The organism is Psychrobacillus sp. Z3-81 (assembly GCF_056620325.1).
This window is the reverse complement of the sequence record NZ_JBWQPU010000011.1, coordinates 57,672-115,342: the sequence shown is the minus strand read 5'-3', so window position 1 is coordinate 115,342 and position 57,671 is coordinate 57,672. Positions and strand designations below refer to the sequence as shown.

At 38.0% G+C, this 57,671-nt stretch carries 40 protein-coding genes (2 of these 40 cut by a window edge); 8 read left to right on the top strand and 32 right to left on the bottom strand.

Annotated features, from left to right (window positions below; genetic code table 11):
• From AC1ECF_RS12965 to AC1ECF_RS12950, 4 genes are all read left to right on the top strand, one after another.
• Nucleotides 1-1,020 carry the 3' portion of a FecCD family ABC transporter permease gene (locus AC1ECF_RS12965; RefSeq protein WP_480389852.1) on the top strand. Its footprint begins 12 nt before the window's first position, so only the last 1,020 of its 1,032 coding nucleotides appear in the window; its start codon lies off the left edge, out of view; the stop codon is at nt 1,018-1,020.
• Nucleotides 1,017-2,048, top strand: coding sequence for a FecCD family ABC transporter permease (locus AC1ECF_RS12960; RefSeq protein WP_480389851.1), 1,032 nt, complete (start codon nt 1,017-1,019; stop codon nt 2,046-2,048). The genes AC1ECF_RS12965 and AC1ECF_RS12960 overlap by 4 nt, the downstream gene beginning before the upstream one ends.
• Entirely contained in the window at nt 2,048-2,839 is a 792-nt protein-coding gene (locus tag AC1ECF_RS12955) for an ABC transporter ATP-binding protein (protein WP_480389850.1), read from the top strand. The genes AC1ECF_RS12960 and AC1ECF_RS12955 overlap by 1 nt, the downstream gene beginning before the upstream one ends.
• 160 nt (nt 2,840-2,999) lie before the next feature.
• Nucleotides 3,000-3,467, top strand: coding sequence for a nuclear transport factor 2 family protein (locus tag AC1ECF_RS12950; protein WP_480389849.1), 468 nt, complete (start codon nt 3,000-3,002; stop codon nt 3,465-3,467).
• 423 nt (nt 3,468-3,890) lie between these two features.
• Here AC1ECF_RS12950 and AC1ECF_RS12945 read toward each other — a convergent pair whose 3' ends face one another.
• The 24 genes from AC1ECF_RS12945 to AC1ECF_RS12830 all read right to left on the bottom strand — a co-directional run bounded on the left by AC1ECF_RS12945 (nt 3,891) and on the right by AC1ECF_RS12830 (nt 38,597).
• Entirely contained in the window at nt 3,891-4,640 is a 750-nt protein-coding gene (locus AC1ECF_RS12945; protein WP_480389848.1) for an amino acid ABC transporter ATP-binding protein, read from the bottom strand.
• Between the two features lie 22 nt (nt 4,641-4,662).
• On the bottom strand, nt 4,663-5,319 hold the full coding sequence (locus AC1ECF_RS12940; RefSeq protein WP_480389847.1) for an amino acid ABC transporter permease: 657 nt from the start codon (nt 5,317-5,319) through the stop codon (nt 4,663-4,665).
• A gap of 23 nt (nt 5,320-5,342) precedes the next feature.
• Nucleotides 5,343-6,503 carry a saccharopine dehydrogenase family protein gene (locus AC1ECF_RS12935; RefSeq protein ID WP_480389846.1) on the bottom strand — a complete coding sequence of 387 codons (1,161 nt, stop codon included), beginning with the start codon at nt 6,501-6,503 and terminating at the stop codon, nt 5,343-5,345.
• A gap of 24 nt (nt 6,504-6,527) precedes the next feature.
• Complete coding sequence (locus AC1ECF_RS12930) at nt 6,528-7,310, bottom strand: transporter substrate-binding domain-containing protein (RefSeq protein ID WP_480389845.1); 783 nt, start codon at nt 7,308-7,310, stop codon at nt 6,528-6,530.
• A gap of 418 nt (nt 7,311-7,728) precedes the next feature.
• A complete protein-coding gene (locus AC1ECF_RS12925; protein ID WP_480389844.1) occupies nt 7,729-8,031 on the bottom strand; it encodes a hypothetical protein in 303 nt (100 codons plus the stop codon).
• A gap of 199 nt (nt 8,032-8,230) precedes the next feature.
• Nucleotides 8,231-9,418, bottom strand: a complete 1,188-nt coding sequence (locus AC1ECF_RS12920) for an O-antigen ligase family protein (RefSeq protein ID WP_480389843.1) — start codon at nt 9,416-9,418, stop codon at nt 8,231-8,233.
• 34 nt (nt 9,419-9,452) lie between these two features.
• On the bottom strand, nt 9,453-10,670 hold the full coding sequence (locus tag AC1ECF_RS12915) for a polysaccharide biosynthesis protein (RefSeq protein WP_480389842.1): 1,218 nt from the start codon (nt 10,668-10,670) through the stop codon (nt 9,453-9,455).
• Between the two features lie 49 nt (nt 10,671-10,719).
• Nucleotides 10,720-12,033, bottom strand: coding sequence for a nucleotide sugar dehydrogenase (locus AC1ECF_RS12910; protein WP_480389841.1), 1,314 nt, complete (start codon nt 12,031-12,033; stop codon nt 10,720-10,722).
• 18 nt (nt 12,034-12,051) lie between these two features.
• On the bottom strand, nt 12,052-13,299 hold the full coding sequence (locus tag AC1ECF_RS12905) for a glycosyltransferase family 4 protein (RefSeq protein WP_480389840.1): 1,248 nt from the start codon (nt 13,297-13,299) through the stop codon (nt 12,052-12,054).
• A complete protein-coding gene (locus AC1ECF_RS12900) occupies nt 13,296-13,919 on the bottom strand; it encodes an acetyltransferase (RefSeq protein ID WP_480389839.1) in 624 nt (207 codons plus the stop codon). Before AC1ECF_RS12900 ends, AC1ECF_RS12905 begins: the two co-directional genes overlap by 4 nt.
• Entirely contained in the window at nt 13,916-14,563 is a 648-nt protein-coding gene (locus AC1ECF_RS12895; protein ID WP_480389838.1) for a sugar transferase, read from the bottom strand. The genes AC1ECF_RS12900 and AC1ECF_RS12895 overlap by 4 nt, the downstream gene beginning before the upstream one ends.
• Complete coding sequence (locus AC1ECF_RS12890) at nt 14,560-15,690, bottom strand: DegT/DnrJ/EryC1/StrS family aminotransferase (protein ID WP_480389837.1); 1,131 nt, start codon at nt 15,688-15,690, stop codon at nt 14,560-14,562. The genes AC1ECF_RS12895 and AC1ECF_RS12890 overlap by 4 nt, the downstream gene beginning before the upstream one ends.
• Nucleotides 15,691-15,875: 185 nt before the next feature.
• Nucleotides 15,876-17,717 (bottom strand): polysaccharide biosynthesis protein, encoded by a 1,842-nt coding sequence (locus tag AC1ECF_RS12885; protein WP_480389836.1) that lies wholly within the window; start codon nt 17,715-17,717, stop codon nt 15,876-15,878.
• Between the two features lie 467 nt (nt 17,718-18,184).
• Nucleotides 18,185-18,952 carry a tyrosine-protein phosphatase gene (locus AC1ECF_RS12880; protein WP_480389835.1) on the bottom strand — a complete coding sequence of 256 codons (768 nt, stop codon included), beginning with the start codon at nt 18,950-18,952 and terminating at the stop codon, nt 18,185-18,187.
• Nucleotides 18,953-19,014: 62 nt separating this feature from the next.
• Complete coding sequence (locus tag AC1ECF_RS12875) at nt 19,015-19,716, bottom strand: CpsD/CapB family tyrosine-protein kinase (RefSeq protein ID WP_480389834.1); 702 nt, start codon at nt 19,714-19,716, stop codon at nt 19,015-19,017.
• Nucleotides 19,717-19,727: 11 nt separating this feature from the next.
• A complete protein-coding gene (locus tag AC1ECF_RS12870; protein WP_480389833.1) occupies nt 19,728-20,441 on the bottom strand; it encodes a YveK family protein in 714 nt (237 codons plus the stop codon).
• A gap of 292 nt (nt 20,442-20,733) precedes the next feature.
• On the bottom strand, nt 20,734-21,465 hold the full coding sequence (locus AC1ECF_RS12865; protein WP_480389832.1) for a hypothetical protein: 732 nt from the start codon (nt 21,463-21,465) through the stop codon (nt 20,734-20,736).
• A gap of 226 nt (nt 21,466-21,691) precedes the next feature.
• Complete coding sequence (locus AC1ECF_RS12860) at nt 21,692-22,813, bottom strand: S-layer homology domain-containing protein (RefSeq protein WP_480389831.1); 1,122 nt, start codon at nt 22,811-22,813, stop codon at nt 21,692-21,694.
• Nucleotides 22,814-23,237: 424 nt separating this feature from the next.
• The gene (locus AC1ECF_RS12855) at nt 23,238-26,930 is read right to left on the bottom strand and encodes a S8 family serine peptidase (protein ID WP_480389830.1); all 3,693 of its coding nucleotides are present in this window, start codon (nt 26,928-26,930) and stop codon (nt 23,238-23,240) included.
• A gap of 1,050 nt (nt 26,931-27,980) precedes the next feature.
• Complete coding sequence (locus AC1ECF_RS12850) at nt 27,981-28,754, bottom strand: S-layer homology domain-containing protein (RefSeq protein WP_480389829.1); 774 nt, start codon at nt 28,752-28,754, stop codon at nt 27,981-27,983.
• Nucleotides 28,755-29,192: 438 nt separating this feature from the next.
• The gene (locus AC1ECF_RS12845; protein WP_480389828.1) at nt 29,193-31,352 is read right to left on the bottom strand and encodes an S-layer homology domain-containing protein; all 2,160 of its coding nucleotides are present in this window, start codon (nt 31,350-31,352) and stop codon (nt 29,193-29,195) included.
• Nucleotides 31,353-31,725: 373 nt separating this feature from the next.
• On the bottom strand, nt 31,726-32,472 hold the full coding sequence (locus tag AC1ECF_RS12840) for a WecB/TagA/CpsF family glycosyltransferase (protein ID WP_480389827.1): 747 nt from the start codon (nt 32,470-32,472) through the stop codon (nt 31,726-31,728).
• Nucleotides 32,473-32,484: 12 nt separating this feature from the next.
• Nucleotides 32,485-33,846 (bottom strand): glycosyltransferase family 2 protein, encoded by a 1,362-nt coding sequence (locus tag AC1ECF_RS12835; protein WP_480389826.1) that lies wholly within the window; start codon nt 33,844-33,846, stop codon nt 32,485-32,487.
• Between the two features lie 269 nt (nt 33,847-34,115).
• Nucleotides 34,116-38,597 carry an endonuclease gene (locus tag AC1ECF_RS12830; protein WP_480389825.1) on the bottom strand — a complete coding sequence of 1,494 codons (4,482 nt, stop codon included), beginning with the start codon at nt 38,595-38,597 and terminating at the stop codon, nt 34,116-34,118.
• A 731-nt stretch (nt 38,598-39,328) separates the two neighbouring features.
• On the opposite strand from AC1ECF_RS12830, the gene AC1ECF_RS12825 reads away from it, so the two are divergent.
• Nucleotides 39,329-40,144: a nuclease-related domain-containing protein gene (locus AC1ECF_RS12825; RefSeq protein ID WP_480389824.1), complete on the top strand. Its 816-nt coding sequence runs from the start codon at nt 39,329-39,331 to the stop codon at nt 40,142-40,144.
• A gap of 144 nt (nt 40,145-40,288) precedes the next feature.
• Here AC1ECF_RS12825 and AC1ECF_RS12820 read toward each other — a convergent pair whose 3' ends face one another.
• Together AC1ECF_RS12820 and AC1ECF_RS12815 are read right to left on the bottom strand one after the other, a co-directional pair.
• The gene (locus tag AC1ECF_RS12820; protein WP_480389823.1) at nt 40,289-43,240 is read right to left on the bottom strand and encodes an S-layer homology domain-containing protein; all 2,952 of its coding nucleotides are present in this window, start codon (nt 43,238-43,240) and stop codon (nt 40,289-40,291) included.
• A gap of 339 nt (nt 43,241-43,579) precedes the next feature.
• Nucleotides 43,580-46,225, bottom strand: a complete 2,646-nt coding sequence (locus tag AC1ECF_RS12815; RefSeq protein ID WP_480389822.1) for an S-layer homology domain-containing protein — start codon at nt 46,223-46,225, stop codon at nt 43,580-43,582.
• A 347-nt stretch (nt 46,226-46,572) separates the two neighbouring features.
• Here AC1ECF_RS12815 and secA2 point away from each other — a divergent pair, with 347 nt between their 5' ends.
• Both secA2 and AC1ECF_RS12805 read left to right on the top strand, forming a co-directional pair.
• Nucleotides 46,573-48,951, top strand: coding sequence for an accessory Sec system translocase SecA2 (gene secA2 / locus AC1ECF_RS12810; RefSeq protein ID WP_480389821.1), 2,379 nt, complete (start codon nt 46,573-46,575; stop codon nt 48,949-48,951).
• Complete coding sequence (locus tag AC1ECF_RS12805; protein WP_480389820.1) at nt 48,948-49,832, top strand: accessory Sec system S-layer assembly protein; 885 nt, start codon at nt 48,948-48,950, stop codon at nt 49,830-49,832. Before secA2 ends, AC1ECF_RS12805 begins: the two co-directional genes overlap by 4 nt.
• Nucleotides 49,833-50,012: 180 nt before the next feature.
• Here AC1ECF_RS12805 and AC1ECF_RS12800 read toward each other — a convergent pair whose 3' ends face one another.
• Nucleotides 50,013-50,726: a WecB/TagA/CpsF family glycosyltransferase gene (locus tag AC1ECF_RS12800; protein ID WP_480389819.1), complete on the bottom strand. Its 714-nt coding sequence runs from the start codon at nt 50,724-50,726 to the stop codon at nt 50,013-50,015.
• Nucleotides 50,723-52,021 carry a nucleotide sugar dehydrogenase gene (locus AC1ECF_RS12795; protein ID WP_480389818.1) on the bottom strand — a complete coding sequence of 433 codons (1,299 nt, stop codon included), beginning with the start codon at nt 52,019-52,021 and terminating at the stop codon, nt 50,723-50,725. Before AC1ECF_RS12795 ends, AC1ECF_RS12800 begins: the two co-directional genes overlap by 4 nt.
• A 264-nt stretch (nt 52,022-52,285) precedes the next feature.
• On the opposite strand from AC1ECF_RS12795, the gene AC1ECF_RS12790 reads away from it, so the two are divergent.
• Nucleotides 52,286-52,840 (top strand): helix-turn-helix domain-containing protein, encoded by a 555-nt coding sequence (locus AC1ECF_RS12790; RefSeq protein WP_480389817.1) that lies wholly within the window; start codon nt 52,286-52,288, stop codon nt 52,838-52,840.
• Here the strand turns inward: AC1ECF_RS12790 and AC1ECF_RS12785 are convergent.
• The 4 genes from AC1ECF_RS12785 to argJ form a co-directional block, all read right to left on the bottom strand.
• Nucleotides 52,837-53,799 carry a nuclease-related domain-containing protein gene (locus tag AC1ECF_RS12785; RefSeq protein WP_480389816.1) on the bottom strand — a complete coding sequence of 321 codons (963 nt, stop codon included), beginning with the start codon at nt 53,797-53,799 and terminating at the stop codon, nt 52,837-52,839. The genes AC1ECF_RS12790 and AC1ECF_RS12785 overlap by 4 nt on opposite strands.
• 1,861 nt (nt 53,800-55,660) lie before the next feature.
• On the bottom strand, nt 55,661-56,800 hold the full coding sequence (locus AC1ECF_RS12780; RefSeq protein ID WP_480389815.1) for an acetylornithine transaminase: 1,140 nt from the start codon (nt 56,798-56,800) through the stop codon (nt 55,661-55,663).
• Nucleotides 56,797-57,576, bottom strand: coding sequence for an acetylglutamate kinase (argB, locus tag AC1ECF_RS12775; RefSeq protein ID WP_480389814.1), 780 nt, complete (start codon nt 57,574-57,576; stop codon nt 56,797-56,799). The genes AC1ECF_RS12780 and argB overlap by 4 nt, the downstream gene beginning before the upstream one ends.
• Nucleotides 57,539-57,671, bottom strand: the end of a protein-coding gene (gene argJ, locus AC1ECF_RS12770; protein ID WP_480389813.1) for a bifunctional glutamate N-acetyltransferase/amino-acid acetyltransferase ArgJ. 1,094 nt of this gene lie beyond the right edge of the window; only the last 133 of its 1,227 coding nucleotides appear in the window; its start codon lies beyond the right edge, outside the window; the stop codon is at nt 57,539-57,541. Before argJ ends, argB begins: the two co-directional genes overlap by 38 nt.

The following is a 57,671-nucleotide window of genomic DNA, read 5'->3' as shown; positions in this document are numbered from 1 at the left end:
CATCAAGCAACGAAGCAATCGTTCCTTCCTAAAAACTTAGGAAAGCTGACAATCATTTTACTCGTGCTGTTTGTCATCTCGATTCTTGCTTCGTTAGCATTTGGCTCTCGTTCAATTGGGTGGTCTACGATTCTGGATGGTTTATTCCATCCAGAATTAATGGACCATGAATCTAGTGTCGTTCGTCAACGTGTTGTGCGAACGATTTTTAGTTTTATGTGTGGTGCAGCATTAGGTGTATCTGGGGCACTCATGCAATCGGTCACACGAAATCCAATTGCCGATCCAAGTATTTTAGGTGTTAATACGGGGGCTGCCCTATTCGTAGTCAGTGGAATCGCCTTTTTGGGTATCAGCACACCAAGTGAATATGTATGGTTAGCAATAGCAGGGGCAATCCTTACTGCTATTTTTGTGTTTACTATAGGTTCGTTGGGCTATAACGGGGCAACCCCTTTAAAACTCGTGTTGGCCGGGGCTGCCACAAGCGCCATTCTATCTTCCCTTGTCACAGCGATCCTCATTCCACGTCAGAATGTCATGGATCAATTCCGCTTCTGGCAAGTCGGAAGTGTCGGAGCTGGCACATGGGACAGCATACAGCTGCTGCTCCCCTTCTTACTCGTTGGGGTGGTAATCGCCATCTTCACCGCTCCCGCACTAAACGCGATGGCATTAGGAGATGAAGTGGCAACCGGTCTTGGTGTCAAAACGGGTACCATTCGTTTAATATCCGCATTTGCTGGTGTTCTGCTTTGCGGTGCGGCTACAGCACTTGCGGGACCAATTGGCTTTATTGGTCTACTAGCAACCCATCTCATACGACTAGTCATTGGACCTGATTTGCGCTTCGTTATTCCCCTATCGGCACTTTCTGGGGGCATTATTTTAACGATTGCGGACGTGGCTGGACGGTTAATCGCTCGCCCTGCAGAGGTAGAGGTTGGGATTTTAACTGCATTTATTGGGGCGCCAATTTTAATTTATATTACAATGAAAGCGAAAATGCGAAGCTTATGATGAATAAAACGTACACAACAATACTACATACGAGAACAAAACGAAAGCATCGTTATCTATGGACAACGGGAATACTTACTGCCATTGCCCTGGCATTGTGCTTTGCTATGCTCATGCTAGGCAACACCATCTATCCAGTGCGTGACGTTATTGGTGTGCTGTTAGGGGAGGAAATAAAAGGGGCAAGCTTTACCGTTGGAACCCTCCGATTCCCGCGTATGCTCGCTGGTCTGTTAGCTGGTTTTGCATTCGGTGTGGGAGGCTACATATTCCAAACAATGCTGCGCAACCCATTAGCCAATCCAAATGTCATCGGCATTACAACTGGTTCTAGCGCGGCAGCTGTATTTTGTATCGTTGTGCTGAATGCGAGCAATACGGTTATTTCGATTGCGGCTGTGGCTGGCGGCTTAGTAACAGTAGCTATCATTTACGGGCTATCACGCGGAACAGGCTTTTCCATCGGTCGATTAATCTTAATCGGGATCGGTATCCAAGCTATGTTAAATGCCTTTATCAACTATTTACTGCTTATGGCGAAAACGCATGATTTACCGACTGCCCTACGCTGGCTAAGCGGCAGCTTAAACGGAGCGAAAATGGAAACAATTTTACCGCTCCTCCTGTTGCTCCTGATCTGCACGCCGATTTTCATTTATTTTGCGAATCATTTAGAGATGTTAGAACTTGGAGAACAAGCTGCCACCTCTTTAGGTGTTGCTACGAATCGGGTACGTGTCGTGTTGCTCGTATGTGCCGTACTAGTTATTGCGCTTGCCACAGCGGTCACTGGTCCGATTGCCTTTATTTCCTTTTTGGCAGGTCCGATTGCTAGGCGTATTGTTGGTGTTGGCTTTTCCGCATTAATCCCAGCAGGTCTGATCGGTGTGATTTTAGTGTTAGCCGCCGATTTAATCGGACAATTTGCCTTTACAGTACGCTACCCTGTCGGTGTCATTACCGGTATCATTGGAGCCCCGTACTTAATCTTCTTACTTATTAAAATGAATCGAAAGGGGAATATGTGATGGCCCATACATTACACACAAAAAATCTACAATCTGGCTATGATCAAAAGCCTATCTTACAGGATATAAACCTTTCGATTCCGGAAGGGAAGATTAGCATTATTATCGGCTCCAACGGCTGCGGCAAATCAACACTGCTGAAAACGATGGCACGCTTACTCAAGCCAACGAATGGAGATGTCTTTCTAGATGAGCAGTCGATTTACTCCATACCGTCCAAGCAGCTTGCACGTACGGTTGGACTCTTGCCTCAGTCCCCTATTGTTCCAGAAGGAATCACAGTCGCAGACCTAGTAGGTCGTGGGCGCTTTCCTCATCAAACGATGTTTGCAGGTTGGTCCAAAAAGGATTATGAGGCAGTTGCCAATGCACTTGATATGATGAACATCACCGAACTTGCCGACCGACACATCGATGAGCTATCTGGCGGTCAGCGTCAGCGTGTATGGATTGCCATGGCACTAGCCCAACAAACCGACATACTCTTTTTAGATGAACCAACCACCTATCTGGACATCACCTATCAGGTGGAAATCCTAGACTTGTTGAAAGACCTAAATACACAATACGGCACCACCATCGTCATGGTCCTGCACGACATCAACCTATCTGCCCGATACGCAGATTACTTATTCGCAATAAAAGACGGCCAATTGATTGCCGAAGGTACCCCAAATGAGATCATCACAAGCAGCCTAATGAAACAAACATTTAACCTAGACTGTCGGGTAATCAATGACCCTATCTCCAACACACCACTCATCCTTCCGATTAGTCGGTATCATAAATAATAAAAAAAGGAGCAAAACGGATGCCAAAAGACATCTGTGCTGCTCCTTTTTGAATTGCTTCTTACACAGGGACACATACAAATTAAGTACTCTCTGTTTTGATAAACCATGCACTTAAATCATATCCTCTTCATATAGAAAACAAACAAAGGGGAGAACCATGTTAAGAAAAAGGCGCAATAACAACAACCTCTTATACGTTGTACTCCTATCCCTTTGTGTTGTATCTGTCATTCTATTCTTTTGGAATTACTGGCTTTCTTCTAGAAACACTCCAGAAAAAGTGGTAGAAGCATTTTATACGTATGAACAGGAAGGAAATTTTGCAGAATCGTGGGACCTGCTTCATCCGCTAATGAAAGAAAAATGGAGCAAGACGTCCTTTATGACGGATCGCTTTCATGTATTTGTTGGCCATTTCGGTACGGATACGTTCGACTTTTCAATTGGAGACGCACAGATAATAGAAAATTGGAAAATGACGGAGGAAGGAGAACCGATAGCGGAAGCAACTAAATTTACGGTCATTCAAACCTATAAAGGAAAATACGGAAAGTTTAGCTTTCTACAGGAAGTATATGTCGTACTGGATGAAGATGAGTGGAAGATTCTCTGGGATTATAACTAATGAAGAGAAAAAGAAAAAAAACGCAGTCTCAGAAGACCACGCTTTTTTCTTTCCCACAAGAGGGAATATACTCGGAAAATCCGCAAATGTTAACTAGATTAAATCAAACTGACAATTCGTCTAAAAAGGAACCGTCAACCATCAAGCTGCACTTCTATCAAAAAACTTTCTACCACTTACAAAAATACTAATTGTCGTAACCTAAATATATCGGTTCCCGACGAGCGTACCCTTCGTCAGTAAAGCAAATTTTCCGCCAAGGCTGTGCAATTCTTCCATCGGATTCACATGGTAACTCATAGTGTACCAGTCCTTTCCTTCGGTAGTTCCGCCTTGTATTATGTGTATACCCTGCTATTTGATGCTTAAACATCTTTTATAAAAAATTGTTTCTTACACAGGGACAAACACAACTCTCCCCAACTACTCAACTATCGATAAGAACTGCCTGGTCCTTTCTTCTTTCGGGTGAAGGAAGATTTCCTCTGATGTTCCTTCTTCCACGATTACACCCTTGTCCATGAAAATGACTCTATCTGCTACGTCCTTTGCAAAGCTCATTTCATGCGTCACGATAATCATGGTCATCCCTTCACGTGCCAGGTCCTTGATTACCTGAAGCACTTCCTTCACAAGCTCTGGGTCAAGTGCTGAGGTTGGCTCGTCATAGAGCATGACCATTGGGTTTAATGCTAACGAACGTGCGATGGCTACCCTTTGCTGCTGACCGCCTGACAACTGCGCTGGGTAGTAGTCACATCTGTCTCCTAGCCCTACTTTTGTAAGCAGTGCCTTCGCTATTATTCTAGCCTCTTCTTGTTTGGTCCCATGTATGACGATTGGTCCCTCCATGACATTTTCGATGGCTGTTTTATGCGGAAACAGATTGAAGGATTGAAAGACAAATCCAGTTTTCTTTCTAAGCTCTCTTATTTCTTTTTTTCGTTTACGATTTGTTTTGCCACCTGTATCCACTTGGAATTCCCCCATGCGAATAACACCCTCCGTTGGCTCTTCTAAGAAATTTAAACAGCGTAGCAAGGTCGACTTCCCAGAGCCACTCGGTCCCATAATGACAACTACTTCGCTTTTCTCGACAGCTAAATCAATACCTTTCAATACCTCATTTGTCCCAAAGCTTTTTTTCAAATGATTCACTTGAATGATACTCATAGACATCTCCTATCATTCGTATTTACCGAACCAAGTACTTGGAAGTACGAACTTCTAACTTATCTAGAATGGTTGTGAAGAAGGTTATTAATATCCAATAAATGGCCGCAGCTATTAAATAGATGGTAAGTGGTTCAAATGTTTTCGCTATAATCAAGCTCGACATCTGCAATAATTCCGTGACAGTAATGACCGAGACAAGGGAAGTATCCTTGATTAGCACGATAAATGTGTTGGATAAGGTAGGAATAGAAATTCGAAGACTTTGCGGGAGGATAATTCTCCTTAATGCTTGAGAATACGTCATCCCCATTGCGAGCGATGCTTCCATTTGGCCTTGATCGACAGCAAGAATAGAAGCTCTAAACGATTCTGATAAATAAGCGCCTGCATTTAAGCTTAAAGCCATAATCCCAGAGGATATCGGATCTAAAGAGAGTCCGATTTGCGGTAAGCCGTAGTAGATAACAAATATTTGAACAAGTAAGGGAGTTCCACGGATGATGGATACATATGCAGTGGCAATGCCGTTTAATACTTTTACTTTCAGTATTCTTATAATGGCAGCGAAAAAACCAATAATTAGTGCTATTACAATAGATATGGCTGCTAAAAAAATAGTCATGAGCGTTGCATTCAGTAAGGATGGCAAGGAATCAATAATTATCGTAACATCCATAGCTCTACCTCCTTTTCTACTATTTACAAGGTTGACAAAACCTCTTCTTTAAAATGAATGTGCACACCCAGGCGGTTCAACTCCTCCATAAACGGCTCAAATCTTTCCCTAACAATGAGGCTCTCTACCGGTACAACCCCTGTCTCTATGATTTTCCCAGCTACTATCCATTTCGCCATAATCACTGCAGGAATGGCAGTCGTTTTAGCCATTGACGTAATATTTCGCTCCCCGTCGTATTCATCCACCATTTCCCATGTAAATTTAGTAGCTTGTCCATCCTTCATTCCACTAACTTCAACTCTTAGCACCGTTACATCCTCGTGTGAGGCACCAACCATTTTAGGCGCTAAAATTTGTTCTGCAACTGCTCGAGGAGTTGTAGTAAATCCTGCTACCGAAATAGGTTTATTGTCTAGAAAGCCTAGCTCTCCTAAAACATTCATCTTGCTCCAATGTCCAGGATACCTAACCGTTTTCTCATATAGATTTTTCACCTTATCCTTCAATACATAGGCGGTACTATGCGCATCCGTAATGACTGCTTCACAATCACCTACGGGCTGAGGGAATGTCATCTTTTCTAATCCCGATAATGGAGCTAACTCTACTAGCTGACCATTTTCAACCGCAATGGCAGGCTTTGTATATAGACCTAGCACACTTTCCAATCTAAAAACGACCTGATACCACAAAGGCGGCACTGGATGTCTCGGAATTCCTCCACAAATCATGATTGCCTCTTCTGCTTCGTCTAGCATCTCAATTCCTTGTGCAGCCAAAAAGTTCGTTATACCAGGTGCAACACCACATCCCGGAACGACAATCACCCCTGCATCCCTCGCCGCGTCCATCAATTCCAGCTTTTCTTTGAATAAAGAACCTACTAAATCTACCAAGTGACACTTGGATTCTATTGCTGCTTGTATAGCAAGGAGACTCAGAGAATGAGGAAGACAAGCAACCGCCACATCCGCACCATTCAATACTTCCGCTATACCTTCCATCGTCTCTAAGGAGGCAACCCTTCCATTCACTTTTGTACTATTGGCGATTTCTAAACATCGATCAATGCTTTCTTGTCTGACATCCACCGCTGTGATGAATTTGATTTCAGGGAATGTAGCAAGCTCACCTACGACGGTTGTCCCAATCATTCCTGTACCTAAAACTACAATATGCAAATTTTATTTCCCCCCTAAGCGTCTTTATTGCTCCACAGGATCTGAGCCAAACCATTTTTTATAAATCTCTTTATAGGTCCCATCCTCTTTCATCTCACGTAACGCCTCATTTACCTTCTCTACAAAGTCTTCATTCCCCTTATTAATTGCCATTCCAACCTCGTCCACCTTCAGAATCTCGCTCGCAACCTTGATCGGCAGCTTATTTTCTTTTATGTTATAGCTCATTAACAGCTGGTCATTAATGATCACATCTAATCTTTCATTTTTAAGATCCTCTAAGTAATCCGTAAATGCTTTATAGAGCTTTACATCCGCGCCATCTACACTCCTTGCAATTTCCTCAAAGGTTGTCCCACCGCCAACACCAACTTTTTTCCCCTTGATGTCTTCGAGCTTACTAATATCATTCGTTTCCTCACGGGTGATTAACACCGAGCCTGTAATCACATAGGGATCTGTGAAATCTACACTCTTTTTCCTCTCCTCTGTCACAGTCATTTGACCAATAATAATATCGAACTTATCTGCCTTCAAACCGCCTATTAAACCTTCCCACTTAGAAGTGATAAAGTTAACCTTCACGCCTAATCTTTTTGCAAGCTCATTTGAAATATCTACATCAAAGCCAGTTAATTCACCTTTGTCATCTAAATAGTTAAACGGTGGATATGTTCCTTCAAACGCAACATTCAGCGTCTTCGTTTTCTCCATGCGCTCTAGTACTTTACCTTCTCCAGAACCGCAGCCAGCAACAATCGCTAAGACAAAAACCGTAATAATCACCAACATGAAATTCTTCTTCAAAGCTTGTCCTCCTTATATAAGATTGAGGAAATCATCAACACTACTTCCTTTCCTACAATGTATTCGTTAAGAATCACTTTTATTAACAGATAAACTAATAAACATAAAAAAACCGTAGAACAAGTATCTTGTTCTACGGTTTCTTATAGTTTTTCATTAATAGTCTTAATGTTTCATCAATCCTCAAAAAATGCTAATGGCAACACTGCAATCACACTATATTCTCCCAAATCTACAATCTCCGAAATTTTCAACTGTGTTCATCCATACAAATTGGAAAGCAGAGCTATTCTCTCTTAATTGTTAAATTAATTCCTTTAGAAGACTAAAATAGCGCACACAATGTATTTCTACAATGAAGCTTCCACCTCCTTTTTACAAAAAAAGCTCGACCAATAATATAATCTATATAAAAATCTTAACCACTTATATAAGCATCCTCTTCTACAACCGTTTTCCCTGACTTATTCAGAACTGTCCCATAAATAGCTCCTAATATTTGAAGTTGACCCCCATCATTAACAATATCACCAATCACCTGTGCGCCTTTTTGAATAAAAACAGCTGCTCCCTCTCTGATGATTAAGTTATTATTTATTACACCGTGCAGGTCCATTTTCCCACCCTTTTCTACAACTACTTGTCCTTTTACTTCTCCAAGTATTTCAACATACTCATTTACAACCAAACTATCATTATATATACCTATGATAAAATTCATGCTAACCCTCCTGTTTTATCCATAATTCGACAAAAAAGGGCAATTTCCTTCTATTTCAAAAAATATTATGGTGATATATATTTATCTACTGAAAAGATTAAGTTTGACGGTACCTTACTTGAAAATAAATTAAATCAAAAAGAGGAAATGCCTTTCTGACGAAAAGTCTGAAAGGCATTTCCTAGTTTCAAAAACCATCCTACTTATTTAGCGAATGAGTTGTTTCCATTTTGCTAACAGCACCGTACATTAATAATGGAATACTCCATAAGAAATAATATCTAAAATCATAAAATTCTCCAGAAAACATCTGGACCAAAATCATATATAAAGGCAGACCAGAAAAAACAAATAGAGGAGATTTTCTAAATCTAAAAATTAAAATAATAGAATACATTAAAAAGATTAAAAAGATGAAAGCTCCAAGAAGGCCAATTTCCACCATCATTTCTAACAATAAATTATGTGGATATACATGGCCTGTATGCACTGTAAAGGAATCTATCCCAAATCCAAAGAACGGTTTTTCTTTTATCATCTCTATTGCATCCTCATAGATGATATCTCTTCCAGAGGTATAAACTTTATTTCCATCAAATGTGACGCCAATAATTCTTTCCATAAATACTTTTTTTACTGGCTCATAAATAAAGTACACAATAGCTATGCATAAGGGAATCAGCAATAATTTTTTTAAAGTTAATCTATTATTCGTTTTTATTTTCCCTACAAATAATTTCTTTATTAAAAACATTATTAGGAATACACCAGCTGCACCAACAAGGCCACCTCTTGATCCTACTAATACGATACTTGCTAGGAAAAACAGGACAGCTATTAAATACCAAATCTTTTTCTGAAAAGAATACTTATACAGGGAAGCACAAGTAGCAAAAAACAAAATCCTTGTCGTTACATTTGGACCGCTTAGATTAACGTCCCCCCTTGATGCCCCTGATAAGACACTGAAAATCACGGGAATCGCATAACAAACACCAATTACTATAAAAAATGTAGAAAGGACAGAAAAGAAATCTCGCGGACTCATTCGTCGGACAATGAATACCGTACCGAATAACAGCATTAGCAAAAAGAGTAAACTCACAAACTTACCAACTGCCATATTTGGAGCTAATGTATAAAACAGAGAAATGGCAGAAAGAAATACATAAAAGATTAGTGTTAGCAGAAACACTACTAAGTTATCTCTTATACGCGTTCCTTTCACCGTACCTTTGGTTGCACCTAATAAACAGACTAATAGGAATATGACAAACAAAATATATCTTACTTCCATAGTTATTCCAAGATTTAATCTATTTAACGTAAAAGTTCCCGATAAATAGGTTAAAACTAATACTAACAAAGCTACTTTCATAATTGGCATGTAAAAAATCCTTTTTTATAAAATATATTATACCTTACCCTATTTTAGATGAGTAAAATTTCAAGCTCACAGGTAAATAGATAAATAACAACAAACTAGCAATAACCTTAGCAATAGCTACCCCAATTAACCCGTAGCTAATACATAAGAGTACGGATGTAACTATCAGTATAATCCCATACACTAAAAATACTTTATTAAAATATTTCACACCTTGATATTTCATAATTACCGGTTTTAAAACATCTACACCTCCCATTAGTGCAGTTCCGAGACATATAGGAATAATAAGGTCTTCTATTTGTAATAAAAAACTTGGGTATAATAAATAAACTAGTAAAGGAGTAGTCAATACAGTCAATAGAAAGTAAAACAAGGCCACCACTATAGAACAAAGTATCGTTATATTAACAGTTTTCTTATTTATGCTTTCCTTACTTATAGCTAATTTACCTAAAATAAAGTTTGATAATGGATTCATAATTAGGGAACCAATTCTTGCTGAAATAGACGTTGAATAATATAAACTAACATTTCCAGCTCCCAGTATAGGGAAAATAACAAACCGATCATACTGTGTCAATGAATAGGAAACACCATTATTAAACATTAATTGAAATGAATTAGTGGAACTTAAAGGGCTTTTATCTTTAAATAATTTAAAGAAATCAGTTTTTAAGGTTATATAATAGGTGGCTATTACGGATACAATTTCAGCGAATAGGAAAATGACTAACCAGTTACGTGAATAATAAAATGCAATAACACCCAAAATGGTTCCAACAAAATAATAGACATTTTGTTTGAATATCCCTTTGTGATTGTCTTTAATACGATATTCGGAAATAAAAAAATATCGAACGTTACCTAATAAACAAATGACACCAAAAATAAGGGCCTCTAAATAATTGGTGGAAAAGATAACTATATAAACAATAAATCCGATTACCATCGATAGTAAATTACTCGCTATAAGCAATTTTTTATAAAGATAATTATAGAACTTTTGATCAAGAAGTCTAGCATTTCCAATACTGAAGCCCAACATTGAGGTAATGATATTAATTATTCCAAAAGCTAATACTATTTTTCCAAAAGTATCAATATCATAGTTTCTTGAAATAAAGGGCAAGGCTATGATTTGTTGAACTATAATAAGCAGTGAAAATGAAAAGATATTGATTAGGAATTCAATCAATACTGTTCTATATTTTAAATAATATTTTATTTTTTCTAATAGTCCGCGCTTCAACTAAACATCTTCCTTCTTCATTAAATACAATAAGGAATATTTTTCTTTTCTATAAACTCCAGTAAACAAATCCTCTAGATACTGACTCTTTTCTATTTAGAAGTCCTTTTATATCTATAAGAACCTTATTTTCATTTTGATATAACTCACTTAAATAGTTTAAATTGTACTCTTCTTTAAAAATATAATGATTCACTGCTAATACTACGGCATTTAAATCTTTTAAATCTGCCTTGTCTACAAGGTGTATTCTATAGGAGTTCCAAACATCCTCCTTATCTGCAACCGGATCATGCACTATTACTTCTACACCAAACTCTTCAAGTTCTTTAATAATATCGATGATCTTCGTATTTCTTACATCAGAACAATTCTCTTTAAACGTAATACCTAAGATGGCAACTTTTGCGCCTTTTATAGGTTGCTCAGCCTTTATTAATTTCTTAATAATGTTTTGTGCAACATATATCCCCATATCGTCATTAATTTTTCTGCCAGCTAAAATAATTTGAGAGTGATATCCCAATTGCTCAGCCTTATAAGTAAAATAGTATGGATCTACTCCAATACAATGTCCTCCTACCAAACCGGGTGTGAATCTTAGAAAGTTCCACTTGGTACCAGCAGCCTCTAGTACAGCTTTTGTATCGATATCCATTTTATTGAATACCATAGATAATTCATTCATAAAGGCAATATTAATATCTCTTTGAGAATTTTCAATTACTTTTGAGGCTTCTGCCACTTTGATAGATTCGGCTTGGTGGACCCCCGCTTCTATGATAGCTCCATAAACTTTTGAAATTATGTCAAGTGTACTTTCATCTGAACCAGAGACTACCTTCGTAATTTTTGTTAATGTATGTACTTTATCACCTGGATTAATACGTTCAGGTGAATAACCAACTGTAAAATCCACACCAAACTTCAGGCCTGACTCCTTTTCTAAAACCGGAATACAAACTTCCTCTGTAGTCCCGGGATATACTGTTGATTCATATACAACAATTGAACCCTTCGTTAGATTTCTGCCAATCGTTTTACTTGCTTCGATTACCGGATTTAAATCTGGTGTTTTATCACTATTTATTGGAGTTGGAACAGCCACTATGTGAAACTTACAGTCTCTCAAAATAGCTTCTTCATTAGAAAATACCACTGTTGAACTTTTTATCGCTTCATCCCCAACTTCGTCTGTTATATCAATTCCAGCTAAATATTTATCCAACTTCTTTTTATTTACATCGAAACCTATCACGCTAAACTTTTTTGCTAACTCAATAGCAAGAGGCAGACCAACATATCCTAATCCAATAACTGAAATTTTTTCTATATTACTTGTTAGTTTCTCATAAAGGGTCATCTAATTATCTCTCCTATATCAAGCATTCTCTATCACACCAATTAATTTTTCGGTTAACTTATTAAAGTCAAACTCATATGCAATCCTTCTCGCATTTTCTCCCATTAATATTTGCTCATGCTTATTTGTTATTGCCCGTTCAATTGCTTTAGCAATTTCCTCAGCATTTTGGATTGTCGCACTAATGCCACATTCGTATTTTTGGCAAATACTATAGCCCGTCGTATATGTTTGAACAATACATTTACCTGCAGCCAAATACTCAAAAAACTTATTCTGACTTTGACCGTATTTATCTAGACTTGTACTAGAATTATGTAGTATATTTACATCTGCTTTTTTAAGAATGGAAGGTACATATTTTTTTTCTACTCGACCTTTGAATAGAACATTCGTTATTTTTTCCTCGCTGCATCTTTTCTTTAATAGTTCTTCCTCGTCACCAGAACCATAAATTAAAAATCTTACGTCATCTAGACCCTTATGTTGAATAATTTTTGCAGCTTCCAACAACATTCCAAGATTGTTAACCTTTCGAATAGAACCAGCATAGACAATGTTTATATAATCTTGATTATCTAAATCTGGATCGGAAACTTGAAATAGTTCACTGTTTAAATCAAAAGTATCAATCACAACGCCATTGCTAATATGATGGACCTTGGATAAATCTATCTCAGCATCCCAGCCTTGATGAATAATATAATCTTTGCCACCTTCCCAAGTCATAATAATAGAATCAGCATTTTTATATATCCACTTTTCACCTTTATATAAGGTCTTCGCGATTAAACTGTTCCTTTTTAAACTACCGTAAGCAACAATGCTTTCTGGCCACAAATCTCTTACCTCGCAAATACATTTAATACCGAATTTTTTTGCAAGCTTGATCCCAGCGACTAACGTTAACGGATGGACACTAGAAGCAAGTATGACATCTGGCTTTCCGTGTTTCGCTGCATATTCTTTCCCTACAGAAAGAATATTTTTATAAAAAGCCAACATATTTTTTATCCTTTGCTTCCCATTTCCTATATAGGTTGGTGTTTTGACAAAGGTAAATGGAATGCCATTAGCAGTTTCGGTACTATATAATTTCTCATTTGTAAGGATATTCTCGTTACTGTTATGGATAGTTGAAGCACAAAATATAGTAGGGAGGTACCCTTTCTCCCTCAAACTTTCTGCAAACCAGAAATGTCTGCCCGCTTTATCCTTGAACATACTTGTCGCATAGTGATTTATAATCCAAATATTTCTTTTCATCCTCTTACTCTCCTAACAGGGACTCCTACATAGGTCCCTGGCACCGTTATATCGCTAATAACTACACCTGCAGCACCGATATTACATTTTGCTATAATATTTATGTTATTACTTACAATACTTCCAATACCTAACCAAGATTCTTCCCCAACATTGACAGTTCCCGCAAGATGCGCACCTGGTGAAATGTGAACAAAGTCTTCTATACGATTGTCATGATCTATTGTGGAACCCGTGTTTATGATGCAACCTTTTCCTATTTTGGTACAACAATTAATTACGACTCCAGCCATTACAACAGATCCACTACCAATTTCAACTTGTTCTCCTATAGTGGAATCTGGATGAATGAGTACTGGAATATTTACACCTGCTTTTTCAAGGATTAAATGAATCTTTTTTCTCGTTATATTGTTTCCAATACCTACGAACATCTCATAGTGGTCCATGTACTTAATAAAATCTCTTGAGGATCCTAGTACCTCTAGCCCCATGACAGATTTTAGCTCTTCGTCATCATCTAAAAATGCAATACTTTTCCACTTATCCATTTTTAAAGCAATATCTGCAAGTACTTTTCCATGCCCACTCGCACCAATTATTAAAAGTTTCTTTGTCATACCTGGACTCTTTCCTTCTTTGTTCCTTTAAATGGTTCCATAGTTTCTGAAGAAGTAGAACTGATGCCTTCTCTCACTAAAACTTTTTTTATCGTCAACATGATAATTTTCCAATCCCCAATAAAGCTCACATTATCTACGTATTGAACATCTAACTCAAATTTATCTTCCCAGCTAATAGCATTTCTTCCGTTAGCTTGAGCTAGTCCTGATAATCCTGGTCGAACCTCATGTCTACGTTTTTGCTGTTCATTATAGAGTGGAAGATACTGAACTAATAGTGGTCTAGGACCTATGATTGACATATCTCCTTTTAAAATATTAAAGAGTTCTGGTAATTCGTCTAGCGAGGTGGAACGAAGAAATTTCCCAAATTTAGTTAGCCTGATATCATCAGGGAGCAGGTCTCCATTTCCATCTGTTTCATCGGTCATCGTTCTAAATTTATACATCATGAAAATCTTTTCATTTAGCCCTGGTCTTGGCTGTTTAAATAAGATAGGACTCCCAAGCTTCACTCTGACTAAACTAGCTACTACTACAAGTATTGGACTGAGAACAAGAATGGCAATTAAGGAGAGAAGAAAATCCATCGGCCTTTTCATAAACTTCTTATAAATACCACCTTTTGACTTGTTCTTCATTTTAGCCACAACCCTTTTATAATGTTACATACTCTATTTAGGTCCTCGTCTGACATTTTCGTGTCTGAAGGCAAACATACCCCATTTTCAAAGAGCTTCTCCGAAAAACCACTTCCAATATAATCATACTTTTCAAAGAACGGCTGCATATGCATTGGTTTCCATACAGGTCTGGATTCAATATTTTCTTGTTCAAGAGCATCCATGATATCTCTTGGTCTTATGTGACCGTTTAAGACGATGGAACTTAACCAATAATTAGGTTCATTCCAGCTATTACTTGGCATAAATTCAATGGAGTCTATTTCTTCAAGCTCTCGCTTGTAAAATTCGAAAATATAGTTTTTCTTTTTGACTCTTTGTTCTAGAATCTTCAGCTGTCCTCTACCAATTCCGGCTACGACATTGCTCATCCGATAGTTAAATCCTAATTCGCTATGCTGGTAATGCCTTGCTGGATCTCTTGATTGGGTTGCCCAAAATCTTGCCTTTGCAATACGTTCTTCATTATCTGAAATAAGTACCCCACCACCAGAAGTTGTGATGATTTTATTCCCATTAAAAGAGAAAATACCATAATCACCAAATGTGCCTGTGTGCTTCCCTTTATAATAAGTTCCCAGAGACTCTGCCGCATCCTCAATAACCGCTACATTATGTCTGTTACAAATTTCCATGATTTTATCCATATCTGCGGATAAACCATACAAGTGGACCACAATTACAGCCTTAACGTTAGGATACTTTTCGAATGCCTCTTCTAATGCTTTGGGACTTATATTCCATGTTTCATGATCACTATCGATAAAGACAGGAATTGCTTTTTGATAAATAATTGGATTTGCGGTAGCTGAAAAAGTCAATGTAGGACAAAAAACAATATCTCCCTCTTCTACCCCTGCTGCCTTCAGAGCTAAATGAAGAGCAGCTGTTCCAGAAGAAAGAGCGGCCACTGCCCTTGTTCCAACTTTTTTAGCTATTTCTCTTTCAAAACCATCTACATTTTCTCCTAGAGGAGCTATCCAATTTGTATCAAATGCATCCTGTATATATTGCAACTCATAACCTTCCTCACTCATATGTGGTGAAGAAAGAAATATTCTTTCTTTCGGTCTAGTCGATAACATCTTTCAAGCTTCCTTCCGTTACTAAATAATAGTTTTATAGACAGTTTCTAATATTATATTGATTGAATTTTCTATTACGACATTTTAGTTTATTGCTATTTGAGCGAGCTTTTTCTCTTCTAGCTAATACTCAATCAATCTTTGAGTCTTCAATAGTTACTCTTACAATAGGAGTTATATTCCTATTAGGCCTCTCTAGCCAGTTGATTAATTAGTTCTTCTACATTTTTCCGATTTGCAAGACCTATTAAGGTATTCTTTAATTCCTCTATTGTCATGTTAGGGAGCTTTTCTAATATATATATTAATTCCAACTCGCTAATTGGCGTTGCTTTCCCGATATGAATCTTCGGATGAATATATTTACTTTGAATTTCATCCTCGTCTAGCAGTTCTTCATATAGCTTTTCTCCAGGTCTAATACCAGAGAATTGAATACCAATTTCTTCTTCACTGAATCCCGATAGTCTAATTAAATTTTTAGCTAGGTCAACAATTTTTACTGGCTCTCCCATATCTAGAACAAAAACCTCGCCACCCTGCGCAAGGGTTCCTGCTTGTATGACTAATCTCGAAGCCTCAGGTATTGTCATAAAATAACGAGTCATTTCTGGATCCGTTACGGTGATTGGTCCACCCTCTGCAATTTGCTTTTTAAATAAAGGCACCACACTACCACGTGAACCAAGTACATTTCCAAACCTTACTGCGGCGAATTTTGTCCCACTAAATCTCGCAATATTTTGAATAATCATCTCAGCAAAACGCTTAGTTGCGCCCATTATATTCGGAGGATTCACTGCTTTATCGGTAGAGATTAAAACGAAGTGACCCACTCCAAACTTATCTGCAGCCTCTGCAACATTCTTTGTTCCAAATATATTGTTTTTAACTGCTTCCATTGGGTTATATTCCATTAAAGGAACATGCTTATGTGCAGCTGCATGATAAATCACATCAGGTTTATAATCTGCAACTATCTCGAAAATTCGGTTTCTGTCTTGTACATCTGCAATAATGGGAATAATTTCTGTGTTTACTGAAACTTTTTTTCGTAATTCCATGTCTATGGTGTAAATAGAGTTTTCTCCATGGCCAAGTAACAAAAGTCTTTTAGGATTGAATTCAGCAACCTGTCTACATATTTCAGATCCAATAGATCCCCCTGCACCGGTAATTAGTATAGTTTTGTTTGAAATTTTAGAGGCTATTAAATCTAAGTCCAGTTCCACCTCATCACGTCCAAGTAAGTCCTCGATTCGCACATCTCGAATTTCATTTATTGAAACCTTGCCTGTTAGTAAGTCTTCAATTAGTGGCATTATTTGCGTATGGATACCAGTATCTAAGCACTTTCTCATCAGCAAAGAACTAGATGCCTTGTCTAAAGAAGGAATGGCAACGATAATATGCTCAATATCCAAATCCTTCACAACGTCCCTAATAATATCCGTACCACCTACTACACGTATCCCAAAAATTTCTAGCCCCTTCTTCGTAGGCTGGTCATCTAAAAAAGCAACAGGGATCAGAGGGGAATCTGTATTTTTTAATAGCTGTCTAGTAATCATTGTCCCAGCAGACCCTGCACCAATGATTAAAGTTCTCTTTTTTGAACAAAGCTTTTCCTTTTTTTGTCCAAAGAAGTCTTTAAAAATCCTCCATGATAATCTGGAGCCTCCAATTAGTAAGAGATGAATCATCCATGTAATAGCTAGTGTTCTAAATAACACATCACCTCTAATAGCAAACTGAACAATTCCTACAATTAGGATTGATAACGTGACTGCCCTAAAAATGGAGATAAGTTCTTGAATCGAAGCATATGACCATACCTTCCTGTAAAGTCCAAAATACATTGCACAAACATGGTGTGATATAAAAATAGTCAAAGAGCTTATCAGGACAAATTGATTTGTAAAGGGATTATCAATTGGATGAAGTAAATAATAGCCAATGTAAATGGAAGAAATCACAATTACTGAGTCTACTAACAGAAGTAAAGACATCCTTTTTTTTAAAGACATGCAAAATCCCTCCATGTTTTGTGTAAAAATTTTCTAGAGTTAAGCATAATATTTAACTATAGATTTACTATTTGGCTATTATACACCAGCCTTTAGTGGTACTGAAGGAATAAAATGGAAGAGAAGATATATTGAAAAAATAACTAGGTAGTATCACTTAATCCTTTTTACACAATTAAGGAAACTAATTATTTTTAATGAGGAAATATATACACTATTTCTTTTTACTTTAATTCTAATTTTGGTAGGTTACGACTAAAAATAACCTTTTTGTCATATTAAGCAAGACTTTCTATTCTTTTTTTGTCAAAAAACGTTTTTTGCTGGTAATTGGTGAAGAATTTAACGGAATCTTGGAGAAATATATTCATCTATGACTATAAAAAAAGGAAGTAACTTTTCATTTCAAGTTCCTTCCTGTGCAATATATAATTAAAAGTTAAGTAACTTTTTTTACAATAGGTTATTTAGGCAAATAGATTCCACCATTTCTTTTTTTCGAATTCTTGTGGCTCTAAAAGTATTATTTCCTCATTTTCAATAATTCTGGCATTATTCTCTAGGAGCACATCCACCATATCTAGCATTTTATGCTTTTCTAGGTGACGCAGTCCTTGATCAAATTTATAAGGTCGAGATTGACTATTATGAACGTCAGAGCCATATGTATGAACCAAATTAGCATCAAGCAACTGTATGGAGAGCTTTTGAATTGCTCTACCAAAATGTCCCGCCAAGCTTCCAGAGGTAATTTGAGCAATCGCTCCATGGTCAATAAGTCTTTTTAATCTTGTCGGATTCTCAGCTATCGCTCGATTTCTTTCAGGATGGGCGATAATAGGAATAATATTCATTAATGATAGCTCGTGAACGATATCTATAGTATATGGTGGTATTCCTTGAGAGGGTAATTCTAACAAGAGATACTTTGAATCTGCGAGAGTATGTATTTTCCTTTCTTTTAAAAGCATGACTAAATCATCTCTTAAGCGTACCTCATGCCCCAAGTGAATTTTAATAGGCAGCTTTAGATTACTAACTTCCTGATTCAGTTGGTTGACTTGCCTAATAACCTCCTCTCCATCTGCATGGAATAAAGGATGAATGGCATGAGAAGTAGCGATTATTTCTGTTATCCCTTCCTCCACTGCCATTTCAAGCAGATTTAGCGATTCATCTTTATCTTTTGGACCATCATCTAATCCAAATAATATATGACTATGAATATCTATCATTCACTAACTCAACTACCCTTCCTATTAGATAGTAAAAAGGAGCATAAGGCTACTAACTCCCTTTACTCCTGATCTCCATAATATTGGTGATAATAACTGTTCTTTTCTAATTTAAAGTTATTTAGAATAGCTCCAATTACTTTTGCTTTTGAAACAGTTAGCAGCTCTTTTGCCTTTATGGCACTCTCCTTATCCGTTGAACCAGCACTTATTACCAAAATAGTCCCATCACTTTTATTCGCCAAAATTTGAGCGTCTGTTACAGATAGCAATGGCGGAGCATCGAAAATAATCAAATCAAAATCGTTCTTTAACTCCTCGATTATTTCATCTATCACTTTCCCACTCAACAACTCAGCTGGATTAGGGGGGATTGGTCCGCTTGTAATAACAAAGAGATTATCTATATCTGTTTGCTTCACTGCCTCTTTTAAGGCCGTTTTCTTGGTAAGAACGTTAGATAAGCCTATCGTATTTGTTTGATGAAATGTGTGTTGCACAGTGGGCTTTCGCATATCTCCATCTATTAAAACTACTTTCTTTCCCTCTTGTGCAAATAGGCAGGCTAAGTTTGCTGATGCAGTGGACTTCCCCTCCGCCTGTAAAGATGAGGTGAATAATAGAGTTCGAAGTTCTCCCTCAGGTCTCGAAAAGTTTATATTAGTTCGAGCCGTACGAAACTGCTCAGAAACAAAGGATTTTGGATCAGTTAGCACTACTAATTTACGTGCAATCTGTTGAAGATTTTTTTTCTTTTTGGACATATTTTATACACTCACTTTCGTCTACGAGACTGAACTAGGGGCTTGCTATTAGAAAAGGGACTAATCAATCCTAGTATTGGTAATCCTAGAATATCCTCAACATCTTGCTCATTTTTAATTGTAGTATCTAGATACTCCATTAAAAATGCCAGCCCCATACCAATCATTAATCCGATTATCGCTCCAATCACCATATTAAGTATGGGATTGGGCTTCACTGGAGATGGATCCTCCATATGCTCTGCCTGAGAAAGGATATTAACATTGTCCATATTCATGAGTCTTTTCACTTCATCCTGAAAGACAGATGCTGTGGTGTTTGCAATATCTACTGCTTGATAATACTCTGTATCCTGAGCCGTAATATTTACTACTTGAGAATTTTCAGCATTTGTCACTGTAATTTTTTCTGTCAAAGAAGCAGGAGTAGTATCAAGGTCAAGTTGCTCAATAACCTTTCCAAGAATGGCAGGACTTTTAATAATTACATTATATGTATTAATTAATTGTAGATTCGTTTGAATCTCCTGTGAATTATATGGCTGTTGCTCAAGATTGTCTGTCTTGTTTACTAATATTTGTGTAGAAGCCTGATATACGGGAGTTATTAGAAAATAACTAACTACTCCAGCTATGATTACTCCTAATGCCGCTAAGCTAATAATCAACCATATTCTTTTCTTTAAGGCTTTCATGAAGTCCTGTAATCTGATAGTTTCTTCCATGTATGCTTACTTCTCCTTCTTTTACATAATTTACGCATCCTAATCCTAGCATGAAATTCACACTAGCATAGCATAATCCCACTTTTCACCATGCTAATAATTAGCATAGGTCCTCCAAAATATTGTTTACTCTCACAATTTTATAGAATAAGATTTTACCACATTCTACTTTATTTTATTGCCAGCCAAGAAAGAGAAAACCTTCAAGAAGGCTTAAAAGAAGACATTTTGCTTATATGCTCATGAAGTTGATTGTAGCAATTAACAAAAATGTCTCCTCATTAATTAATTGTTAGTTGCCCAAAGCTTTAGTCAAGATTCCTTCTCTTCTTGCCTTTTTTTTCTCCTCATATTCTTCCTTAAAGCTTTGTGCATATGACTTATCAAAGCCATTTTTCACTAAATCGTTTTCCAACATTGTCAATACACCATAAAAAACGGTATCCGTGCTTTTCTCTAAGCTATTAGCCGAACTCATATATTTGTTATAAAAATATCCAAACTCGATACTCTCACCACTTGCTTTTTTATCCTGGTACTCTTTTTTTGCATGTCCAACTAATGCACTTATTTTCTTGTCTGCCTGTGATTCGAGCTCACTGAATATAGGAACATACTTCTGTTTAATAGATGCTACAGTTACCTCTTGCTCATTGTTCTTTCCTGCTTTTGTTGGAGTTTGAGGGTTTGAGATATTCTTAGTATCTCCTGTCTCCTCAGAAGCAGCTGAGCTTGTCAATTTGGTAGCATTAGAATTCTGAGCTGAGGTATCACCTGATTCAGCCTCTATAAGATTCTCTCCCTCTCCTTTACCTAGTTCGCTCACATTTCCTTCTGAATCAAAAGTAATTTTACTTCCGTCGGGTAATTCTACTATATATGGATCCTCCACAATTTTTTCGACTTCTCCGTCCGCCACATCATACTGTTTGAATTTAAACTCATAAAGTAAATATCCCCCGACTGCCACAATTAAAACAAAAAAAGATAGGAGCAAGATTTTTGTCTTTCTTCCTTTTTTCATAGAATTCCCCTTTTTCACATTTTTTTCAGTTTACCATGAAGCATTTACAAACTGTAGGCAAGATAACAATTTGAGATAATGGACCCTGTACTTAACCTGCCATATTAAATGTTTATACAGCTAAAGATATAGTAAAAAACAGCTATGAGTTAGTAGGGAAGTTGAATAGGCATCTTGAAAAACAACCAGCTATCCACTTGATAACTGGTTGTTTTTTCTTCCTATATTAAAATTTAAAATAGTAAACGTCATTTATTTGATTGACATCATGTGTACCCGTAACTGTAAAGGAAACTGTTGATCCAGTTAAGAAAGCGATGGGGCTTGTAGGTGAAATATTTGCTTTAGTCATACCTTTTGCAAGTAAGTCATTTAAATTTATACCATTATTATTTTCTGCAGTTTCAGATATAGTTTGGGTAATGCCCAATGGTGATACCAAGGTAATTACCGCTGTTTCCACCACCGTATTTGTATGGAATACATCTAATACCGGTTTTGAAACTTCATTAAACTCACCAATCGTAGTGCTATTATCTTTAATATTTACCTGGATAGTTTTATCATTTAATGTTAGGTCAATTTTCTCCTCTAGTGAACTGTCTATCCCATCTACAGCCGATTTAATCATAGAATTTAAAGCTACATTCCCTTCCGTAACTGGTCCAGGTGTTGGAATGATAATGGGATTTTCTGAATCAGGAACTTTTGATTCTGTACGAACAATAAAGGACGCTAATTGTCCGCGTTTCACTGGTGATCCAGGCTCAAAGGTTGTCGCAGTGGCACCCTTTGTAATTCCCAAGTCTACTAAAGTTTGAACATATCCTTTATACCAATGATGAGGTTTTACATCCGTGAAAGTATTATCTATTTCTGTTGCTTCCGGAAGTTTAAAAGCTAGCGATAGTATTTTAGACATTTGTGCTCGCGTCAACGTGTCACCTGGGCGAAACGTATTGTCTTCCGTGAAACCAGTAATAATCCCTTCATTCACAAGTGCAGCGATAGGACCGTAGTAAGTATGATTAGTACTAACATCCGCAAATCCTGGATTTTTAACGTCTATCGTGTCTAGTTCTAGGGCCATGGCAATTATTTTCGCAGCTTGTCCACGTGTAACAGATCCATTTGGCTTAAAGGTATTATCTTCAAATCCTTTGATAATACCGCGATCTGCTAATTCTAACACTGCCTCATAGTGACCGTTTGAAGGAAGAAGATCTTTGAAGGTGTTTTCTGCAGCGTCGGAACTAACCGAAGCAGTTGTAACAAAAGCACCGGATGCCAAAGAAGCAGCCAAGGCAGCCTTGAAAAATTTACTGGATAAATAATTAGATTTTTTCACTTAAAATTCCTCCTTGTTTGTTAGTATATTCTTAATAGTGAAGCAAATTCTAGTAAATAATAACACACTATATCCTGATTCTGTTAAAGATAAATCTATAAAAAAATCTAGTAAGAGGAATTTTGTAGATAAATGTCGAGCTATTTTATAGTTTAAAATGGTGCATCTTAAATTTTTTTCTAGAATTCATGAAATTTTTTTAGCTATCGCTTATTATTTAGCATAATTTAGTTTCATTTGAAAATTTAATGAAATCTTAAAATCTACTAACAAAAAAGTTATTCTTACTTTTTTAGGTTTTGTTGATTTGTATTTTAATAAAAATTTCCCGTAAGCATTTATAAATTCCCTTCACAAAAAAAGAGTTCGGGAAAACCCGAACTCCTGAAACTTTTTGGGGATATTAAATACTTATTTCCTCTTGTTATTTCTTTCCCCAATTATCAAATATGTTTTTCATCTTTCTTATTTCGATTTTTTTCGTTGTTTTGTGACCAACTAAGTCCTCTACTTCAATTACAAAGGTATTTTTACCATCTACTAAGGACAATTCTAGCTCTAAATCTTTCTTAAATCCTGCCATTTTATATGGCTCTGAAAGATCTTGGGCAAATCTCTCATCTCCGTTTACTCTCACTCTGATTTCATCAAAGTTATCTTGAACGGAAACTTTTACTTTTACCTTGTCATTCAATGTAATTAGCGGATAGATACTTTTAATCGTTAGCTTTGGAGCTTGTGTATCCACAAAAACTTTACGGCTAATTTGCATTTTATTTTCATATTCATCAATTGCTGTTACAGAGATATCCTGTACCCCATCCTTCAGCGTCAAAGTATGAGAGAAGTTTTCTCCATCAAAACTATCTGCTTTCTTTCCGTTGATCGTCAACGTTTCAATAGCCGAATCATCTTCTACACGTCCCTTTACTTCTACTTTGCTCTTATTAAAAGCATCGAAATATGCCGGGCTGTCGATGTAGATGACTGGTTTTGTTGTATCCTCTTCCTCCTCTTCTTCTCTCTCCGTTTCTAACAAGTGAGTAGTAGAATTAAAGGCACCATCGAAAAACACTACTTCCAGCTTGTCATCCGCTTGGATATCTTGCGTGATGGTAAATTGTGTTTCGGAGCTTTCTAAGTAGTCATCCTCCTGATCAACGCTTACCACTTCACCGTTCACAAGCACTTGCCATTTTCTTGCCCCAGTACCGTTTTGATTGTCCTGGAAATTAACAACTGTGATGGTCTTCGTCTCTTGGTTCAAAGTTGCATCTGCAGTAGGAGCTACTGTATCTACTTTTACCGGGAGTTTAATGGATTGCCATTCTGCTCCCTCGTAGTCTATTACTCCGCTAACTTGTAGGAAGTAATCGCCATCTGCAGCTAATTGGTTATTTATTTTTCCATCCCAAGCATAGTTGTTATTGTATTTATAAGGGTTTGAGCTAATGTAGTTCTTTGTTAAGTTTCGGTCTGTGCGAATTGTTCGAAGTGATTTTCCATCTGCACTTAATACTTCTACTTTTAGATTTTTCACGTTTCGGAATAAAGAGAAGACCGGTAAAGCCTTATCTCTCATACCATCTCCATTTGGAGAGAATCCGAAATAGTCAGGGTGAAAGCTTCCATCTCCATCGATAAAATTACCTTGATCATCTACTAATCCAGTGTATCCCCAATATGCTTTAGTTTCCCACATGAAATAATCAAAGATTCTTGCATCGTCCCATTCTCCGTTAAATCCGTAGAAAGGAACCGTAAGAGGTACGTTTCCAGTTACCTCTTCATTACTGTCCGTTAAAGTAACAAAGCCATCCACAAAGAATCCATTCGTGAAGGTTTCTTTTAAGCTTTCTAAGTTTGCTACATCTACTTGAACTGTGAGTGTTGCCGAACCATTTGCAGGGATTGTCAGCTGTTCAGGTGTATCAATCGCTACATCCTCCGTAACAACAGCGGAACCGATTTGATTTGGAGCAGTAACCACATCGCCACCAACAGACGTTGCGTTATCTACTTGTACAGCAACATCCACATCATAAGTTTTTTCTTCATCTGAATAGTTTTGCGCTTGTAAAGTAAAGGAAATGCTATTATTCTCAATTTCTTTTAAAGCAACCTTTGCTAGTCCTGTTTCTTCATTTGTCACAACTACATCTGTAGCTAATGCGTTTGCAAGCTGCATTAATCCTGCTCCTTGACGTCTCGGAGATACATATTCTCCAGGATTAAACTCTACAGGCTTTGCAGTATTCATTAGTAAGTTTTTAGCTAAACGAACTCTTTCAGAATCCGCTAAGTTAAAGTCGTTGTCGATTCTTTCTAGAATCAGCGCTGCTCCACCAGCTACGTGCGGTGCAGCCATGGAAGTTCCACTCATGATTCCGTACTTATTGTCATTTAACGTAGAGAAAATGTTTCCTCCTGGAGCCGTCACTTCAGGCTTGAAGTCCAAGTTAGGAGTTGGTCCCCATGAGGTAAAGGCACTCATTTCTCCAGCCGTCGGGTTAGCAGTTTCGATAAATTCACCTTCAAATGAAACGGTTACTGTTCCATTAGCATTGATTGCTTCCTTCAGTTTTTTCCCATCGTTTTGTAATGCGAATAGATAAGGTATGTTGATAGCTGGATCCGATGCCATGTTGATCGTTCCACTTGTATTATTATAGATAATGATTCCTGCTGCACCTGCCTGTTGAGCATTTAGAGCTTTATCAACAAAACCGATCGTCCCACGTTCCACCAATGCTATTTTTCCAGTGAAATCCTTGCCTTCAAAGTCGCTAGGTTGACCAATACCAGCATCTAGCACCTCTACAGGTCCATTGAATTTCTCCATTGGGTCTGCTGCATTTGCTAATAAATATAAGGCTTGCCCAGCTGCTGCTCCATCGATTTGATAATTAAAGCTGTAAGAAGTGATGAAACTATTTTCAAAGGATGCAACACCAAAGGAATCTCTTGATACACTTGGCGATCCAGTTAAACCATAGTCTTGGTTTTCAGCAAGCGGATAAAAATACCCATCTCCGTATAGCGCTGAGTTACCTGCAGAGATTGCAACTAACACACCATTATCTGTTGCACGTTTCACTGCTTGTTGCTCCGGACTTGAATCATCCACAAAACCAGCCGTCGCCCCTAAAGACATGTTGATCACGTCTGCGCCAAGCTTAATCGCATCGTCGATTGCTTTGATATAAATATCTCCATAGGTGGAAGAGAAGCCTGGGTCATTGCCGAAAACCTTTAACGCTAATAACTGCGCCTCAGGAGCCACCCCTTTTACTCCGTTTCCTTCTTCCTCACCATTAGCCCCAACTGTCCCAGCAACATGCATACCATGCATGGAAGCATCTGGTCCTAAATCTAGTATTTCATTGTTACCATCCATATAGTTATAGCCAAAAGGAACTTTTTCTGTATAGAATTGACCTTGTTCCAGTGTTCCATTTGCTAAGAAGGAGTTAACTTCTTCCTCTGTTAGTTCAGCAGCGGCGTTGTCTGAAAGAATCATGTCCTTATGACTTGGATCGATTCCCGTATCAATAATCCCCACTACCATCCCTTCCCCACGGAAGTTATAGTCATTCCAAGCCTGTTGTGCTTGTACTAATTCTTTCGAGTAAACCATTTCTGGCTTGATAGAAGGGCGGTCATATTTAGTAGATTCATATACTGCCTTAACACCAGGTGTTGCAGCTATTTCCTCCACAAATTTCGCTTCTACTTCTGCAGAGAAACCATTAAAGACAGTCGTGAAGCTCTCCAACACTTCTATAGAAGGAGTTTCTTTCTCGATTGTCGCTTGTACACTTACTTGTTCTTCTTCTACGTTCTCTTCTAACGTTCTTCGTTCATTTTTGTTTAGTTTTTTGTACAATAAACCTCTTTGTGTAGCCTTTTCTATAGTAGGAGCGTTAGTCAGCTCTACTATAATTCTTACTTTTTCATCCGGATTCTCTGGGTTCGCCAGATTCTTCGGAAGAACATTTTCTGTTTTTTGCTTTAACTGTAGATTGTTTGAATTGTTCGGTGACATCCCGAACACAGAGCTGGTGAATGCCAACATAAAGACCACAGTTAATAGCAAGGTTTTTTTGATTGTAGCCAAACTTATCCCCCCATTTTTCTAATTAACACCATTTCTTACAATAGTCCTGGTGCGTATAATAGAATTTATCATATTTTCTCATTATTTCAAAGATAAAGATAATATGATAAACGTTACGTGTTTGTTTCTTTTCTGTAAAAAATTGTTGACTTTTTCATGTATTTTCTGATTTGTTGTAAACTTTTATAAAAACACCTACTTTTTGTCTATCGTTACAAAAAAGTTGTTATTACTGCAGGCTTAGATGAGTAGTAAATTGGGAGTTGTTTGGAATTTTTTATCTAGTAATTATTATTCTATTTCTTCTATTTAAAATGAATATAGAGATTCATTTTTATATAATCAATAGACCTAGAAGCGAAGGAGTATAAGGGAGAAATTATTTCTTATTTTTCGGACCTGTGGTTCTTCGCTGCGTCGGACGCTTTCCGGAGGCCAACAGGATGTTGGTCAGGAAAACGTTGTCACACGATGTGACGTTCTTAGTTTTCCCTCCACAAGGTAAGCCAGCACCCAACGCTAACGCGCGTGGCTGTGCTGTCTTACCTACCACCCTGCTCCCACAGGAGTCGTCGACGCTGCTCCGAACCAATAGAGTTACTTACTATAAAGAGATATTGATTAATAGATTTCAAAAAAGACATACTTCATCAAGCAAGATATATGTTTTGTCCTATTTTCTATATTTCTACTGTTACCAGAAGCTCATTCTCTCTTATTATTTATTAGAGATATCTCCAGTGAAAAAATTTGTTGCTATGATGTATTTTTTCTACTTCAACAGCAGTGTACAAACCATTTTCACAAAACAAGAAAAGTTAGTCGAGGGGATTTTAAGATCCAGAGAATAGATTATCGTAAAAATTGGGGGGAATATCGTAATAATGTAGATGAATGTCGTAAAAAGGGGGGACAATGTCGTAAAAATGAATGGAAATATCGTAAATAGAGGTCCAATGTCGTAATAATTAGTGGTAATGTCGTAAAAAAGCGAGACAATGTCGTAAAAACTAGAAAATGCCGCACGACATTAAAAGACTACTAGGAAACCTAGTAGTCCGGCAAGAAATTATTTTCCATTAAATTCACGAAAATCTTGGTAACGTGTGCTCTGGTTGCTGGCTCGCCAGGCAGGAAGTTACCATTATTACCTGATACTATTTTAAACTCGTATAGCATGGAGATAGCATTTTGTGTTTCTTCATCGTATTGTCCATAATCCAAGAAAGGAGCTTTTACGGTTGGCACATATTCTTTTCCATAGTGAAAATTATATAAACGCTTTAGCATTAATGCCAGCTGAGCTCGAGTAACTTCATCATTTGGCTTTAATTCTGTGTTACCTTTAACAATACCGTATTTATAAGCTGTTGCGATTTCAACTTGTGTTTCCTCAGAAAAATTCACTACATCGGTGAATGGAGCTGGTTGTTCCGTTTCAACGCCAAGCAAACGAACTACTAAGCTAACTGCCTGCACTCTCGTCATCGGTGCATTCGGTTTAAACGTGCCGTCTTCGAATCCTTTGAATAAACCAAGTGAGGTCGCTTTCTCCATATACTGAGATACCCAATGTCCTTTCACGTCTGGGAACACCGGAATGTCATGTATGGGATTTGGGGATGGTGTTGTTGTTGAATCTGTAGGCAACTCGATTTGATCTTCATCAACCTTCAATTCCGTCTGGTGAGAAGAAGCTTCTACTAGAATTTTCTGCTCAAAGGCATTTGTATTCGCAAATGTGTTAATAGGCAGTAACATCAAAGATAACATCTCTATTGCCATTAATACTATAAGTAATCTTCTGTTTTTTTGTTTCGACATTTTAATTTTCCTTCCATCTTCTGTTTTCCCCTCCGAGATTAAAGACTCTCCGGTTTTAAAACTCTTCCCCTTTATCTCCCTCTACTTTCTCGACCAAAAAACCAATTCACCATTCTCTATATGTTTATCATTGGACATCTATGACTCCCAAAAATATAATTATAGCTATTTTTAAAAAAATGGGGAATAACAAGGTACTGCTCCTAGTCAGCATAGCCTGGCTACATTAGATCTCGAGGGGCAAGACAAAAAAGCTGGACAATAAAAAATGCCATGAACATTTGGTTCATGGCATTAACATCTATATACTTTCATTAAAAGGATTCATAGTTCATTATGATAGAATCTCAAAAGGAAAAGCACCTGCGTCTTAACTTCGCAGGTGCCATCATATTTTTCTCAGATGTTCCCCCGTAACTCCAGGAGCCCATTCCAATCTTATTCTTTACTTGAGATATCTACAATTCTACCTTCTACTTTTGGTTCTACTGTTTTCAAGCTTACTAAGTAATCGCGGAAGTTTTCCCAGTCGTTAAGACCTAAGTCTGTTACTCGTCCTTCTTTGTATGCTTTTTCGAATACTGCGTATCCATCTCCACCTTTAGCTGTAAAGGCATTTGTTGCGATGGTGTATTTTTTGTCTGCTTCGACAGCAGTGTAGGAATCATTTTCTTTGTAAGAGATAGACACGACTCTTTCACCTACTGGCTTCGTAGAGTCATATTTTATTTGTGCTCCAGCTACGTGCAAGAAACCACCGTTTTCACGTTCAGGTAATTCTTTTAAGCTGGTTTCAAATGCTTCTTTCAATTCTGCTCCAGTTAGCTCCATTGTTGCAAGTGTATTTCCGAACGGAAGCACTGTAATGATTTCTCCAATAGTGATCGGACCTGCATCGATTGCAGCACGGATTCCTCCACCGTTTTGGAACGCCATGATGATATCCTTATCGTATTCTCTTGCTTTCTTCAACATACCGTCCGCGATAAGGTTTCCAAGTGGCGTTTCATTTTTACGAACATTATTATCCTCTTCACGAGGGTTAATCAGTTCTGCAGAAGTAACAGCTCCTGACTCTGTTGTTTTAATTTCATTAATCTTAGCCGCATACTTAGACAGAATCAATTTTGCTGCTGAATCCTCTGCCTTATCCGCTACTTTAATCAGTTTTCCAGCATGGGAAATAATATGACCTTCTTTATCAAACATTACATCCAATGTCCCTAAGTTTTCTGCATATTGCCCAGCTTGTAGAATAAGTGTCGGAGAATCATTTTCTCCTACAACGACAGGCTCAGCTAACGTTGTATGGCTATGTCCACCTACAATCACATCGATTCCTTTTACTGCTTTTGCAAGCTCTAAATCATTGTCTACCGTTGGATTGTCATCGTATCCAATATGAGTAAGGGCTACGATTTTGTTGATACCCATTTTTTCAAACTCAGCTACCATTTTCTTTGCATCTTCGATATAATTCGTGAACGCCACTTTGTTCGGACTAGCAATATATTCTGTTTCTGCTGTAGTTAAACCGAAAATACCGATTTTTTCACCGTTTACTTCTTTCACGATACCAGAATAGATATTTGCATTTTTAGGCTCCGATTCAATTTTCGTTTGGAACAAGCCAGTAAATAGCTCATCCTTCGAGAAGTCAACATTTGCAGATACAAATGGGAAATTTGCAGCTTTGATGAAATCTACTAGAGCTTTATGCCCTTCTTCGGAATCCCCTAAATCAAACTCGTGGTTCCCGAAAGTCATTGCGTCAAAATTCATTAACTTCATGATTGCTAGATCAGCTTGGCCTTTGTACTCGTTAAAATATAAGGATCCAGAGAACACGTCCCCAGCATCAAGCAACAAGGAGTATGGTTTGTTTGCTCGAAGCTCGTTGACCGCTGTAACTCTCTTAGCACCATTGTCTAGTTGTGCATGTGTATCATTGAAATGCATGATTGTCAGATTAAAGCCTGTTGCTCTATAAAGGAAGGAAGCCATTTGTCCACGTGTTACGTTTGCATTCGGTTCAAATGTATCCTCGGTTTTACCAGTAGTAATATTGTGTGCATAGATTGTTTGGATATAGTCTGCAAACCATTGCTTACTATTAATATCCTTAAATGGTAAGTAGGATGATAGCTTATTTTCTTCTAAATCAAATCCTTCTGTTATCATTTTAGCCATATGAGCACGAGTTAGGTTTCCGTTAGGATTAAAGGTTTGATCGTCGTAGCCCTTAAGGATGCCTGCTTCCACTAGAGCTGCAATGTATCCGTAATAAGGGTTGTCCTTGCTTACGTCTTTAAAGCCAGGATCCTTTACATTTTTCGTATCCAAATCTAATGCCAGCGCTATCACTTTTGCAGCATGTGCTCTCTTGATATTCTCGCCTGGTCTATAAGTGCCATCTTCATACCCTTTGATAACCCCATCAGCACTTAATTTTTTTACCGCATCAAAAAAATGATGTGTCTCTTTTACATCCTTAAAAGATACATCTTGTGCCTGAGCACCAGTTGACACAGTTGCAACCATAGCACCAGCTAAAATAGTTGCTGTTACTGCTTTTTGAAAGCCTTTTTTATTTCTCATTCCCATCCTCCTATAATCTTTTATTCTCTTTATCAATAGGCACAAACTATTATCCGAAATTATACCTTATGTACCAATAAAAGTTATACACCCATTTATTATTAGACTATCATATTTGGTTACCCTTGTACTAGATATTTATGATTAAAATTTCTGTAAATTGAGAATTAATAGAAATACTAAAATAAGGTTGGATGTGGTCGAGTAGAATAGATTATCGAAATGTCATGAAAGTAAGAGAATTGTCGAAAAAAATAAGGACTCTACTACAACTAATGAAAGAATTCTTCAATCAAGAAGGCAATAAAAAAAGACCCAACTAGAGTCAGGTCTTACCTCTCTAAGAGAACTTTTATTACAATGATTCATTCGTCTAAGCCTGTAAGCTTTTTTTCTTGTTTCTTCTTTTGACATATAAGAATTCTTTGCCTACAAGGATCATATAAACAAATAAATTATAAAGTAAGATAGATTTATCTTTTTTAAAAGCAATCCGATATAGCCATTCTAAATTTAGCTTAATGAATATTTCTGGCGCTCTTTTTCGTTCGCCAGCGAATACGTCAAAGGCTCCTCCCACACCAATGAAAAGTCCCTTTTTACATTTCCCACTATTTTCAGCTATCCATTTTTCTTGTAGCGGAGAACCTAATGCTACAAATACGATATCTGGCTCGTGTGAAGCAATACAATCTATCATTTTCTCATCAGATGTAAAGTAGCCATGTTGATAACCACTTAACTTAATTTGTGGATATTCCGATACTATAGCAGCAGCGGTTTTTGTAATAACCTCTGGCTTGGCGCCTAATAAAAATATTTTTAACTTATTTTTATTCGCGATACTCAATAGTTCTTTCATTAAATCAATACCAGTAATTCGTTCACTAACGGGTTTATTTAATAGCTTCAGTGCTTTTACTACACCTATTCCATCAGGAACAGTAAGATTTGCTTTACTTATAATCTCTTTAAAGTCGCTATCTCGGTAGCCCTCTCTTACCATCAGGGAGTTTGCCGTTACGATTATCTGTTTTTTACTATTTAATAAATCTCTTTCTAAACTATCAACCAAGTCAATCATAGTGGAACTATAAAAATTCCAGTCATTTAATGGCATTCCTAATCTCCACTACTTTTCTAATCTTTCATCCAATGAGATATTGATAAATTTCTCCGTGCGTTGCCATACCTGTCTTCTATAAGTGATCATTCCAACAATGTGTAGTGGTAAATAGGTTAGGGTGAACCATACATAGCTCCAAATAAAATAGAATATATTGTTTTTGGACTTGTCTTTCACTTGCTCTCGATAAGAAACATAGAAGAGTACAACATTGTAGCTTAAGTTGAGGATGACGATAATTGGATTAGAGTAGAACTGCAAAAAGCTTATGCCAGTTCCGAAAATGAAATATACAAACAAACTAATGAACGATAAAGCAAATCCAATTAGTATCATGAAGGTACGGGACATATTATAGGAATAAAAGAACGTATCAATCTGAGTAAATGTTCTATATTGGAAAATTGATTTCAAAATATGAAAGAAATTAGAGAAAGCAACGTTCCAATGTCCTCTTGACCATCTAAGTCTTTGAATAATTGAGTTCTTAGGTGAAATAGGTTTTTCATCATATATATATGCGAAAGCATTAAATTCCGAATGCTCATTCAGATTGGACATTTCCACTTGAAACTCAAAATCTTCGGTTATAGACTTAGGATTCCAGCCTACACGTTTCAAATAGTCCGTTCTAACATTGAATCCGGTTCCTTGGATTGTCGTATTCAAACCTAGAATTTGTTTAGGAATTGTATAAAAGCGGTTCATAAAGCTTTCAGAAAGTGCATATCCTCCTGAAATATAGTTGTCACTTGGGTTTTTACTTAGTACTCTACATTGAATTAGGTTTGTTTTATTGTTTGCAAGAAATTGGGAATTTATTTCATTAAAATAGTCAAAATGCACAATATTATCACTGTCGAATATGGTGATAATATCAAACTTATCCAGTATGTTGCGATGATGCTCTAAAAATGCTTTGATCGCATATGGTTTCCCTTTCGGATCTCCTTTTTTACTCTTATTCTCAAAGACGTTTGCCCCTAACTCTCTAGCAATCTTGGCAGTGTCATCGGAGCAATTGTCCGCAAGTATATAGAAGTCATATAATTCCTTCGGATAATTAATATCCTTCTTTAAATTATTAATAATTCCTGAGATTACTTTTTCTTCATTATGAGCAGGAACTAAAATAAGAAATTTGCTGCTTGGCGGTTGAATGGTATAATTTCTTTTATGTTTTTTCCACCCAAAAACCGTCAATATCATGTAATATGTAGTAAAAATAAATAGATAGGTTTCCATACACAACAGGATGTATTGGTACCAATTTAAGTTTTCATTGACGATTGAGTGATACACTACTAAAACAGAAGTAATGATCATCAGTGAAAACAAAAGTTTAAATGTGATTTTATTCGTATTCATTACCCTTCTCTTTCTCCTTTCATAGATAATATTTTAGAGTCAGAGAAGAAAAAAATCATTAGTAAAAAGTGTATAACAGAACCATATATTAACTAAAAAAGACGACTTTACTCATGTTTATACATTATAAAATTATTAACTTTGTAATAAAAAGTAAAGCGTTATGGAAATCATTTCTTGCAAGTAAATATCTTCATACACAATGAAAAAGACCAAACTCTCAGATAGAGTTTGGTTCCTTTTTTATGATTGAAAGATGATATAGACTTCTACCAAATAGATTCTGCAAATTCTGGATGGTCAATAAATGGATTGCGATTTCCTTGGATAGAGAAAATCTTTTCGTTACGATTACGTTCAAACGAATCTACCGGGTCTTGCTCGTGCCACTCTAACAGAGTAGATAATTTTCCGTGAAACGGTACGGAGCCATTCCCTACTCGATCATTTAGTTCAAGGTCAACCTTATCGCCTGGCTCATAGCGTGTTGCCATGTAAAATAACATACGCGCAACGTCGCCTTTCACACGATCTGGTGGCTCGAAGGAGCTCGATGCTTTTTTACATTCGTTACAGCCATTTACCGGACTTCCTCCATTATCAAAATCTAGGTTTCCACGAGTGGAGTTTACTTGAACATCTGTGGGACGTAAATGATGTAAATCGGTTCCAGGGCCCTGTGATGTTCCAAAACCGCCATGGGACTGCGCCCATACATGCTCACGATTCCACTGTCCCACGTTCCCACCGTTAGCCGTTTTGGAACGTGATAATCCTGTATATAGTAAGATGACGTTGTTTTTATTGTTCGGATCCTCATCTGTTTGCTTCAACGCATCCCAAACCTGTGAATAAGAAAGTTCTTTATGCCCATCGATGATTTCATGAAGAGCATCCTTCAGCTGTTCTCCCTCTAATCCAATAGCATCCGCGTAATAGCTGTTTGCTGTATTGTCTGCTGGTGTTGGTGTTATTAATACCAAAAATACGGTCGTTACGCTTTTTTGGCCATCACTAGCATTGACAGCTACTAAATGAATACCTTTCTTTAGGTTTAGCTTCAACTTATTATCTTCTATCGTTCCCCGTGTTGTAGTAAAGGTTAGCGGCTGTTGTTCTGGGTCCGAGAAATGCTCTGTTAGTAAGATAGAGATCGTTTCTCCAGCTTTCCCAGTTTGGGTTTTTATTTTCTTCACAAGAACTGGTGCTTTATTTTGACCAGGTATAAAGATTTGTTCCCCTTTTGTATTGGTAATTTTGATAGCACTTGCAGTTGCTCCATTGATGAATTCAAACTTTCGTACGTTTTCTGCCCCGCGGATTTCTTTTACGTTCTTTCCGTCAATAATTACCTTTTTGACTTTTGTTCCTTTGAAGTCTAAGATTGCTCCCGCTTTTGCAGGCTTCACTGTTACTGTATGAGAAATAAAGCCTTTCCCATCGAACTCTGCATATTGTCCAGTAAAGAAGATGCCTTCTTTGATTACCGATTTGTTATCTAGCGTGATAGAAACGCTTGGATCCTTGATTGTCACCTTTTTAGCCTTATATTTCTTAAAGTTGTAATGTTTTTCGGGAATAATTGGTGTTACTTCCTCTTCCTCTAATAGATCAATTTGCACCATTACCGGGTCATGGTCACTTGCACGTCCAGCCATATCCGTAAAGTCTGCATTAATATGAAGAATATCTATGATCGTTTTTTCTGCTAAGTTCTTTGAAACTAAAATATGGTCTAGCACTTGAGAGTTACCCTGATATAAATACGTATAACGATCAGCATCTGCTGCTTCGTTAATCATGTTTTTCATTAATGTTCCTTCGTGAATTTTCAATGCATCCGCGAACTGATAATCATTGAAGTCACCAAGTGATACGATATTTGCATCTGGATTTTTTGTTTTTACATCTTCAATAAATCCATAGACAATTTGAGCAATTTTTTTACGTTGTGCTTCACTTTCATATTTAGGTGGTTGGATAGAGCCATATAACGGTGTATCTCCAGATTTTGAATTCCAGTGGTTAGCGATCACGATAACGCTTTCCCCTTTGAAGTCAAACTGAGCAGCAAGCGGCTTACGGCTGCTGTCGAACGCCTCATTTGTTGGATCAATCCGACCTGGGTTCACTGTCAGCTTTCCATTTTCATAGACTACAGCTGTAGTTGCATCACCAGCAGGTACTCCTTCTGTTAATGATACGCGCTCTGGGTTATATAAGAATCCTACACGGATATTTGCATTCGGTGCCCCACCATCTGCATTGTTTACTGGGTCAATATTTACATATTGGTATTCCACTCCACCAGCTTCCACAATTGTATCAATCAAGCGCTGATAGCTTTGGTCTGCCTTTGAATCACCAGTAGCTTCTCCATTATTATCTTGTACTTCTGTTACCCCAACAATATCAGGATTTTGCATGTCTACAGCGATTGCTCTTGCTAATTTACGAGCCTTGTCATCAGATGTAGATGATTCGTTGTTTGAGAAGTTTTCAAGGTTATAGGAAGCTACTGTTAGCTTATCTTCTGCTTTTTCAATAAATGTTTGCTCTGGCCTTGCATTGCCTTTTGTATGCTTTGCCTGCATTTCATCTAAGCTTGCATAGATTTTAAAGTTTTGATAAGAGTAACCAACAACTCCTGTAATCGGTCCTTCGAATGTATCACCAGTAGCAACCTCAAATTCACGAGCGTCCCCATTAGGCTCTAGACGGAAATGAATACGGTTAGGATTTTGGTTATTCTCCTCATAAAGGACTCCACCATGCAGTGTGTTTGTTGGCTCATCCTCTAATAGAGTGATAAGATCGCCATGCTCTTGAGGAGAAACGGATTTCACATTTCCTACTTGAACACGCATACCTTCGATGCTTTCCCAGAAATCAATTGCATCTTCCTCTGGATCAAATACCTTTAGAGAGTCATCGTCGATATGATTGAAATCAATGTTTGATTCATCTAAGATGATTGGCTCCGGTAGTTCAACTCCACTTTCAACAACCGACACATTACCACCTTGGTCGTTACGTACATTGATTTGCGTAGTTTTCAGGTCAGTCGTTTGACGATCCGAATAGCCGTCATACGCATATTCACTTACCTTCCCCGTAACAGAAACTAAATCTCCCACTTGGATTGGCCAAGACTTAGTGCCACTGTAAAGAAGAATTGCCTCTGACGTATGGGCATCATTATCCGCTAAGTCGTCTGGCGTTTGCATTGTATAGTAGTAAGACCCGTTCAGTGTAAATGCGTACGTGACAATCCCTTGGATACCTTCTACTGTTTGATTATTAAATGGAGTAGTATGTCCTGCTCCTTGAAGATCATGGATTTGCAGACTATCTGTGATACTGTATTCAAATGTCTTTACTTCACTAGCTTCGCCGTTAGCTGTGATGACAACTGCTTTTAATGTAGTATCTTGTTTAATTTCAAGGGGCGTAGTGTAAACCGCACTATCCTCTGTTGGCTCCGAGCCGTCTAATGTATAGTGAATAGAAGCGTTTGAAGTTGTTGTCGATAAAGTAACCGTTGTTCCCCCAACAAATGTACCTCCATCAGGAGAAGCAGTAACAGGCTGTAGGATAGAACTGTCTACAACGATATCCGCACCAGAACGAGGGATGATTTGGTAGTCAGCATCGTATTGCTGAATGATTCCTGTGATAGACTCATAGGTGTTCCCTACTTCTAACCCTAAGTTATTGTTCTCATCACGAACGACAAACTCAGTTGTTCCATCTGTTGCTTTGTAATTTCCGTTTGCTACAGATGTCAGCGTGATATCATTTGCCACCACAAGTAAAGATTCGTTTGCTTCGTTAACCTCTGCTCCCGACACTCTCTTCGGTGCTGGTGCCCCAACATTTTCTGTCTTTTCGATAATTGTCGCACCATCTAATTGCAGAAGACCCCGGAATTCAGCTAGTTCCCCTGTTAGAGTAACCTCGTCTCCAATTTGAGCTGGTAAACTAGAAGGCCGAACTGCAATACCACCTGTTGAGTCTTGGACAGATACCGTATTTTTCAGGTTTGCAGTAACTACTGCTTTTATGGTTACCGTTTCACCTATAGCTTTTTGTCGGGCATCTGCAAGAGAAAGAATAGTTGGCTTTTCGGGGTCACCTGGATCACCTGGATCTCCCGGGGCAGAGCCATCCATTGCATGGGAGCCTAGGTTATCAAAGGTATCTATAGGGTAAGTTTGCCACTGAGTGCTAACATCATAAGTATCATCGACAATTCTATCTCCTGTCGTAATAGAAGCATTGCGAACTAGGGTGACGTTTTCTCCCCACTTAGCATCTACTCCAACCTGGCCAAAGGAATCCACGACGTCACTAGATTTTTTAAGGACAAGTGCATCATTACCGTTAAAGTTCGTTACACCATGCGTAATATTTCCCTTTGCTTTTAGAGCGTCAGAGGCTTGGCTATGTGTAATAACAAAGGCTTGGCCGTTCTCTAAAGCACCGGAGAAGTTGTAGGTTGTGTTAACATCCGTTCTTCCATTTGCATAAAGCTCTAGTTTATAGGTGCTTAAATCGACTGTACTTCCAGTTCCATTATAAATTTCTATGGCCTTGTTGTTACTGCTACCTTCTACGTATTCGGAAATAATCAAGTCCGTTGCTGTCGTCTCCGCAGATACCTCTGCCGGAAGGGATGGCAAGATTAGTCCTGCTACTAACCCGGCGGATAGGAAACTATTAAAATACTTCCTCCAATTCGTTTTGCTCATGTAGACAATTCTCCTTTAGTGAGGGATTTCTGTTTCTTTGAGTATTTCATTACCTAAACAACTGTTATAAAGGCATTTGTTGCTACTGTAGAAGCGACTGCTAGCATCACGTTATGTCTCTTTTTCCTTCTCCTAGCCTCCTATTCAAATAAAATGCAAAGCACTCTCAAACCATCTACTAAAAATACATACTTATCCAAAAATAAAATAGATATCCATACTTTTCTAGATTATCATAAGCATTTTCTACATTACTATATCTTATATGTAATTCAATTCCATTTAATTATTAGAAAATTCTATATATAGGTAAAAGTATAGTTACAATAAGGTAAATATTTACTTTTAATTAAGACTAAAGATTATCCATAAAAAAAGAATAAGAGATTTCAATCTTATTCAACTGCGACAAATTCGTTAGCATATTACCATCTACAACATAAGTCTAATAGCCGACTAATGCTTACTACTTTTAGTAGCTGAAAGCCCGACAGCAACAACAATCGGGGTGACTGCTAAAGCTACCCTCGTACTAGATAGAAAAAATTTCCTTCGTATATCTATTAATCCCCTTTAAAAATTAAATTAAAAAAATATGCACTTATCGGTCATATACGTTAATCCCAATACTCCGAAAGTTGTTTTTTTAATAAAGGATTAATTTATTAATTACTTAGTATGTAAAGACTCTAACCGATATTAATAGTATCAATTATACAGAGGTGTCTCTTATGTTTTCTTTTTTCAAATCAAGGACTCATCCTAAGAAGCTGAAGCCTATTACTCCTCCTTTCCCTAATAACAAAGACGATGAATTAAAAGAGAAAGTAGCAATCAGAAAGGGTGATCTGGGTGAATATAAAATAGACTTACAGTTATCCCAGTTTCCAAAGGAATATAAATATATCAGTGACCTATTTATCCAAAATTCAAAATCTTCCACTGGCTATTCTCAAATCGATCACGTTATCATTACCTCATTTGGATTATTTGTGATTGAGACAAAAAATTATCAAGGCACCATTTATGGAGGGAAAGACAGAAAAACCTGGTCCGTTAATGGGAAGTTCGAGATGATGAATCCACTGTTTCAAAACTATGGACATGTAAAGGGACTTGAAGCTTTGGTAGAGAATCATTATCATTCCTATTTTATCTCTATGATTTCATTCACAAAGAGAAGTACATTTAAGATTGATGAGGAATTAAGAAAGCTTTCTTCCAATGAACTAGTCGTATATGACATTGAACTAACTGAATTCATACATAGAAAAGTGGCCGTTCAAAAGCTTACTGGTGTTAATGAATTAAATCAGAATGATATTACAAAACTTTATGAAATTTTCTTAGAAGCCAATATAACAGATCACTCTCTTAGAGATTTTCATGTCAACAAGCTAAAATCTAAAGAGAGTCCGCCAGCAAATAGTAAAAGTCATTGTGTAGTATGTAATAAACCGGTTTCGGACAAAGTGGAATCATTTTGCCATTCAAATAAGAAATTTGGAGGAAAGGTTTATTGTTTTGAGCATCAGAGGGGTATATAAAATGAATTTCTGTTAGTAACTACCGTAACAAGGGAATATTAAGTAACTTCGCTTCTTGGACAGGTTATTGTTTGGATACCCCAACAAATGTTATAAAACCAAAAAATGAAAGAATAAAGGATTACTCCCTTATTCTTTCTAAACTTACTGTATTAATACTTTGGTTGTAAAAGATTTTCCATTTACTATATAAGTTAAATCAAAACTATCTCCATTTTCTATTCCGGAAAATTGTAAATTAGCAATTCCATTTTCAGTTACTTCTGGTTTTATATTATCATTATCTGAGTTCACAAGATCAGTAGCTGTCATTTTAATTTTGTCAGCTACTGATGGCGTAATGTCCTCGCCATATTGGTCTATCACTTTTAGCACGCCCAGTAAGTCTATTGAATCAATCGGTACTGTCCCGGTTGTTGTTCCTGGAATGCGAAGCATACCGTCTATAATAGTTAGGTTATTAAATGGATGCAACTCCATTTTTTCTATATTAGGAGCAGCTTTTGTAATAGTTACGGACTGATTGAGAGTAACTTCCCCAGGGTTAGTCTTAATAACTACTTTTACATTTTCTGTTTTATCTCCTTTATCAACAATATCCTTATCAGGTCTAACATATAGCCTATTTGTTGCCTTTTCGTATACTAAGTCCGGGTTGCTTGGAATGACATCATATGCACTAGTAGGCAAAACTGTACTAACTCCATTAGAGGTAATAGCAGAAACGATAATTTCTCTTTTATAATTAATCATTTCAGAAGAGACCGGATTATCATAAATAGGTTTTATATCAACTTGGTAAGTTGTCCCTTCGTTGACTTGAATACTTTCTTGGCGCATATTTAATTCTTTTACATTACCTCTCGAATCTATTTGTTGGAGATAGAATTTTAAATTACTTTTACCATTCTTTACTCCAGTAGCTGTGACTGTATTACTAGCTGATATAGTATTGTTTGAGGATAACATTAGCTTATCATCTGCAGATTCTACCTTAATTAAATATTTCCCACTATTTGATGTATTAGCTGCTCTAGCCATATTACTCACCAAATTAAAAGCTCTGTTATATTGATCATTTACGCGGAAAGAATCTGGTTTAAACATTATTGTCTCATTAACCATTAACGAAGTTTTTAAATTAGTAACTCCGATTATTTTAGTTGCTTCTGCTTTTGCTCGAATAGTTAAGGTTAGGGATGTCAATTTTCCAGCTGGTGTAGTTGCATTAATAGTCACCTGTCTATCCGTACTCAATTGGGAGCTATCTGTTACATATAACTTTGCTTTACCAGTACTCTGATCCGTCTCAAATGTAGCCTTTACTCTGGAATCATTAGTTGTCAGTTTCATTCCTGAGCTACTATTTAAGAAGTTTGCATCGTTAATAACTTTCCCATCTGTTCCATTTACCACAAAAGGAATTTCAGTCTTTTCTCCTGCCACTACAAGATTTGGTCTTTGCATAGTAATTTTATCAGCCTTGGCCCCATTTGCTACAGTTATATTAAACTTTGCACTTTTTCCGGTAGCACGAGAAGTAATCGTGATAGTTGCTTGACCTGCTTTCTTATTTACGGGTTCTCTAAGTTCAAGGACTGTTTGTTTCTTTCCGTTTATAGTTAACTCACTGAATTTTGGAGTACTTCTCCCTCCATTTACATCAATTATAGAAGTACCTGAAATAGATAGGGTAACTCCGTTAGCTATATCTGAAGCTGGTACAGGAAGTCCATATTCATCAATTGCATTCAGAACTAGATGAAAATCCTCATAATCTGAATTTAGACTTAAAGTTTCTCTTGTAGATACATCATTGTAAACATTTAATATTTCCACTTGGCTAACTTTCGATTTTTGTGATACTGTTACCAACTTATCACCTTTTATATTGCCACTCTCGAGGGTTAAGGTAAACTTTTCTCCAACTTTAAATTGTTCATTCCAAGCAAGCTTAGATACTTCAATAAAACCTTTTTCTGAATCAATTGTATAGGAGTGTTTTGAAGAAGCTAGGTTAGAACTAACCTTCAAGTTGTTGGTCTTGTTCGTTATATCTTCCTTGTATTGATTGTATACTTTAAACGGAATTCTGAGTATCGTTCCGTCCGAATATGGTACAGCCTGGTTACCCCGTATCTCAATAGTTTCTACTCTTTCATTTGTAATGGATACGTTAGAAGTCAACACCTTATCACTTAAACCACTTACAGAAATCTCATAAGATCCCGCACTCAACTGAGATAGTAATTTAAAGCTTACTGTCTTCTTATCTGTAGATTGGCTTATTTTGCTGATTCCAACATTTAACCCGTTCTTACGGATAGCAAAGCTTGCCTTCTTTAAATCTATTTCTTTATTGAACGTTAAAGTTAACTCTTGATTACCCACTGGTTTAAAGCTAGCTATAGTAATAGATTTCTCTTTTACTTTGGTTAAATCTAACTCAATGCTTCTTTTTAAAAAAGTAGCAAACTGTCCACGTGTTGTCGTATCCTTTGGATGAAACATATCTAAATCTGGATTCGTAATATTAAAGTAATCAAGCACTTCAATAAAAGGACGTGCGGCTACCTTGGCACTTTTTAAATCTGTTACATCGCTAACATACGTTTGAGAAGATTCATATTTTATTAAATCCACTCCTTCAGCAACATTAAGCAGCTTCACAATTGCTATCGCCATGTCTTCCCGAGTCATGTTTTCTTTTGCAAGAAGTCTTCCATTACTCCCACCAAGAATTCTATTATCCTTGATCATTGCTGCATACTTTAATAATTCATCATCTGCTGTTTTCACCGTCACATCAGTAAATCTAACTTTTGTTTTATAATCTGTTGGCACCTTAAACCCTTTTGCAACTAAATACTTCCCCAATAACTTTACTACATCGGATCGAGTTAGTGTTTTATTCGGCTTAAAGGTGCCATCAGGGTAACCATTTATTATCCCTTCTCTCACTAGCGCATTAATGGCAACTTCATGCGTATTCCCCTTTGTATCTGTAAATCCAGCTGCAAGAACTGTAGGTGTCACTGTAGTTGCAACTAAAGAAGGTACTACTAAGCTAGCAAGAAACATTTTTCTTTTTTTCATTTCTCTATCCCCTATACAGAAATTGGTGTTTTTTAAAACTTATTACTAGTATATATTATTTTTCTTGGCTAGGAAGTAGTTCCGAGAATTTTATTTGAATTTTTAGTTATTTTTCTTATCACTCTCACCTAAAGCTAGTACGGATAGTTTAGTAAGACGTAGAAAATATTGTGAACAAATCTTTTAGTTAACTACTTATTTTTAGATAAACACATACTTAAAAATCACTAGTAAGAGAATATTCTAACCAAAAGTAGAATTATGTATAAATAAAATTGCTCTACAGAGATTTCACTCTGTAGAGCAATTTTTATATTTCTAATTTATCTTTAAAGATAATTAGTTTACATCAATTTTTACAGAAGAAGATGCAATTACAGCACCAGTGGTACTTACAACTTTATAAACTAATGTACCCTCATCTCCAGCTGTTGTAGTAACAGTAGCTACACCATCTTCAGAAATTGATCCATCAAGTTCAATGAAATCAAATTCAAATTGTCCTAATGCTACATCGTTACCATCTTGTGAACCATTTGCATTTTTGTCAAGATATACTACATTATTAGCATCAATACGTACAGGTTGAGAAGATGTTGGTGATACTGTTACTCCACGTAAAATGTCATCGTTACCTGATTTAGTTACTTGGAATACATCTTCATAAGTGTATGTTTTTGCATAGTTAACTGCTGGGTTTGATTTCCATTGAACTGCAGAAATACGAGTTGGTTCGTTAATAACAGTTACTTTTTGAGTATAAGTTTTACCGTTGTATGTTACTGATACAGAAGCAGTACCTGTTTTAGAAGCAACTTGAATATCTACTCCATTTGTTGTTGGTGTTGTAGTTACTACGTCAGCAGTTTGTACTGTATTAACTGTTACACCTGCAGCTGTAAGATCAATAGGTTCTAAAGCAACACCTTGTGCTGTATATGGTACTAATTTAAGTGAAAGTAAGTCATCACTTGTATTAGCCATATTTAGAGTATAATCACTAGACTCAGTATTATCTCCATCAATTTCTAATTTGTATGAACTTGCAGTAGCATTGTCAGAAACTTGAACACGGAAAGAATTACTATTTAACTTATAAGTGTTACCAGATGTAGAATCATAAGTAAATGTGATGAATGCAGATCCTTTACTTACTGGAGTTAATGCTAATTCACCAATATTGTTAGGATTTGGAGTTGTAGCATCAACAATTGTTCCTAAACCAACAACAGTCCCAGCAGTATCTGAAGACACTACATTAAGTCTTGGATCAGTTGGATCAGATAAGTCTCCAAATTGGTCTAAAACTTTTACATAGACAGTATTATCTGCTGAAGTGCCACCATTTACGTCTACTGCTAAGTTTTTAGAAGAAATTGCTGGTGCTGCAGCAGAATCTGCGCCAACTATTTGTACAGAAGATACTTCACGTGCACCATTTTCTACTTTATATGTGTAAGTTTGTACTGTTTTTCCATAAGTAACAGTAATAGTTGCTGTACCAGGAGTTACTGCTGTTAACACAGGTTTAGTACCAGTATTATCTACTGTTATTACAGCTGGGTTAGAAGAAGTTGCAGAGAAACCAGATGTAGCCCATTCTGAGTTATTATCCGCTTTTACTCTAATACGATTGATAGTTGCATCTTCACCTACAACTAACGTATCTTTTGTCATTGAAAATGTATTAGTACCTAAACGTACATCTTTAGATTCAATAACTTCAGTTGCTAAGTCTAAGTTTTTAATGATAACTGGAGTTAATCCTGTTGAAACTACATCTGAACCTTTAGAAATTGTAGCTGACACATAAATAGTCATACCAGATGTTGGAATAACCAGACCTGTAGCTGTATCAATATCATTACTTAATAAACCTAAAGTATTATTCTCATATACTGTATTAACAGGTGTTTGACCAGCTTTATCTCTAAAAGCTTCAAATCTTACATCATAACCAGCAGCCATTAAATCAGCTCCAGTTACTTCTAATCCATCCACTTCTAGTTTTACATATTGATTTGAAGTATTGTCATCATAAGTAGCTGATTTAACTGCAGCTTTTACAAATTCAATTTTAAATGTGAATTTAAATTCCTTCTCTTTAAAAGTAATTACTACTTCTTCACCATCAACTAATTGAGCGTTTAGCACAACTGTAGCTGATTTTCCATCTTCAGAAGGTGTAATAGAAACTACTGAGTTATTAGACACTTTTAATTCTTCAGGTTTAATTCCTGCAAAACCAGAACCTTTTAAGCTTAAAGTAGTACTGTTAATAGCAGTAACAGATGTAATTTGTGAACCAGGTGCTACTGTTTTAATTGTTTTATTTAAGAAAGAAGCAAATTGACCACGAGTTACATCACCTTTTGGGTTGAATGCAGGAGCTGCTGGGTTAGTAATGTTGAAGAAGTCTAATACATCGATGTATGGACGAGCTTCTGCTTTAGCAGCATTTAAGTCTGTTACATCTTTCTTGAATTCTTGATTAGATACATAGTCAACTAAATCTGTTTTGTTGATTGTGTCAAAAGCACGTACAAGTACAAGTGCCATATTTTCACGAGTAATATTAGTTGAAGGATCTAATTTTCCGTTAGAACCGTTGAATACTCCATTATCTTTTACTAATGCAGAGTATTTTAATAACTCTTCATCTTTTGTAGTTAATGAGATATCGTCAAAGCGTTGTTTTGTAGCGTAGTCAGCTGGAACTTCATAGCCTAATGATACTAGCCATTTCCCCATCATTTTTACTACTTGGCCTCTTGTAATAGATTGGTTAGGTCCGAAAGAACCATCCTCATATCCATTAATGATTCCTGCTGCAGAAAGAGCATCGATGTGCTCCTTGTGAGAGTTGTTTTCTGCTACATCCTTAAATGTTGCAGCGAATGCTGATGGTACTACTGCTGTAGCTACTAAAGATGCGGTAGCTGCACCAGCTAAAAATTTACGGTATTTCGTTGGTTGGTTAGCCATTGGATAATTTCCTCCTCTAGGTAAATATAATTTGATAATCTCCTAATCACGGCAAAATGACCATAGATTATCAACTACACAGTAAAGTATAAGATGAGAATATAATTCTGTCAATTACTTTTTTGGTAATAGATTCATATTATAACCAAATGCTGAGTAATTTTCTAAAACAATTTACTTCATTATAGGAAAATACACTAAATAATTGAGCCTTTTGATTCCCACCCTTTTCCCCACCTATTATTAGTACGTATAGATAGATAGTTTGTTTCAAGACTTTTTAAAATTCTTTTAAAAATATGGTATAATTACTCACTGTGGAATTAAAAAACAAAGGAGATAAACAAATGGCAAGCTTTTGGCAACGACTTTTTCCGTCCTCGGACGAAAAAATTCTTAAATCATATAAAGATGAGTTATTCAAAATAGATACATTTGGTCAAGAATTTAAGATTTTATCGGATTTGCAATTGGCAGACAAGACAAATTATTTTAAAGAACGAATTCAACATGGAGAATCAATAGAAAGTATCCGTCCAGAAGCATTCGCTGTCATTAGGGAAGCAGCTGATCGTGTGTTAGGTATGCGCCATTTTGATGTCCAATTAATAGGGGGGATGGTTCTTTCGGAAGGGAACATCGCAGAGATGCCTACGGGGGAAGGAAAAACATTAGTAGCTTCCCTCCCTGCCTACTTAAGAGCATTAGAGGGCAAGGGAGTACATGTTATAACCGTCAATGAATATCTTGCGAAAAGAGACCGAGAATTAATTGGACCAATACATGAGTTTCTTGGGCTTACAGTTGGCCTCAACCTTCCTATGATGGACATTTCGGTTAAGAAGGCTGCATATGAAGCGGATATCACCTACGGAATTGGGTCTGAATTTGGCTTCGATTATTTACGTGACAATATGGCTTATGATGCATCTTTTAGGGTACAAAAACCATTTCATTTTGCGCTAGTGGACGAAGTTGACAGTGTACTGGTGGACGAAGCAAAAACCCCACTTATTATCGCTGGCAAAACAGACGTTCATGAACAGTTGAGTACACTTTCTGCAAAGCTTGTAAAATCCTTTAAAGAGGACACTCACTTTATTTTTGATTTAGAAACAAAAACGGTTAACTATACAGAAGAAGGCATAGAACAAATTGAACGCTTCTTTTCATTAGATAATTTGTATGACCTCCAGCATCAAACACTCTACCATTATATGATTCAAGCATTGCGCGCTAGAACTATGTTTAAGCGAGATGTCGATTATATTATTAAAGATGGGAAAGTTCTCTTAGTAGATATGTTTACTGGGCGTCCAATGGAAGGACGTTCGCTTTCAAATGGTCTTCACCAGGCGATTGAAGCAAAGGAAGGCCTAATCATTACAGAGGAAAATAAAACACAGGCATCAATCACCGTTCAGAACTATTTCAGAATGTATCCAATACTTGCCGGCATGACTGGAACGGCTAAAACGGAAGAAAAGGAATTCCAAGAATTATACGACATGCAGGTGACGCAGGTCCCAACGAACAAGCCGATTGTACGAGAGGATTTGCCAAACCGTATCTATTTGACTGTAGCAGACAAATACAAGGCAGTTGCTGAAAAAACGCTGGAGCTTTATAAAAAGGGACAGCCTGTTTTAATAGGAACAACTTCTATTATACAATCAGAGGAAGTATCGAAGTTTTTACAGTCCCTTGATATCCCACATGAAGTGTTAAATGCGAAAAGTATGGAACAAGAGATAACACTTATTTCTCTAGCCGGACAAAAAGGTGCTGTTACGGTAGCTACTAATATGGCTGGGCGAGGAACAGATATTACTTTAGGAGAAGGTGTGGCTGAGCTAGGCGGGTTGTATGTCATCGGAACAGAGCTTCATGAATCACGCCGTATCGATAATCAGCTGAAAGGAAGATCTGGTCGTCAAGGGGATCCTGGAACTTCAGAATTTTTTATTTCCTTAGAGGATGAAATGTTTAAGCGGTATGCTGGAGAGGAACTAGGAAAGCTACTACAGCAAGTGAAACCTGGACCAGATGGTTTATTAACAGATAAAAAAGTTGAAGAATTTGTGTCGAGGACACAGAGAATCTGTGAAGGTGCAAACTACAGCATCCGGGAATATAACTTGAAGTTAGATAACGTGTTGAATGTGCAACGGAAGACTATTTATGATATCCGTGACCAATTACTCTTTGGTAATGATATCGAGGAAACTTTCATTACATTTATCCGTGAATATCCAGGCCATGAGATTGACTTTTTCTTTGAAGAAGAAGGCGAAAAAACCGATACAGCTATCCAAAGACTTCGTAATGAATTTTTAGAGCTGTTACCAGGGATCTCTTTACCAGAATGGGACAACCGTACTGCTCCTGACCTCATGAAAAAACATGTTAGCTCAGCAGTCAATGAATATAAGGTAACTGTTTTAGATATTTTAAGTAGAGCATCGGAAAAAGAAATGCTTAGGCTCTATTTAATAGGAACAGTCGATCAGAATTGGCTCAGTCACATGGATGCAATGGAAAAATTAAAAGAAGGCATTGGGATGCGTAGCTACTCCCAGGAAGATCCAATGAGACAATACGAGCGAGAAGGACTTATCTTATTCACTCGCATGATACATGGCATTGGGAAAGGTGTTGCAACGGAAATTGCGAAACTTGTGAAGGATCCACCGAATATTATTAATGAAGGAGAGAGAGCAGAATGATTCCATTTTTTAAACGCTCTAGTGAGAAGAAACAGAAAGAAACAGCTGTTTCTCCTCAAGACCTTTTAGAAGAAATAGCTGCTACTACAGATGAATTAGTAACCACTAAGCTCTATTTTTATGGTGGCAAGCCCGAAAAAATTGAAGATCAGTACTATTTCCAATTCCTACTAAACGAATTAGAACCCTTGAAGAGAAATCAACTTTCTATTTACCCTATAGAGCTTAAAATAGATAAAAATAAAGTATACGCACAGTTTTTCTTACGACAAAGTTTGGATAGAAATATCACATTGGGAAATACTCCTCTTCTTTTATTCGGAGACAATAATAAGCTACTCGGTAGAATTGAGGTAGATTTTAACAAGCTTGGAGAAATCCCTGCTGAAAGTGCTATGCCATGGATTGTAGAATTTTCGGAAGCGGACCTTTTCGTACCTTTAGAAGAAATTACAGCAGAGATATGGACACTTGCATTTGAACAAAGAATTCCTCATCGATTGGATTTAGATATTACCTGGGAATCAGCTTTAGCCAAAGGAGGTAAGGAAGAGTTAGAAAGGGTAGTAGAAAAGTTAACACCCCCTAAGAAGAATGAAGTTAAATTTATCGGATTACAGGCTAGGGTTCAACCAGATGGTAGCCTTGCAACAACGGTTCTTATTAGAAGTGGTCTCGAAAAAGATATAGAGCTAGAACAAGTCCCAATAGAAATTCTAGATGCATCGAGAGAAGTGGTCGCAAAAGGGGCTTTCCAATTGCCACCACTAATTATCAAAGCAAATACGAGCAAGCCATGGACCTTTCTTTTCCCGAAGGATACGGTATTAAAAGAACAGCCAGACTTTAGCAATTGGGTCGTAAAAGTCATCCAAGAATAAAAATAAACACAAAAAAGCCTAAGTAGAAATCTACTTAGGCTTTTCTGCGTGGGCAACCAACCGACTTTTTTAAAGATTTATATATTGAGGAAATGATCCTTACACTTACCTATCCTAACACCTTTTCAATTATTCTTCAAGAGCAAAAGAGTCCATCAATAGTAATTTTTAGAAATTTTTTTATTGTTTCTTTTTTAGTGTTTCTAATAAGAACTTCGGCAAGGCCATCTGTCTCTTTATTCGAGAAGGTTCTACCGCTAAACGATACAGCCATTCTGTGCCAGTTTTGAGGAAGAGCTTCGGTGCACGCTTAATGTTGCCAGCTAGTACATCAAAGGATCCACCTACTCCCTGGTATAGGGATGGGTATAGCTTGTCCCTGTTTGCCTCGATCCATAGCTCCTGCTTTGGCGAGCCCATTGCAACAAATAAGATTTCTGGTTTGGCTTCGTTTATTTTAGCAAGGACTTTTTCGTTATCCTTTTCGTAGCCATCCTGTATTCCAGCAACAATTAAGGAAGGATACGTGAATTTCAGCGCTTCCGCTGCCTTTTCTGCTACCCCTGGCTTTGCACCATATAGGAATATCGACTTTTGTGTTTTTGCAGCTTCGCGTACGATGCGGTCCATCATATCGATACCGGTAACACGGGATTTAATGTTTCCCTTATTAAGCTTAGAGGCAAGGATGACTCCTATCCCGTCTGGAATTTGAAATTCCGCACGGTTTAGGAGCGCCTTTAACTCAGGATCCTCTTTTGCCTTCATCAGCTTTTCAGGGTTTATTGCCACGACAAGCGTTTTTTTCTTCTCTTCAATGCGTTGGAATAAGATTTTAATCAATTCATCATAGTTTTCGGTGTTAACGTCCACACCTAGGATTGTTTCTTTCATTGGTTAATTTGCTCCATTACATTACGGTTTTTCGCATCACCAAGTGTGTAGAATGCAAATCCTTGTTGTTCCCATACGTCACGTTGCAAGCAGTTCTTCGTATCTAAAACGATTGGCGTTGCTAGATCCGATTTAAATGCTGATGGATCTAGTTCCTTGAATTCGTTATGATCTGTTAATACTAGAATCATGTCTGCTCCAGCAGTTGCTTCGTTCAACAGCTGAGTTTGCGTCGCATGACCATTAACCTTGATATGTGGGTCATAAGAAACCACATCAAAGCCAAGCTCTTGAAGCTCATGGATTACCTCAGTTGATGGACTTTCACGCATATCGTCTACGTTTCCTTTGAAAGCAAGACCGAATACCGCTACTTTCCCTGTTGTTTTATTTGCTTGAGAAAGTATTTGTTGTACTTTACGAGCAGTATAAGCTGGCATTCCATCGTTTGTACGACGAGCAAGCTCGATGATTTGTGCCTCTGGGCTAAGTTCAACTAGGAACCATGGGTCAACTGCGATACAGTGTCCGCCTACTCCTGGTCCTGGATAGTGAATATTTACACGTGGGTGGAAGTTCGCAAACTTAATAGCCTCCCAAATGTTTACGTCAATTGTCTCAGCAATTTTCGCTAGCTCGTTTGCAAACGCAATGTTTACGTCACGATACGTATTTTCCATTACTTTTACAAGCTCTGCTGTTGTAGCGTCTGTTAAGTGAATTGTTCCTTTTACGAACACTTCGTAAAGCTCTTTCGTCATGATAGAAGACTGTTCGTTGATTCCACCAACAATACGATCATTGTTAATAAGCTCTTCGAAGATACGTCCAGGAATAACACGCTCTGGTGAATGGGATACGAATAGCTCTGTACCGATTTTTAAGCCTGTTTTAATTAGCTCAGGCAGCATGATATTTTCCACTGTTTTTGGTGGTACAGTAGATTCTAATACGACTAAGTTTCCTTCTTTTACGTAAGGAACGATAGATGCTGTTGCTTGGCGAACATACTCAAGGTTCGCTGTTTTGTCAGGATTAATCGGTGATGGTACTGCGATAATAAATACATCTGCCTCTACTGGTTGAGTAGATACAGTTAATAAGCCTTCATCTACCGCTTTTTCCAAGCGCTCTTGAAGACCGTTTTCCTCTATATGAAGCTGTTTATTTTGAATCATTCGTACTGCTTTTTCATTAATGTCAACTCCGTGTACACGGACACCATGGTTGGCAAAAGTAACGGCTGTTGGAAGTCCGATGTAACCTAGACCAACCACACAAATTGTTTTTTGCATAATAAGGTACTTCCCTTCTTTTTTTACCTTGCAGTATTATAGCATATTTTGTTTGGAAGGGCGATAGGGAACTCATGAGTTTGGGGATAATTGGGACGTTGGTTTTGGCAGAACTGTTCATCATCGTGTTTTTTGGTCTATGTTTATTCATTTTACTTACATAAAACATGGTTGATTCTGGTAAGAAAAAAAGGCACAATAGAGAGTATACATAGTTTTCTTAAAATTTGTTTAATGAATGTTTATCCAAAGGGGTGTGTGGGAATGGAATTTCCGAAAGAGGAAGTAGGTAAAAGAATTCGGCATTTAAGGAAGCAAATGGCTTTAACATCCGACGAGCTTGCCAAGCTTGCTGGCATCAGTCAAAGTATGATCTCTCAAATCGAACGTGGTCAGGTTTCCCCTTCTCTCGAAACACTTTGGAGGCTGAGCCACTGTCTCAAGGTCCCCGTTTTCTCATTCTTTGAAGCGGAGGCATCCAGCACAGTAACCATAAACCGCGCGAGCGAAACCAAGCTCCTCAAGCGCGTGCGACCTAACGTAAGCTACCAGCTGCTCTCCCCAACCTCTGGCAAACAGATGAGCTTCTTCAAGATGATTGTCGCACCTGGCGAAGAGACAGACTCCCCGCTTATGTATCACTCCGGCGAGGAATGCGGCTACATGTTAGTCGGCGACTTAGAGGTCGAGATTGATGGGGATGTGTACGAGCTACACGAAGGAGATAGCATTTATTTTGACAGCTCTTACCCTCACCGCTTTGTGAATAAGGGTGAAGTGGATGCGGTTGCAGTTTGGGCAATGACACATAGTTTTTAGGGGTCCTCTCGGTGGAGAGGGCTTTTTTTGTAGGTTGCATTTCGGAAGGTTCCTTGTTTTTCTAGATGGAGACTCTTCATTATCCGATAAGCTTGATGCTTAGTTTGTAAGCATAGATACTCTCTACAATCTTGATTCGTTAAGGTTGCTTTAAAAATCAGGAAATACTCACGGATTGCACGAATATGTGCCTTTTTATCAATTGCTTGGCAATTGGTACAAAGCCAATTACGAGTTATTTTTTTCATACCAATGTGACTACATTTATCACATATAGCTCCTTTGCGAAGGTGAGTAGATGGAATAGAAAAATGATTGGAAAGTGGAAATGGATGAAAAGGTCTGTTTTCATAACGGATTACTCTTTGTAATCTAGTTAGCTGGTCCGCGGAGATAGTTGGAATGTGGATTTGATCTCGAAGGTATTGTCTTATTTCATTTTTAAACAGCAGCTTAGTTTCCATCGGTGGAACTGTAACATGACTACTGGCAAAAGGAATAATCAATGCTCCTGTGACAGGAAGATTTATCTGATGCTTTTTGAAAAAAAATGTTAGTTGGTGAATTGCTTCTTTCAGTTGAATTTCTGGACTTTCAAAAGTAGTTTTTTCTCCATTCGGCAATGTACGGACCATTTGGTAAGGACTCGACTGAAACTCAATATCCCCCTTTATATTTTTAACTTCGAAGATAATTGCTCTACTGGGAGTAATGATTAACACATCTATTTGGAAAAGGTTATCGCCAACTAAGGTTAGGTCATGAAAAATATAAAAGTTGTACGGAAGCACCACTTTTTTCAGCGCTGTCATGGTAACCTCTTCTCCATAGCTACCAGCTAGAGTTCTATTTAGTTCTTCAAATATGGATTGAAATTTAGGATGGTTTCTCGGAAGGCGTTTAAGAAGGGCTTGAAGAGCCTCAAGATAGAGGGATTGGGTGTAAGGTTTTATTATCATATACAAATAATACCATATGATAATTAACTATGCTTACTTTTTTCGTATTATTATTGGAGCTTTCTCTTAGTAGGTCAGTGGACACTGCCACTGTTCTAGGATCCACTGCCGAAGGAGGCGTGCTTTGGCAATGGGCCACTTTTTGCTGCGCAAAAAGTGGAGATTCTCATTTCCTCCTGCGTAGGTAGTGGCTGTTCGGAGGAATAGTCGCTTTCACATCCGGTTTAGTCACGTTCAGCCGATAGTTAGTCGCTCTCCCTTTCCATTTAGTCACGTACGAAGGTCGTTTAGTCGCGTTCACCATTCGTTTAGTCACTTATCGGAAATTTACTGGAAATTTTCTATCTATGTGGGGCACTGGACACTGCCACTGTTCTAGGATCCACTGCCGAAGGAGGCGTGCTTTGGCAATGGGCCACTTTTTGCTGAGCAAAAAGTGGAGATTCTCATGTCCTCCTGCTTAGGTAGTGGCTGTTCGGAGGAATAGTCGCTTTCACATCCGGTTTAGTCACGTTCAGCCGATAGTTAGTCGCTCTCCCTTTCCATTTAGTCACGTACGAAGGTCGTTTAGTCGCGTTCACCATTCGTTTAGTCACTTATCGGAAATTTACTGGAAATTTTCTATCTATGTGGGGCACTGGACACTGCCACTGTTCTAGGATCCACTGCCGAAGGAGGCGTGCTTTGGCAATGGGCCACTTTTTGCTGGGCAAAAAGTGGAGATTCTCATGTCCCCCTGCATAGGTAGTGGCGGCTTTGGTGGAATAGTCGCCTTCACAGTCGGTTTAGTCACGTTCATCCAATAGTTAGTCGCTCTCCCCTTCTATTTAGTCACTTTCGAAGGAGATTTAGTCGCGTTCAACACTCGATTAGTCACTTATCGGAAATTTGCTGGAAATTTTCTATCTATGTAGGTCAGTGGACACCGCCACTGTTCTAGGATCTACTGCCGAAGGAAGCGAGCTTTGGCAATGGGCCACTTTTTGCTGGGCAAAAAGTGGAGATTCTCATGTCCCGCTGCGTAGGTAGTGGCGGCTTTGGTGGAATAGTCGCCTTCACAGTCGGTTTAGTCACGTTCATCCAATAGTTAGTCGCTCTCCCCTTCTATTTAGTCACTTACGAAGGAGATTTAGTCGCGTTCAACACTCGATTAGTCACTTATCGGAAATTTACTGGAAATTTTCTATCTATGTAGGTCAGTGGACACCGCCACTGTTCTAAGATACCCTGCCGAAGAAGGCGTGCTTTGGCAATGGGCCACTTTTTGCTGGGCAAAAAGTGGAGATTCTCATGTCCTCCCTGCTTAGGTAGTGCTTGCTTTGGAGGAATAGTCGCCTTCACATCTGATTTAGTCACGTTCAGCCGATAGTTAGTCGCTCTCCCCTTCCATTTAGTCACGTTCGAAGGGATTTAGTCACGTTCACCACTCGATTAGTCACTTATCGGAAATTTACTGGAAATTTTCTATCTATGTAGGTCAGTGGACACCGCCACTGTTCTAAGATCTACTGCCGAAGGAAGCGTGCTTTGGCAATGGGCCACTTTTTGCTGAGCAAAAAGTGGAGATTCTCATGTCCTCCTGCTTAGGTAGTGGTGGCTTTGGAGGAATAGTCGCTTTCACATCCGGTTTAGTCACGTTCAGCCGATAGTTAGTCGCTCTCCCTTTCCATTTAGTCACGTACGAAGGTCGTTTAGTCGCGTTCACCATTCGTTTAGTCACTTATCGGAAATTTACTGGAAATTAACCGCCTCCAACACAAAAACCACCCAACCGGGTGGTTTTTATTGTCCCTATGAATAGCGGTTCGCGGACCGGCTTTAATTCAAGTGGGCTTATTTAGTTATGAGCACTCCATCGATCCTAGATGGACACCACTGCATTGAACACGTCCGCTAGGATAGCGGTGGCTTGGTCGATTTCTTCCTTGGACACCGTTAGCGGTGGTAGGACGCGGATGACGTTTGGGCCGGCTGCTACTAGGAGCAGGCCTGCTTTTTCAGCAGCGGTGATGTATGGTGCTGCCTCGCCATCACAGATGATGCCAATCATGAGTCCTAGGCCGACTATTTGGTTATTCGGAAGTGTTTCCTTTAGCTTACCCATAAAGTAGGCGGATGTTTCATTCACATTCGCTAAAAATTCATCTTGGAAGACGTGGTCGACTACGGTCGTTGCTACAGCGACTGCTAGTGGGTTGCCGCCGAAGGTCGTACCGTGAACACCTGGTCCGAAGGTTGGGCCTACTGCTGCTGTACCGAGCAGGGCACCGATTGGGAAGCCTCCCCCTAGCCCCTTCGCTAGGGACATGATGTCTGGCTTCAAGCCGACTTGCTCGTGGGCATAGCGGGTCCCGGTTCGGCCGATGCCGGTTTGGACTTCGTCGATGATTAGGAGGATGCCCTTTTCTTCGCAGATTTCGTTGATTGCCGCTACGAATTCAGGAGTTACCTTGTTGACGCCGCCTTCTCCTTGGATGACCTCTAGCATGATGGCGCAGACTTCGTCGTCGATCACTGCTTTTAATTTTTCTACATCGTTAAATGGCACGGTACGGAAGGTTTCGAGTAATGGTCCAAAGCCGTTTCGTACTTTTTCCTGACCAGTTGCGGACATGGCACCGAAAGTCCGGCCATGGAACGATTTTTCGAAGGTGATGATTACGTGCTTGCCTGTGTGCTTGCGCGCAAGCTTGATAGCGGCCTCATTCGCCTCTGTTCCACTGTTGCAGAAAAAGGCATGCGCAAAGTGAGTTCCTTCTATTAATTTGGCAGCCAGTTTTTCTTGACCTGGGTTTTCGAATAAATTCGATGTGTGCCATAGCTTCTGACTTTGTTGCTGAATGGTTTCCACTAGTGCGGGGTGTGCATGGCCTAGGCTTAGCACAGCGATACCACTGGTGAAATCCAGGTATTCCTTTCCGTTAACGTCTGTTAGGATTGTTCCTTTTCCTTTTACGGGCTGTACCTGTCGACGAGCGTAATTGGGAAATAAAGCACTCATGCATAAACCTCCTGTTTAAGTATGGTTGTTCCTTGGAGCTGTTCATCAACAATTTGAACGGACGGAATTCCTGCCGCCAAACAGTCTAGAGCTGCTGTCACCTTTGGGATCATACCTCCGTAGATATCTCCTGAAGTAATCCAGCCACGTATCGCATCGGCCAGAATGACCCGCTGCACGTCCCCTGCTATTTTAATGCCAGGAGTATCTGTCACTAGATAAAGGCTTTCTGCTCCTACTGCCAATGCAACGGCGCTTGCCACCGTATCCGCATTTATATTGAGTGGCGTGCCATCCTCCGTACAGCTTATGCAGGAAATGACAGGCGTAATGCCATTGACAAGTAGGGTATCTAGAATTCCAGTGTTCACTTGTTTTATTTCTCCAACATATCCATATAATCCTTTATTTAGGAAGTCGCAAGTTAATAAATTTGCATCATAGCCGCTGAGTCCAATGGCTGCGATATTATGTTTACACAGCTGGTTCACTAGGAAGGGATTTACCTTACCAACCAGCGTGCTTTGGACGATATGCACTGCCTCTTCAGAGGTCACCCGGAAACCATTGATCGTAGTAGAAGTGACCTGATTGTCCGAGAGCGCCTGGTTGATTGCCGGGCCACCGCCATGGACGATGATAATTTCATTGCCATCTGCGATTAGTTGCTTGAAGATGGAGAAGAAGCCCTCCTGCAAGCCTTCAAGCATACTGCCGCCCAGCTTGATCACGATTCGCTTAGGAACGATAGGTTGCATTGATTTGGACATAGTCATACGTCAAATCACACCCCCATGCTGTTCCTTGTCCGTTGCCTTGATTTAATTCCACTACAAATTTAATGTCTGCTTGCTTTAAATACAGATGGGCT

Coding starts and splice junctions, on each gene's coding strand:
- AC1ECF_RS12960 (WP_480389851.1), top strand. CDS start 1,017: ATGATGAATAAAACGTACACAACAATACTACATACGAGAACAAAACGA.
- AC1ECF_RS12955 (WP_480389850.1), top strand. CDS start 2,048: ATGGCCCATACATTACACACAAAAAATCTACAATCTGGCTATGATCAA.
- AC1ECF_RS12950 (WP_480389849.1), top strand. CDS start 3,000: ATGTTAAGAAAAAGGCGCAATAACAACAACCTCTTATACGTTGTACTC.
- AC1ECF_RS12945 (WP_480389848.1), bottom strand. CDS start 4,640: ATGAGTATCATTCAAGTGAATCATTTGAAAAAAAGCTTTGGGACAAAT.
- AC1ECF_RS12940 (WP_480389847.1), bottom strand. CDS start 5,319: ATGGATGTTACGATAATTATTGATTCCTTGCCATCCTTACTGAATGCA.
- AC1ECF_RS12925 (WP_480389844.1), bottom strand. CDS start 8,031: ATGAATTTTATCATAGGTATATATAATGATAGTTTGGTTGTAAATGAG.
- AC1ECF_RS12920 (WP_480389843.1), bottom strand. CDS start 9,418: ATGCCAATTATGAAAGTAGCTTTGTTAGTATTAGTTTTAACCTATTTA.
- AC1ECF_RS12910 (WP_480389841.1), bottom strand. CDS start 12,033: ATGACCCTTTATGAGAAACTAACAAGTAATATAGAAAAAATTTCAGTT.
- AC1ECF_RS12905 (WP_480389840.1), bottom strand. CDS start 13,299: ATGAAAAGAAATATTTGGATTATAAATCACTATGCGACAAGTATGTTC.
- AC1ECF_RS12900 (WP_480389839.1), bottom strand. CDS start 13,919: ATGACAAAGAAACTTTTAATAATTGGTGCGAGTGGGCATGGAAAAGTA.
- AC1ECF_RS12895 (WP_480389838.1), bottom strand. CDS start 14,563: ATGAAGAACAAGTCAAAAGGTGGTATTTATAAGAAGTTTATGAAAAGG.
- AC1ECF_RS12890 (WP_480389837.1), bottom strand. CDS start 15,690: ATGTTATCGACTAGACCGAAAGAAAGAATATTTCTTTCTTCACCACAT.
- AC1ECF_RS12885 (WP_480389836.1), bottom strand. CDS start 17,717: ATGTCTTTAAAAAAAAGGATGTCTTTACTTCTGTTAGTAGACTCAGTA.
- AC1ECF_RS12880 (WP_480389835.1), bottom strand. CDS start 18,952: ATGATAGATATTCATAGTCATATATTATTTGGATTAGATGATGGTCCA.
- AC1ECF_RS12875 (WP_480389834.1), bottom strand. CDS start 19,716: ATGTCCAAAAAGAAAAAAAATCTTCAACAGATTGCACGTAAATTAGTA.
- AC1ECF_RS12870 (WP_480389833.1), bottom strand. CDS start 20,441: ATGGAAGAAACTATCAGATTACAGGACTTCATGAAAGCCTTAAAGAAA.
- AC1ECF_RS12865 (WP_480389832.1), bottom strand. CDS start 21,465: ATGAAAAAAGGAAGAAAGACAAAAATCTTGCTCCTATCTTTTTTTGTT.
- AC1ECF_RS12850 (WP_480389829.1), bottom strand. CDS start 28,754: ATGTCGAAACAAAAAAACAGAAGATTACTTATAGTATTAATGGCAATA.
- AC1ECF_RS12845 (WP_480389828.1), bottom strand. CDS start 31,352: ATGAGAAATAAAAAAGGCTTTCAAAAAGCAGTAACAGCAACTATTTTA.
- AC1ECF_RS12840 (WP_480389827.1), bottom strand. CDS start 32,472: ATGCCATTAAATGACTGGAATTTTTATAGTTCCACTATGATTGACTTG.
- AC1ECF_RS12835 (WP_480389826.1), bottom strand. CDS start 33,846: ATGAATACGAATAAAATCACATTTAAACTTTTGTTTTCACTGATGATC.
- AC1ECF_RS12830 (WP_480389825.1), bottom strand. CDS start 38,597: ATGAGCAAAACGAATTGGAGGAAGTATTTTAATAGTTTCCTATCCGCC.
- AC1ECF_RS12825 (WP_480389824.1), top strand. CDS start 39,329: ATGTTTTCTTTTTTCAAATCAAGGACTCATCCTAAGAAGCTGAAGCCT.
- AC1ECF_RS12820 (WP_480389823.1), bottom strand. CDS start 43,240: ATGAAAAAAAGAAAAATGTTTCTTGCTAGCTTAGTAGTACCTTCTTTA.
- AC1ECF_RS12815 (WP_480389822.1), bottom strand. CDS start 46,225: ATGGCTAACCAACCAACGAAATACCGTAAATTTTTAGCTGGTGCAGCT.
- secA2 (WP_480389821.1), top strand. CDS start 46,573: ATGGCAAGCTTTTGGCAACGACTTTTTCCGTCCTCGGACGAAAAAATT.
- AC1ECF_RS12805 (WP_480389820.1), top strand. CDS start 48,948: ATGATTCCATTTTTTAAACGCTCTAGTGAGAAGAAACAGAAAGAAACA.
- AC1ECF_RS12800 (WP_480389819.1), bottom strand. CDS start 50,726: ATGAAAGAAACAATCCTAGGTGTGGACGTTAACACCGAAAACTATGAT.
- AC1ECF_RS12795 (WP_480389818.1), bottom strand. CDS start 52,021: ATGCAAAAAACAATTTGTGTGGTTGGTCTAGGTTACATCGGACTTCCA.
- AC1ECF_RS12790 (WP_480389817.1), top strand. CDS start 52,286: ATGGAATTTCCGAAAGAGGAAGTAGGTAAAAGAATTCGGCATTTAAGG.
- AC1ECF_RS12785 (WP_480389816.1), bottom strand. CDS start 53,799: ATGATAATAAAACCTTACACCCAATCCCTCTATCTTGAGGCTCTTCAA.
- AC1ECF_RS12780 (WP_480389815.1), bottom strand. CDS start 56,800: ATGAGTGCTTTATTTCCCAATTACGCTCGTCGACAGGTACAGCCCGTA.
- argB (WP_480389814.1), bottom strand. CDS start 57,576: ATGACTATGTCCAAATCAATGCAACCTATCGTTCCTAAGCGAATCGTG.